53 protein-coding genes and 3 pseudogenes (1 of these 56 cut by a window edge) are annotated in these 56,692 nt (G+C 68.8%); 24 read left to right on the top strand and 32 right to left on the bottom strand.

Going from position 1 to position 56,692, the window contains the following annotated elements:
• The 7 genes from SGA01_RS14210 to SGA01_RS14180 form a co-directional block, all read right to left on the bottom strand.
• Nucleotides 1–54, bottom strand: the 5' portion of a protein-coding gene (locus SGA01_RS14210) for a DUF1295 domain-containing protein (protein ID WP_371866034.1). It extends 765 nt beyond the left edge of the window; the window shows 54 of its 819 coding nt (coding positions 1–54); the start codon lies at nt 52–54; its stop codon lies off the left edge, out of view.
• Nucleotides 48–1,397 (bottom strand): class I SAM-dependent methyltransferase, encoded by a 1,350-nt coding sequence (locus tag SGA01_RS14205; protein ID WP_371866035.1) that lies wholly within the window; start codon nt 1,395–1,397, stop codon nt 48–50. The genes SGA01_RS14210 and SGA01_RS14205 overlap by 7 nt, the downstream gene beginning before the upstream one ends.
• Nucleotides 1,355–2,107 carry a DUF1365 domain-containing protein gene (locus SGA01_RS14200; protein ID WP_218037832.1) on the bottom strand — a complete coding sequence of 251 codons (753 nt, stop codon included), beginning with the start codon at nt 2,105–2,107 and terminating at the stop codon, nt 1,355–1,357. The genes SGA01_RS14205 and SGA01_RS14200 overlap by 43 nt, the downstream gene beginning before the upstream one ends.
• Nucleotides 2,104–3,360 carry an NAD(P)/FAD-dependent oxidoreductase gene (locus tag SGA01_RS14195; RefSeq protein WP_141296859.1) on the bottom strand — a complete coding sequence of 419 codons (1,257 nt, stop codon included), beginning with the start codon at nt 3,358–3,360 and terminating at the stop codon, nt 2,104–2,106. The genes SGA01_RS14200 and SGA01_RS14195 overlap by 4 nt, the downstream gene beginning before the upstream one ends.
• Before the next feature lie 952 nt (nt 3,361–4,312).
• Complete coding sequence (locus SGA01_RS41030; protein WP_167534093.1) at nt 4,313–4,597, bottom strand: GNAT family N-acetyltransferase; 285 nt, start codon at nt 4,595–4,597, stop codon at nt 4,313–4,315.
• A gap of 313 nt (nt 4,598–4,910) precedes the next feature.
• Nucleotides 4,911–5,528 (bottom strand): hypothetical protein, encoded by a 618-nt coding sequence (locus SGA01_RS14185; RefSeq protein WP_141296857.1) that lies wholly within the window; start codon nt 5,526–5,528, stop codon nt 4,911–4,913.
• Nucleotides 5,518–6,153 (bottom strand): TetR/AcrR family transcriptional regulator, encoded by a 636-nt coding sequence (locus SGA01_RS14180; protein ID WP_141296856.1) that lies wholly within the window; start codon nt 6,151–6,153, stop codon nt 5,518–5,520. The genes SGA01_RS14185 and SGA01_RS14180 overlap by 11 nt, the downstream gene beginning before the upstream one ends.
• Before the next feature lie 331 nt (nt 6,154–6,484).
• Between SGA01_RS14180 and SGA01_RS14175 the strand changes: the two genes are divergently transcribed.
• Complete coding sequence (locus tag SGA01_RS14175; RefSeq protein ID WP_141296855.1) at nt 6,485–7,717, top strand: PP2C family protein-serine/threonine phosphatase; 1,233 nt, start codon at nt 6,485–6,487, stop codon at nt 7,715–7,717.
• Between the two features lie 668 nt (nt 7,718–8,385).
• Nucleotides 8,386–8,670: an antibiotic biosynthesis monooxygenase family protein gene (locus tag SGA01_RS14170; protein ID WP_141296854.1), complete on the top strand. Its 285-nt coding sequence runs from the start codon at nt 8,386–8,388 to the stop codon at nt 8,668–8,670.
• 83 nt (nt 8,671–8,753) lie between these two features.
• On the opposite strand, the gene SGA01_RS41985 is transcribed toward SGA01_RS14170, so the two are convergent.
• From SGA01_RS41985 to istA, 7 genes are all read right to left on the bottom strand, one after another.
• Entirely contained in the window at nt 8,754–8,876 is a 123-nt protein-coding gene (locus tag SGA01_RS41985; protein WP_255325191.1) for a hypothetical protein, read from the bottom strand.
• A 13-nt stretch (nt 8,877–8,889) separates the two neighbouring features.
• Nucleotides 8,890–9,288 carry a tyrosine-type recombinase/integrase gene (locus SGA01_RS42680; RefSeq protein WP_308699054.1) on the bottom strand — a complete coding sequence of 133 codons (399 nt, stop codon included), beginning with the start codon at nt 9,286–9,288 and terminating at the stop codon, nt 8,890–8,892.
• A 307-nt stretch (nt 9,289–9,595) separates the two neighbouring features.
• A complete protein-coding gene (locus SGA01_RS42675) occupies nt 9,596–9,889 on the bottom strand; it encodes a hypothetical protein (protein WP_308699053.1) in 294 nt (97 codons plus the stop codon).
• A 203-nt stretch (nt 9,890–10,092) separates the two neighbouring features.
• Nucleotides 10,093–10,707 carry a hypothetical protein gene (locus SGA01_RS14160; protein WP_141296853.1) on the bottom strand — a complete coding sequence of 205 codons (615 nt, stop codon included), beginning with the start codon at nt 10,705–10,707 and terminating at the stop codon, nt 10,093–10,095.
• 327 nt (nt 10,708–11,034) lie between these two features.
• Nucleotides 11,035–11,544: a DUF1877 family protein gene (locus SGA01_RS14155; RefSeq protein WP_141296852.1), complete on the bottom strand. Its 510-nt coding sequence runs from the start codon at nt 11,542–11,544 to the stop codon at nt 11,035–11,037.
• A gap of 55 nt (nt 11,545–11,599) precedes the next feature.
• Nucleotides 11,600–12,346, bottom strand: coding sequence for an IS21-like element helper ATPase IstB (gene istB / locus SGA01_RS14150; RefSeq protein ID WP_141296883.1), 747 nt, complete (start codon nt 12,344–12,346; stop codon nt 11,600–11,602).
• Between the two features lie 92 nt (nt 12,347–12,438).
• Nucleotides 12,439–14,115, bottom strand: coding sequence for an IS21 family transposase (gene istA, locus SGA01_RS14145; protein WP_371866033.1), 1,677 nt, complete (start codon nt 14,113–14,115; stop codon nt 12,439–12,441).
• A 1,396-nt stretch (nt 14,116–15,511) separates the two neighbouring features.
• Between istA and SGA01_RS14135 the strand changes: the two genes are divergently transcribed.
• The 4 genes from SGA01_RS14135 (at nt 15,512) to SGA01_RS14115 (ending at nt 18,817) form a co-directional block, all read left to right on the top strand.
• Nucleotides 15,512–16,093 carry a class I SAM-dependent methyltransferase gene (locus tag SGA01_RS14135; protein WP_141296851.1) on the top strand — a complete coding sequence of 194 codons (582 nt, stop codon included), beginning with the start codon at nt 15,512–15,514 and terminating at the stop codon, nt 16,091–16,093.
• Between the two features lie 681 nt (nt 16,094–16,774).
• Entirely contained in the window at nt 16,775–17,611 is an 837-nt protein-coding gene (locus SGA01_RS14130) for an alpha/beta fold hydrolase (RefSeq protein ID WP_141296850.1), read from the top strand.
• 22 nt (nt 17,612–17,633) lie between these two features.
• Nucleotides 17,634–18,167, top strand: a complete 534-nt coding sequence (locus SGA01_RS14125; protein WP_141296881.1) for a TetR/AcrR family transcriptional regulator — start codon at nt 17,634–17,636, stop codon at nt 18,165–18,167.
• A gap of 311 nt (nt 18,168–18,478) precedes the next feature.
• On the top strand, nt 18,479–18,817 hold the full coding sequence (locus SGA01_RS14115) for a Tn3 family transposase (protein WP_255325190.1): 339 nt from the start codon (nt 18,479–18,481) through the stop codon (nt 18,815–18,817).
• 90 nt (nt 18,818–18,907) lie between these two features.
• On the opposite strand, the gene SGA01_RS14110 is transcribed toward SGA01_RS14115, so the two are convergent.
• Nucleotides 18,908–20,158 carry an MFS transporter gene (locus SGA01_RS14110; RefSeq protein WP_141296848.1) on the bottom strand — a complete coding sequence of 417 codons (1,251 nt, stop codon included), beginning with the start codon at nt 20,156–20,158 and terminating at the stop codon, nt 18,908–18,910.
• A gap of 238 nt (nt 20,159–20,396) precedes the next feature.
• Between SGA01_RS14110 and SGA01_RS14105 the strand changes: the two genes are divergently transcribed.
• The 3 genes and pseudogenes from SGA01_RS14105 to SGA01_RS14090 form a co-directional block, all read left to right on the top strand.
• The gene (locus SGA01_RS14105) at nt 20,397–21,428 is read left to right on the top strand and encodes a recombinase family protein (RefSeq protein ID WP_229918374.1); all 1,032 of its coding nucleotides are present in this window, start codon (nt 20,397–20,399) and stop codon (nt 21,426–21,428) included.
• Between the two features lie 460 nt (nt 21,429–21,888).
• On the top strand, nt 21,889–22,104 hold the full coding sequence (locus SGA01_RS14095; protein ID WP_141296847.1) for a hypothetical protein: 216 nt from the start codon (nt 21,889–21,891) through the stop codon (nt 22,102–22,104).
• 23 nt (nt 22,105–22,127) lie between these two features.
• Nucleotides 22,128–22,556: pseudogene (locus SGA01_RS14090) on the top strand (ATP-binding protein); the annotation flags it as partial.
• Nucleotides 22,557–22,680: 124 nt separating this feature from the next.
• On the opposite strand, the gene SGA01_RS14085 reads toward SGA01_RS14090, so the two are convergent.
• Nucleotides 22,681–23,091: a RidA family protein gene (locus SGA01_RS14085; protein ID WP_141296846.1), complete on the bottom strand. Its 411-nt coding sequence runs from the start codon at nt 23,089–23,091 to the stop codon at nt 22,681–22,683.
• 616 nt (nt 23,092–23,707) lie between these two features.
• Here SGA01_RS14085 and SGA01_RS14080 point away from each other — a divergent pair.
• The 3 genes and pseudogenes from SGA01_RS14080 (at nt 23,708) to SGA01_RS14070 (ending at nt 25,971) form a co-directional block, all read left to right on the top strand.
• The gene (locus SGA01_RS14080; RefSeq protein WP_141296845.1) at nt 23,708–24,304 is read left to right on the top strand and encodes a TIGR03086 family metal-binding protein; all 597 of its coding nucleotides are present in this window, start codon (nt 23,708–23,710) and stop codon (nt 24,302–24,304) included.
• Between the two features lie 454 nt (nt 24,305–24,758).
• Nucleotides 24,759–25,103 (top strand): transposase family protein, encoded by a 345-nt coding sequence (locus tag SGA01_RS41980; protein ID WP_229918375.1) that lies wholly within the window; start codon nt 24,759–24,761, stop codon nt 25,101–25,103.
• Between the two features lie 100 nt (nt 25,104–25,203).
• Nucleotides 25,204–25,971: pseudogene (locus SGA01_RS14070) on the top strand (transposase).
• A gap of 132 nt (nt 25,972–26,103) precedes the next feature.
• Here SGA01_RS14070 and SGA01_RS14065 read toward each other — a convergent pair.
• Nucleotides 26,104–26,535 (bottom strand): VOC family protein, encoded by a 432-nt coding sequence (locus SGA01_RS14065; RefSeq protein ID WP_141296844.1) that lies wholly within the window; start codon nt 26,533–26,535, stop codon nt 26,104–26,106.
• Between the two features lie 445 nt (nt 26,536–26,980).
• On the opposite strand from SGA01_RS14065, the gene SGA01_RS14060 reads away from it, so the two are divergent.
• Both SGA01_RS14060 and SGA01_RS41975 read left to right on the top strand, forming a co-directional pair.
• Nucleotides 26,981–27,781, top strand: coding sequence for a maleylpyruvate isomerase family mycothiol-dependent enzyme (locus SGA01_RS14060; protein ID WP_141296843.1), 801 nt, complete (start codon nt 26,981–26,983; stop codon nt 27,779–27,781).
• Between the two features lie 580 nt (nt 27,782–28,361).
• Nucleotides 28,362–28,736 carry a hypothetical protein gene (locus tag SGA01_RS41975; RefSeq protein WP_359105792.1) on the top strand — a complete coding sequence of 125 codons (375 nt, stop codon included), beginning with the start codon at nt 28,362–28,364 and terminating at the stop codon, nt 28,734–28,736.
• Here the strand turns inward: SGA01_RS41975 and SGA01_RS14050 are convergent.
• The 3 genes from SGA01_RS14050 to SGA01_RS14040 form a co-directional block, all read right to left on the bottom strand.
• Nucleotides 28,693–29,238, bottom strand: a complete 546-nt coding sequence (locus SGA01_RS14050) for a hypothetical protein (protein WP_141296842.1) — start codon at nt 29,236–29,238, stop codon at nt 28,693–28,695. The genes SGA01_RS41975 and SGA01_RS14050 overlap by 44 nt on opposite strands.
• Before the next feature lie 107 nt (nt 29,239–29,345).
• Nucleotides 29,346–30,182, bottom strand: a complete 837-nt coding sequence (locus SGA01_RS14045) for an alpha/beta fold hydrolase (RefSeq protein ID WP_141296841.1) — start codon at nt 30,180–30,182, stop codon at nt 29,346–29,348.
• Nucleotides 30,179–30,772, bottom strand: coding sequence for a TetR/AcrR family transcriptional regulator (locus SGA01_RS14040; protein ID WP_141296840.1), 594 nt, complete (start codon nt 30,770–30,772; stop codon nt 30,179–30,181). Before SGA01_RS14040 ends, SGA01_RS14045 begins: the two co-directional genes overlap by 4 nt.
• Before the next feature lie 206 nt (nt 30,773–30,978).
• Here SGA01_RS14040 and SGA01_RS14035 point away from each other — a divergent pair, with 206 nt between their 5' ends.
• Together SGA01_RS14035 and SGA01_RS14030 are read left to right on the top strand one after the other, a co-directional pair.
• Nucleotides 30,979–31,587, top strand: coding sequence for a hypothetical protein (locus tag SGA01_RS14035; RefSeq protein WP_141296839.1), 609 nt, complete (start codon nt 30,979–30,981; stop codon nt 31,585–31,587).
• Between the two features lie 72 nt (nt 31,588–31,659).
• The gene (locus tag SGA01_RS14030) at nt 31,660–32,184 is read left to right on the top strand and encodes a P-loop nucleotide/nucleoside kinase family protein (protein WP_141296838.1); all 525 of its coding nucleotides are present in this window, start codon (nt 31,660–31,662) and stop codon (nt 32,182–32,184) included.
• 1,802 nt (nt 32,185–33,986) lie between these two features.
• On the opposite strand, the gene SGA01_RS14025 is transcribed toward SGA01_RS14030, so the two are convergent.
• The gene (locus SGA01_RS14025; protein ID WP_141296837.1) at nt 33,987–34,652 is read right to left on the bottom strand and encodes a response regulator; all 666 of its coding nucleotides are present in this window, start codon (nt 34,650–34,652) and stop codon (nt 33,987–33,989) included.
• Nucleotides 34,643–35,791 carry a sensor histidine kinase gene (locus SGA01_RS14020; protein ID WP_229918377.1) on the bottom strand — a complete coding sequence of 383 codons (1,149 nt, stop codon included), beginning with the start codon at nt 35,789–35,791 and terminating at the stop codon, nt 34,643–34,645. The genes SGA01_RS14025 and SGA01_RS14020 overlap by 10 nt, the downstream gene beginning before the upstream one ends.
• Before the next feature lie 164 nt (nt 35,792–35,955).
• Here SGA01_RS14020 and SGA01_RS14015 point away from each other — a divergent pair, with 164 nt between their 5' ends.
• On the top strand, nt 35,956–37,203 hold the full coding sequence (locus SGA01_RS14015) for a serine hydrolase domain-containing protein (protein ID WP_141296836.1): 1,248 nt from the start codon (nt 35,956–35,958) through the stop codon (nt 37,201–37,203).
• A gap of 327 nt (nt 37,204–37,530) precedes the next feature.
• On the opposite strand, the gene SGA01_RS14010 is transcribed toward SGA01_RS14015, so the two are convergent.
• Together SGA01_RS14010 and SGA01_RS14005 are read right to left on the bottom strand one after the other, a co-directional pair.
• The gene (locus tag SGA01_RS14010; protein ID WP_141296835.1) at nt 37,531–37,815 is read right to left on the bottom strand and encodes a hypothetical protein; all 285 of its coding nucleotides are present in this window, start codon (nt 37,813–37,815) and stop codon (nt 37,531–37,533) included.
• 181 nt (nt 37,816–37,996) lie between these two features.
• Entirely contained in the window at nt 37,997–39,184 is a 1,188-nt protein-coding gene (locus SGA01_RS14005) for a serine hydrolase domain-containing protein (RefSeq protein ID WP_141296834.1), read from the bottom strand.
• A gap of 589 nt (nt 39,185–39,773) precedes the next feature.
• On the opposite strand from SGA01_RS14005, the gene SGA01_RS14000 reads away from it, so the two are divergent.
• Both SGA01_RS14000 and SGA01_RS13995 read left to right on the top strand, forming a co-directional pair.
• A complete protein-coding gene (locus tag SGA01_RS14000; protein ID WP_055645601.1) occupies nt 39,774–40,148 on the top strand; it encodes a hypothetical protein in 375 nt (124 codons plus the stop codon).
• Between the two features lie 193 nt (nt 40,149–40,341).
• Complete coding sequence (locus SGA01_RS13995; protein ID WP_055645600.1) at nt 40,342–40,701, top strand: ArsR/SmtB family transcription factor; 360 nt, start codon at nt 40,342–40,344, stop codon at nt 40,699–40,701.
• A 63-nt stretch (nt 40,702–40,764) separates the two neighbouring features.
• Here SGA01_RS13995 and SGA01_RS13990 read toward each other — a convergent pair whose 3' ends face one another.
• From SGA01_RS13990 to SGA01_RS13965, 6 genes are all read right to left on the bottom strand, one after another.
• On the bottom strand, nt 40,765–41,439 hold the full coding sequence (locus tag SGA01_RS13990) for a LamG domain-containing protein (protein ID WP_141296833.1): 675 nt from the start codon (nt 41,437–41,439) through the stop codon (nt 40,765–40,767).
• A gap of 169 nt (nt 41,440–41,608) precedes the next feature.
• A complete protein-coding gene (locus SGA01_RS13985; protein ID WP_141296832.1) occupies nt 41,609–41,995 on the bottom strand; it encodes a hypothetical protein in 387 nt (128 codons plus the stop codon).
• A gap of 287 nt (nt 41,996–42,282) precedes the next feature.
• Entirely contained in the window at nt 42,283–42,768 is a 486-nt protein-coding gene (locus SGA01_RS13980) for a DUF1877 family protein (RefSeq protein WP_141296831.1), read from the bottom strand.
• 191 nt (nt 42,769–42,959) lie between these two features.
• Entirely contained in the window at nt 42,960–43,685 is a 726-nt protein-coding gene (locus SGA01_RS13975) for a DUF2071 domain-containing protein (protein WP_167534091.1), read from the bottom strand.
• Nucleotides 43,682–44,014 carry a metalloregulator ArsR/SmtB family transcription factor gene (locus tag SGA01_RS13970; protein ID WP_141296830.1) on the bottom strand — a complete coding sequence of 111 codons (333 nt, stop codon included), beginning with the start codon at nt 44,012–44,014 and terminating at the stop codon, nt 43,682–43,684. The genes SGA01_RS13975 and SGA01_RS13970 overlap by 4 nt, the downstream gene beginning before the upstream one ends.
• A 304-nt stretch (nt 44,015–44,318) precedes the next feature.
• Nucleotides 44,319–45,005 (bottom strand): helix-turn-helix domain-containing protein, encoded by a 687-nt coding sequence (locus SGA01_RS13965; protein ID WP_308699051.1) that lies wholly within the window; start codon nt 45,003–45,005, stop codon nt 44,319–44,321.
• Between the two features lie 365 nt (nt 45,006–45,370).
• On the opposite strand from SGA01_RS13965, the gene merB reads away from it, so the two are divergent.
• The 3 genes and pseudogenes from merB (at nt 45,371) to SGA01_RS13950 (ending at nt 47,671) form a co-directional block, all read left to right on the top strand.
• Nucleotides 45,371–45,817 (top strand): organomercurial lyase, encoded by a 447-nt coding sequence (merB, locus tag SGA01_RS13960; protein WP_141296829.1) that lies wholly within the window; start codon nt 45,371–45,373, stop codon nt 45,815–45,817.
• Between the two features lie 89 nt (nt 45,818–45,906).
• A complete protein-coding gene (locus SGA01_RS13955; RefSeq protein ID WP_141296828.1) occupies nt 45,907–46,329 on the top strand; it encodes a hypothetical protein in 423 nt (140 codons plus the stop codon).
• Nucleotides 46,330–46,434: 105 nt separating this feature from the next.
• Nucleotides 46,435–47,671 (top strand): annotated as a pseudogene (locus SGA01_RS13950) (IS701 family transposase).
• Between the two features lie 372 nt (nt 47,672–48,043).
• Here the strand turns inward: SGA01_RS13950 and SGA01_RS13945 are convergent.
• Nucleotides 48,044–48,895, bottom strand: a complete 852-nt coding sequence (locus SGA01_RS13945; protein WP_141296827.1) for a LysR family transcriptional regulator — start codon at nt 48,893–48,895, stop codon at nt 48,044–48,046.
• Between the two features lie 95 nt (nt 48,896–48,990).
• On the opposite strand from SGA01_RS13945, the gene SGA01_RS13940 reads away from it, so the two are divergent.
• Both SGA01_RS13940 and SGA01_RS13925 read left to right on the top strand, forming a co-directional pair.
• Nucleotides 48,991–49,719: an SDR family NAD(P)-dependent oxidoreductase gene (locus SGA01_RS13940; RefSeq protein WP_141296826.1), complete on the top strand. Its 729-nt coding sequence runs from the start codon at nt 48,991–48,993 to the stop codon at nt 49,717–49,719.
• A 1,388-nt stretch (nt 49,720–51,107) separates the two neighbouring features.
• The gene (locus SGA01_RS13925; RefSeq protein ID WP_141296877.1) at nt 51,108–53,453 is read left to right on the top strand and encodes an eCIS core domain-containing protein; all 2,346 of its coding nucleotides are present in this window, start codon (nt 51,108–51,110) and stop codon (nt 53,451–53,453) included.
• Between the two features lie 1,499 nt (nt 53,454–54,952).
• Here SGA01_RS13925 and SGA01_RS13910 read toward each other — a convergent pair.
• Complete coding sequence (locus SGA01_RS13910; protein ID WP_141296823.1) at nt 54,953–56,407, bottom strand: tetratricopeptide repeat protein; 1,455 nt, start codon at nt 56,405–56,407, stop codon at nt 54,953–54,955.
• Nucleotides 56,408–56,692 lie beyond the last annotated feature (285 nt).

Below are 56,692 nucleotides of genomic sequence, written 5' to 3'. Positions count from 1 at the left end.
GGCCGCGCCGGCCGAGGCGGCCAGGTTGACGGCGAAGGCGGATCCGTTCACCACGAGGCCTCCGTGTCCTGGCCGGTGGCGACCAGCCGCAGCTGCCGCACATCGAGGTAGTACGAACGGAACCCGGCCTCCGAGTAGGCGAGATACAGCTCCCACATCCGGCGGAAGGTCCGGTCGAAGCCGAGTGCGTCGACCGCGTCCGGCTGCTTGACGAAGCGTTCGCGCCACAGGCGGAGCGTTTCGGCGTAGTGGTCGGCGAATCCGGTGTCGTGGGTGATGTCCAGGCCGGCGGCGGCACTCTCGCGGGCGATGGCGTCCAGTGAGGGGATGAGGCCACCGGGGAAGACGTACTTGCTGATCCACGTATGCGTCCGGGCGGTGGCGAGCATCCGGTCGTGCGGCATCGTGATGGCCTGGACGGCCACGCTGCCGCCGGGGGCGAGGAGTCGTCGCAGGGCGGTGAAGTACGCGGGCCAGAACTCGGCGCCGACCGCCTCGATCATCTCGACGCTGACGACGGCGTCGAACCGGCCCTCGACCTCACGGTAGTCGCGCAGTTCGACCGTCACCCGCCCGGCCACCCCCGCGTCGTCGATCCGGCGCAGCGCGAGGTCGCGCTGCTCCTCGGAGAGCGTGATGGTCAGGACGTGGGCGCCGCGTGTCGCGGCCCTGACCGCGAGTTCGCCCCAGCCGGTGCCGATCTCCAGGAGCCGTGTTCCTGGGCCGACGCCCGCGAGGTCGAGCAACCGGTCGATCTTGCCGTGCTGCGCCGCAGCCAGCGCGTCCGGTGTCGCGGGGAGGGTGTCGAACACGGCCGAGGAGTACGTCAGGCTCGGATCCAGGAAGAGCGCGAACAGCTCGTTCGACAGGTCGTAGTGCCGGTGGATGTTGTCGCGCGCGCCTTCGACGGTGCTGCGGTCCCGGAGCGGCCGGCGGTGTGCCCAGAGCCCGCGGAGCCGGCGCAGCGGCGCCGGTACCAGGTCGTCGACGTGGGCGGCGAGCACGGTGAGCAGGCCGACGAGGTCGTCGCTGTCCCATTCGCCGGCCATGTAGGACTCGCCGAAACCGATGAGGCCGTCGGCGCCGATCCGCCGGTGGAAGGCCGCCGGGTCGTGCAGGGTCAGGGTCGGCTCGCCGTCCTGGGGGGTGCAGGGCCGGGGAACGCGCCCGTGCCCGTCACCGTGGCGTATCCGCAACGGCAAGCGGGCCAGTGCGCGTTCGACGAGACGTCGGGCGATGGCTGTGCGCAGGGCGGAGGCGCGTGGAAGGAGCGCGACGTCGGGCCAGCGCTTCAGATCGACGGATGGGCGGCGCCCGGTCGCGCCGACGGGTGCGTCCGGCGAGATGGAAAGAGTCACAGCATGCCTTGTCGGGTGGGCGGAGCAGGGCGCGGACAGACGGGAAGTCCCTTGAGGTACAGCCGGATTCCGTGCCAGCGGATGCTGACGCTGACGGCCGCGGTGGACCAGGGGTGGCGGAGCGCGGCGGTCAGCAGACCGCGTGCGTCGGCAGGGTGGTACCGGCCCCGGACGGTGGCGGTGAGCGGCCGGCTCCCGTCCCCGAGCCGCACTTGGACGGTGAGATCGACGTGCTCCCCGGGGAGCGGCAACCGCATCCGGTAGGAGCCCTCGACGTCGAAGAACGGTGAGACGTAGAAGTCCTTGGCGACGTCGGCGCGTCCGCCGGCGTCGGGCCGCAGCAGGTAGCAGTGCCGCCCGCCGTACGTGTTGTGCACCTCGGCCACGACGCAGACGGGGCGGCCGGCCTTGTCGTGACACCAGTACAGCGTGAGCGGGTTGAAGACGTGGTTGAGGACGCGGGCGTGGGCCAGCATCAGAACCCGGCCGTCGGCATCCCGTACGCCGCGGGACGCCAGGTAGGCATCGAGGCCGGCACGGATGGTGGGAGCCCGGCCACCGAAGTGGTCGCGGGCGTCGAAGCGGGCGAGGGGTCGGAGGAGACGTGGCAGCGACGGCAGGGCATCGAGGTCGACGAGCCAGAGGTAGGTGCGCCGGCGCAGCGAATGGCGTACCGGGTGCACGCGTGTGTGCGCGACCTCGCAGGTGTACAGCGCGGGGACCGGAGGGACAGTGCCGGCGGACGTCACCAGTTCACCCCCAGGGCCCGGGCGGCCGCGACACCGGAGCGGCAGCCGTCCTCGTGGAAGCCCCAGCCGTGGTAGGCGCCGGCGAAGGCTGTGACGGACGTGGCGAGGCCGGGGAGTTCGCGCTGGGCGGCGACCGAACGGGGGGTGTAGACGGGATGCTCGTACACCATCCGGGCGAGCACGGTGCTCTCGTCGACGCGCCCGTCGGGGTTGAGGGTCACGAGGTGCGGCTCGGGCGCCGCGAGGCGCTGGAGCCTGGTCATGTCGTAGCTCACCTGGACGGCCCCGGGGCGTGCCGTGCAGGACGGGAGCCAGTAGTTCCAGGAGGCCCGCGCGTGGGGTGAGCGCGGCAGGACGGTGGCGTCCCGGTGCAGCACGGCGGGGTTACGGGAATAGGTGAACGCTCCGAGGACGCGACGCTCTTCGGGCGTGGCGTCCACGAGCATCCGCAGGGCCTGGTCGGGATGGACGGCCACGACGACGGCCGCGTGCACCTCGGAGTGGCCGTCCTCGGTGGTCACGCGCGCGTGGGCGGGTCCGCGCTCGATCGTCCGCACGGGCATGGCGGGGCGGACGGAGGCGAGGCGCTTGGCCACCTTGTCGACGTAGGCCGACGAGCCCCCGGTCACGGTCTTCCACCGGGGCGAACCGGTGACCGAGAGCAGCCCGTGGTGGTCGAGGAAGCGGAAGAGGTAGACCGCCGGGTACCGCAGTGCGGTGTCCGGGGCGCAGGACCAGACGGCGGAGACGAGCGGGACGGCGAAGTGGCCGACGAAGTACGGGGAGAATCCGCCGTGTCGCAGGAACGCACCGAGAGTCCGGGTGTCGTCCCCGGAGGCGAGCAGCCGTCGCGCGGCCCGATGGAAGCGGGGTACGTCGGCGAGCATCCGCAGATGGCGGGGGCGGCGCAGGTTCCCGCCGCCGAGCAGCCCGCGGGAGCCGCGAGCGCCCGCGTACTCGAGGCCACAGCCGTCGCATCGCACGGACATGCTCATCTCGGAGTCCTGGGTGGCTACCCCGAGCTCACGGAAAAGCCTCAGAAGGTACGGGTAGGTGCGCTCGTTGTGGACGATGAAGCCGGTGTCCACGCGCACGGTGCCACCCGCTCCGGTCGGGAGTTCATGGGTGTGCGCGTGGCCCCCGAGCCGGGAGTCCGCCTCGTACAGGACCACGTCGTAGTCCCGCGAAAGCACGTGCCCGGCGGTCAGGCCCGCCACTCCCGACCCGACCACCGCGATGCTGCGCCGGTTCATTCCTGCCCCCCTCGTGTACGTCGGTTTCCGCATTCCGATCGCGCGAGCCGCCTGCTGTACCGATTCGGTGCCGTCGGCCCTGCGGATGGGTGCGTGGCCCACGGGCGCACCGGCGCCCCTGGGCGTGGTCGCTTCGGACCGCCCAGTGGAGGGCCGGTCGTCCGACGTGCGGCCTGCCGAACCGGGAGCGAGGTGGCCGCGCATCCGCTGGGAGCCCGCGCCGGGCATGGCCCATCGCCCTGCCGAGAGGCACCCCCCGAGCCAACTGATTGCGGCAGCCGACGACCACCTGCGTGAAGGACGCCACCGTCGCGGAGGAGCGGGCTGGGGCGGCATGCGCTGAACGCTGCGATCATGACGACTCCTCTTGCCCGTCCCGCGGGCCGCAAGGCGAGGGCTCCCGGTCCCGCGAGGGGCGGTCCACCGACCGGGCGAGTCCGCCCGGCCTGCTCAGCGTCCGGCGAACGGGCGTCGCGAATCAAGACGCATCGTTTGTGCATCGATCGAGGCTCGTCCCGCGGACCCGGTAGCGGTTGACCGTGTCGCCCTCGGCTTCCAGGATCCGATCGATCCTGCGGATGTCTCCGTACCGGGTCCGACAGAGATCCCGGTCGAGTTCCGCCAGGTCTCCGTATCTCTCGAACCGGCTGACCACAGCCTCGTGGAACGTGATGTACAGGCAGCGGGAGACGTCCTCTCACCGGGTGAGTTCACCGGTGTCCAGCGACAGTTGCCTCGGGAGTTCCGAGCGCCGGGCCGCGGGCGGTCCGCCGAGCAGAGTGTCCTACGCGCCGCCGAGCATGACTTCGAGGGCACCCGTGTCCGCCGCGTGGCCGAGAACGTCGTACGCCTCTTCCATCTGTCCCTGCTCGAGCGGCTGAGCGGCTTGGCGCGTGAGCGGCTTGGCGTGTGGCAGGGATTCGGGACGGCGGCGACGGGGAGTGTTGCCCAGTCAGGTGAGGCCCGGTCTCGCCATCGCCGTGACGGTCAGCGGGCCCAGTACCGTCCGCTGCAGCTCTGTGAAGCCGAAGCGGCGGTAGAGGGGCACGTTCGCGGGATCGGCCGTGGTCAGGAAGAAGCCCGCCGGGGCAGTTGTGGCCGCCAGTATGTGATCAAGGAGGAACCGTCCGGCGCCGCGTCCCATGTTGTCGGGGCGTACCCCGATGAACTCCAGGGTCCATGCGCCTGCCGGAGTCAGGGCTTCGGCCTGGTGCAGATAGCGCAAGGTCTTCCCCAAGGCAGAGGGCCCGCACCGCAGGCCCGTCCGCACCGCCCAGGCCGCTCGGGCCGGAACTCCCGGCGCCGCGCCTGGCGGTGTGAGAACCGCCGCGGCGATCGGCCGGGCGTCCGACCTGCTCGTGACTGCGTACCGGAGGGCACCGGGAAGTGTCGCGTGGGTCCGCAGAGTGCTGTCGAACCAGTGGGTCCTCAGAGTCCGCGACGCACCGCAGATCCAGGAGACGGCTGGTTCCTGCTGGAAGGCCGCGGCCAGGGTGCGGGCGCAGGTGGCGGGACCCGGGTTCGCATCGATCCTCCACTGCGAGGCGGTCTCAGACACGGCGTCTGCGCTCCAGCGGCGCTTCCGGGACAAGATGACAGACGAGTAGTTTCAGGAAGAACAGCGGCGCGAACCACCCCAGTCCGTAAGGCACTTCGAGCCAGAACAGATTGACCAGAACCGCGGTCATGAGAGCGATCACCGAGACGGGGCGCTTGAGGTGCAGCGGCGTGAACTCCACGACGGCCGCTCCTGTGAGCAGCAGTGCGACGTTGCCCAGCGTCCAGCGCCAGTCACCGGACAAGGTGATCAGTCCCACGGCCAGGAGATGGAGCACGTGCGCGGAGACGAACAGGAGTCGTGACCGCCTGGCGCGTGGGGCGGGGCGGTGGTACCAGCGTTTCGCGGCGTTCGTCGCGTTGGTGAGCACTCCGCCGATGAGATCCAGTCCCACCAGCGCCACCACCGCGCACTGCGGTCCCGACCACTCGTGCCAGGCCCCGGAGGCACGTATCCCGGCGAAGAGGAGCAGAGCGCATACGGCCAGGCCTGCGGCCTCCACCGCCGCCTCGGAACGCGACTTGCCCGGCCCCATGAACCGTTCCACGCGGCCCGCGAATCCCGGCGGGGTCTCGGGTATGTCCCAGACGACCTCGAGGTCAGTGCGCATCGGCGTTCCCGTCGTCGAAGAATGATCCGGTCTGGCTCCACAATCCGCGGAGAAGGCGCCAGAGTTGTGCTCCCTCGGCATCGCGCGGGCCCGTGGACGCCGGTGACTCCTTCATGCGGGCGACCGCCCAGGTGTCGGCGGCTCTGACGACCGCCGCGGTCACGGTCACCAGGAGCTCGTGGTCCACGTCCGCGCGGATCACGCCCAGCCTCTGCCCGTCCGAGACCAGATCGTCGAACCACGCCAGCCACGGTCCGCCCTCACCGCGCGCGTGCCCGATGGCCGCGTCGGCGAGGGCGAGGTCCTCCGGGTGGCCTTGCAGATGTGCCGCGAGCGCGGAGGCACCGGCGTCGAGGCGGGACCAGAACTCCGCCTCGTCGCCGGCCGCGACCCAGGGGCCCAGCGCGCCGAGCAGCCGGCCCAGTACGCCGTCGAGCACGGCGGAGAGCAGGTCCTCGCGCCCGTCGAAGTAGTGGTACGCGGCGGTCTTCGAGAACCCCGCCGCTTCGATGATCTTGTTGTACGAGGCGGCTTCGGTGCCGTGTTCGGCGAAGTGGCTGCGTGCGATGGCCAGGATCAGTTCCTGGCGTTCGGCGGGAAGTCGATCGAACCGAGGGAGAGGCATGAACTTATGGTACGCACTTGTGGTGTGTACCGGTAGTACACACCACAAGTTTTCCTGTGGCGCAGATTCGTCGAGGAGGATGCGCGAGGGAGGGCGGGTCCGCGAGACCTCATCGCGCGCGCATGACACGGAGCAGGACGACGGCGGAGCCCCGCGAGCCTGCCACCGTGACGCTCCCACCGACCGCCTGGACCGCCCCAACGCCCGGCCTCCGCAGGACCGAACGGGTGACGGCCCGAGTCCGCGGATCTCCGGACTTGGGCCGCTACGGCGCATTGCCTTCTATCGTGGAACTGCACACGGTGGGGTCGGAGTCGAGGCAGGCAACGGAATGAACGAACAGCAGCACGTCGACTACGCAGCCGTGTTCCAGGCCATGCCCGGCATGGTCGCCCTGCTCACACCCGACCTGGTGTACGTCGACGTCAACGAGGACTTCGCACGGCTCGCCGGGCGCCCCCGCGCGCAGCTGGTCGGCCGCTACATCTTCGACGCGTTCCCGGAGAACCCCAACGACCCCGCCGCCGCAGGAATGCGGGAGACCGAGGCGTCGATGCTTCGAGTGGTCGCCACCGGCGAGCGCGACACCATGGCTCTGCTCCGCTACGACATCGAGGATTCCCGGCGGCCGGGCCACTGGCAGGAGCACTTCTGGAGCCCCGTCAACGCACCCGTGCCGGGCCCCGACGGACAGGTGGAGATGATCGTGCACCGGGTGGAGGAGATCACCCCGCTCATCCACGCCCGCGGCGGCCTGGAAGGCACCACCCAGGCGGCAAGGCTGGAAGCCGAGCTGTACACGCGCTCCCGCGAGCTGCAGGAAGTCAACGAGCGCCTGCGCAAGGCACACGCCCGGGAGCGGAAGGTGGCACTGGCCCTCCAGGCGGCGATGCTGCCCTCCCCCAGCCCCGTCGGCCACCATCGGGCGGCCGTGCGCTACCGCCCCGCGGTAGGCGGCCTGAACGTGTGCGGCGACTGGTACGACCTGGTCGGACTCCCCGGCGACCGTATGGCAGTGGCCGTGGGAGACGTCGTGGGCCACGGCCTCAGCGCGGCCTGCGTCATGGGGCAACTGCGCAGCGCGCTGAGCGCGGCCGCGCTCGTCGCCGACGGCCCGGCCCAGGCGCTCGACGCCCTCGGGCTCTACGCCCGCTCCGTCGAGGGCGCCGAGTCGTCCACCGCGGCAACCACCTTCATCGACTGGAGCAACCACACCCTGACCTACAGCAGCGCCGGCCACCCTCCGCCCGCACTACTCACCCCCGGCGGCGACGTGATCTTCCTCGACCGGGCGACCGACCCGCCGCTCGGCGCCCGTCCGGACCACGTCCCCCGCCCCCAGGCAACCACTTCCTTCGAGGAAGGCGCGACGCTGGTGATGTACACCGACGGCCTGATCGAGCGCCGCACGGAGGACATCGACGCCGGACTCGCGCGCCTCGCCGACTCCCTCAGCCGGCGCGGGCGAGAGGACCCCGAGACCCTGGCCGACAGCCTCCTGTCGGACCTCCTGAACACCGACGGGAACACCGACGACACGGCGCTCGTCGTCCTCCGCCTGTGAGTCGCCCGACCGACCGAACCCACCGACCGAACCGCCCGACGGGCCACCCGGCCCGTCTCTGCTCCGGCGTCTCAAGACGGACGACGATCCCTCACACCGGGCACAGACCGTCGCGGAACTCCGGGCGGAGCTCGACAGGGTGACCCTCAGGCACGCGGCCAAGCCTTTCACCGCCGCGCACGTTCACTTCGCCCTGGACATCGTCGAATCGATCAACCCCGTGCCGGAGCATCGGCACATGGCGCCGGGGTACCCGATCCAGACAGCCCTGACCGAAGAGGAGCTGGGAGGTGGTCCTCCCTTCCCGCCGGCAACCGCCTGCAGGCCGCCAAGAGGATTCAAGGTGCCTCCCGGCTTGACGCGGCCCCGCCGCAACCTCCTCGGCCACCGCGCCAAGGCGCCGCTCGACTGCAGGATTCCCTAGAGGAGCCTGCCAGACGAGTGGTTCACCCTGCTGCTGCGCTGCGATGATGAAGCTCTTTGGAATTGGATCTGACCGGACTTCCGTGAAGTTCCGGTTCGCCCAGCCCCCGGCCACAGCAGATGCCCGGGTTGGCCCACTGGTGCGTCTATCCAGGTCACCTCCGGACGTCACCCGAGCGAGAGACGCTCGGTGGGGGTATGTCGTTTCACGCAAGGTGACCCTGTGATCCAGGAGGAGATCAGCTATGTACGCGGTGATTCGGCGCTACGAAGGAGTGACGGACTCTGCCGAGGCAGGGCGTCGAGTGGACGAGGGATTCGTGCCTCTCCTCCGTCGGGTCCCCGGCTTCGTGGCTTACTACTGGGTGGACGCCGGGAACGGAGTGATGGTCTCTACCAGCGTCTTTGAAGACCGATCCGGGGCCGAAGAGTCGATCAAGCAGGCGGCCGACTTCGTCAGGGACAATCTCGCGCCGCTGCTCCCCAACGGTCCTCAGGTCACAGCCGGCCCGGTTGTGGCTGCTGGGTAGCGATCTGCGAAGTGGGTCGCCGGATCCCCACCACCTCCACTCCGACGATCCGGCCCTTCACGGAGATCCGGTCAGAGCCGTTTTCAGATATCCGCATCAACCCGACGGCTGAGGAACCTCGGCAGCGGCCAGATCGCCTCCGCCAGCGCAGGCGTCTCGGCGTCGTGGCGGCGGACCCGGTTCGTCGTCGGGCCCTTGAGCCGCATGCTGTTTCCGACCTTACTGCCCGGCACCGAACACCGCCTCGATGTCGTCTGCGGCGTACTGGGTCGGCCACGACACCGGCTGAACCGGCCGGGCGTAGTGGGCCCCGAGCTTGTCCAGCAGGTCGTCCAGGCCGACGGCCGTGTAGAGCTCGGTGGTGCTGATATGGGTGTGGCGCAAGATCGTCTGTACTTCGCGCAGCTTCAGCTCCGGATCGCGGGCCATCCGCTTCGCGGCCGTGTGCCGCAGGTCGTGCAGGGTCCAGTTCGACCCGAGGGCCTCGCAGGCCCGCTGGAAGATGCGGCGGGCCGCCCAGTAGGTCAGCGGGCGGGGCTCGCCCCGGCGGGTCCGCCAGACCGGCATTCCCTCCAGCGGCAGTCCGTCCTCCTCCAGGTAGGCGGCCAGATAGGCCAACCCCTCCGGGGACGTCGGGAACTCATCTGCGCGAACAGCTCGTCCCACTGACCATCGGGGACGGACCGCGGGTGCCGGACGGGAACCTTCGGCCGCAGCCAGGCCCGCCGGTGCTGCTGGCGGACCTCCAGCGGCGACCGGTGGGCCAGTGCCGCGCGGCGAGCTGCGCTCGCCGGGACCGGGTTGATCAACGATCCGCGGCCGAAGGGCTGGTGGAAGGCGTAGAAGCCGTGGACCACCGTCAGGTTGTGGGCGATCGTCGACGGCGCGTATCCGGCCCGCAGGGTGCGCTTGCCCGTCTTCGGGTTCACGGACCCGGCCGGGTGACTGCCGAGGCGTCGCCGTTGACGCTGAGAGTTGTGGGCATGCCGCAGCCAGCCCACAAGTACGGCGGTCTCGGCCTCGGTGACCTGTTCCAGCCCACGTCCAGGGCCCAGAGCACACGGTGCCAGCGCAGCAGGTCGTAGCCGTAGCTCCGGCAGGTCGCCGTACTGGCGTCGCCGAGCATCCGGTCCCGCAGGTAGACGCTGACCGGCTCGATCTCACGGCCGGCGGCGTCCACCACCAGCCACGGCAGCGACGGCGTCGTACCCGCGACCACAGCCCCGACCCGGGGCAGCCGTACCCGCCCGTCAATCAGATCTCGATGAAGCGAAGGAGTCTCATGCACGATCACATGATCAGAACTCACGGCCCCCGGGCCGAACGGACACCTGAGTTAGTGCAGTTAACAGACCAGCACCCCGGTGGATTACCCACAGGGTCCCTGACTCGGCGTGCCGTCGTCCCCGGCGCCGACCGGGTTCAGTTCACGGGCATACCGATGCCAGGAAGCCACAACCGGCCGTGGTCGTTGACCGTCACTTCCCAGGCCACGAGCTCGTCCGGGCAGACCGACCCACGGCCGCGGACGTCGGCGACCAGCAGCCGAGCCGCCGACCGCGCCGCCGCAGGGTCCTCGTCCGCGAACTCCGCGCGCCACCAGCCCCCCTCGCACACCTGCCAGCCCCGCTCCCGCATGGCCTCCTCCAGACCCGGCGCATCCGCCGTGGTCCGGTGGTCCACCATCAGCGACAGCCGGCCCCGGTCCTGGCTATAGCCCACCCGCAGGTGCCGCGGCCAGTCCCGCGCGCACCCGACGACGAACGACGCCCAGTCCCCCGGCACCTGTACCGGCAGCTGCTCCATCCACGAGTCCAGAAGCAGTTCGAGCGACGACTCCAGATGCTCCCAGGACGCGGCCGTGTGATGACCGTCCCAGCGGAAAGCCGGCCAAGACCGCTCCGGCCCCCGGTGCAGCAGCCACAGGTAAGGAAGCGCATCGAAGCCGTGCGGCTGCTCCGCCCGCCAGCCGACCGAACCCGACTCCACGACGGAGTACTCGCGCCCGTGCAGGTCCGATGCCGTGTGCACCGACATGGTGGCACCCTGCGGGCCTGATTTCATCGGTTCGTATGAGTGCCACTGCTCCGGTGTCAATGGGAGCCAGGAGTAGGCCGTTCGTGGCGGCGATGCACTCGACCCGGGGCGGTGTTCTCCGGCGAGATTCGGAGCCACCGATCGGGTGACCGGCAGGGTTGGGCGGAGTGTCCAAGGGAGCTAGCGAGAGGCTGTTGGTAGCTTGTCGGTGCGGGCCCGGGTCGCCTCCCTGACAAGTCGCGGCCAGGGCCTCGCCCTCGTCGTGGTGTCGACGTACTCCGAGAATGTCTCAATGGGGTACGGGCGAACGCGTCCAGTGACCAGTCGCTACGGCCCATAAACGCGCGTGACCATGAGGTGCCCCTCTTGAGCAGCCAGCGCGTAGAAGTACTGGAGATCCTCCAGCTTCTGCCGGACCTCGCTGATCACAAAATCAGGCAGGGTTGAGAGCTGCTCACACGTCGAGACGATCGAGTCGATAGACAGGTCACGGAGGAAATGTGCGGCTTCGGCAACTTCCTGACGTGTAAGTACTGTGATCAGCTCACCCGGTTCGCCGACCTCTCCCAGCATGTCACCCCCCAGGACCACCAAGCTCCCCACTCCTTGGGCGGGAATGGGGACCCCGGAGATCGCGACGCTCACGAGATCCCACAACTCCCCGATCTCGCAAAAGTTGCTGAAATTAGTCTCTTCTCCCCAGTCCTCCTCGCCCTGAGCTTCCTCAAAGCGGCTCTCAAGGAAATCTATCCCGCGAATGAATTCGTCCTCAGTCAGACGCCATTTGGTCACCGACATACCCATCGAAACTTCCTCCCTCTCCGCTATGAAAACCATGGCCGAAGACTAACGAGTCCTCGGCACAGTCAGGGAGTAGGGGTCCGGGGTCGCGTCAGTCCTGGTGGGGGAAGAGAGATTCCTGGGTTGCCTGGAGGCGGTAGGACTCGGTGCCGGTCTGGATCAGCGTGCAGCGGAAGGTGATCCGGTCGGCGATGGCCGCGCAGAGGCGGGCGTCACCGAAGGTCTTGTCCCACTCCGTGAAGGGCGAGTTCGTGGCGACCGCGGTGGCTTTGCGTTCCTCGCGCTCGGTGAAGATCTGGAAGAGTAGTTTCGCGCCCTTGCGGTCCAGGTTGAGGTAGCCGAACTCGTCCAGACACAGGAGATCGATCTTGCTGTAGCGGGCGATGACCGAGGACAGGCGGCGGGCCGCGTCGGCCTCGGCGAGCTCGTTCACCAATGCGCTGGTGGTGGTGTAGCGGACCGACAGGCCGGCCTCGGCGATTGCCGTGCCGATCCCGATCAGCAGGTGGGACTTGCCTGTGCCGGAGTCGCCGATCAGCACCAGCGGGCGGCCCTCACGGACCCAGGTCGGGGACTTGAGGTCCGCGACGACCTCCGGGGTGACGTTCGGGTTCTTCGCGAAATCGAAGTCCTCCAGCCGCTTCGGCCTGGGGAAACGGGCCAGCCGCAGCAGTCGCTGCTGACGGCGTAGATCGCGGTCGGCGAGCTCGACCTGCAGCAGGTCAAGCAGGAACTGCTTGTAGGTGGCTTGCTCGCGCCGGGCGGTGGTCGCCAGGTCGATGAACCGCTCGCGGAACGCCGGCAGGCGAAGCTCTCTGCCCGCCTCGTCGATGAGCATGTCCTCGGGGTCGCCGGGCAGCGACAGCCTGCGCGCAGGGACCTTGTCGGTCTCCGGCTCCTCGTCCTGGTCGGTGACGGTGACGGTCGGGCTCATGCGCCGTGGCCTTTCTGGGTCTGGCTGGTGCGGCTGGGAAGCGGGCTCAGTAGCCGGTCGCACTTGCTCATGTCGGGCAGTGCCTGGCGTGGGTCGGGCGGCAGGCGGCGCGCGTGCAGGGAGATCACCTGTGCCCCGTCCTGACCGGGCGACGCCGCCGCGCTGTCCGCGGTTGTCTCACCGGGGCTAGCCAGGAGCTCGGCGTCGTCCGCGTCGGTGCCCTCCATCGCCTTGCGGGCCTCGATCGCGACCAGGTCCGTGGAGACCGACCCGATCCGCAGGCAGGTCTCCATCGCGGCGACCAGTGCCTCGCCGGGCAGCTGACGGTGCAACAGCAGCACCTCGATCAGCATCCGGGTGCCCTCGCGGTCCCCGGCCTTCTTCTTGGCCGCCGCCCAGAACGCCTCGTGGACCTTGGTGAAGCCGCCCTCCGCGCGGGCCTGCGCGAGCGCGGAGGCCCCGGCGAACGCACCGGGCTTGACCAGCAGGATCTCCAGGTAGTGGTCCAGCAGGTCGTGATAGGTGTAGCGGCGCGTCAGCCGCGGGTGGCGGGCGACGACCTTACGTCCGTCGAACACCCACAACTCGTTCGCCCGCAGCTTGACCCGGACCTTCGTGCCGATGAACTTCGCCGGCACCGAGTAGTAGCACTGCCTCACCGTGATCCGGGAGTTCCGCGCGACCGTCGGCGTCAGGTCGATCCCGCAGTCGTAACCGTCCGCCGGCAGCGGCCGCAGCTTCTCCCGCTCGGCCTCGAAGTCGAACCCGATTGATGTCGGGCGGCCGTGGATGTGCCGGGCGTCCTCCGCGACGTCGATCGCGGCCAGCCGCTCGTTCAGCTCCGCCAACGAATCCACCTGCGGTGGAGGAACCAGGTGCTTGCGGCGGAACCGGCCGCCTTCATGCTCCACCCCGCCCTTCTCGTGGGCGCCGTCCTCACCAGGCGCGCAGTAGAACGCCGAGAACTGATACCAGGACTTGAACGATGCCCACCTGGCCGATTCCAACCGCGAGCGTCCGAACAGCACCTGTTTGACCGCGGGCTTGAGGTTGTCGTACCGGATGTGGACCGACGGCACCCCGCCCAGCACCGTGAACGCCTCGACGTGCCCCTCAAGAAACGCTTCCTGGGACGCGGTCGCGTAGACCCGGTGCACCGCTTTGCCCGAATACGAAAGCCGTAGCGTGAACAGCACGCATTTGCGCCGCTGCCCGGCCAGGTCCAGCCAGAAGTCCGCGAAGTCGACCTCAGCCTCCTCGCCCGGCCGCTTCGCCTGCGGGACCATGCCCTCCAGATGACGGCGGCCCTCCAGGGCCTCCGCCCGGATCTGAGGGCGCCGCTTGGCGACGTAGTCGTAGACCGTCGTCAGCCCGGCCATCTCGAAGTCGTGCTCCGCCGCCAGACGCTCCATGATCCGCGGGATCGTGTGCTTCTGCTTCGCCGGCGCCTCCAGGTCCTCGCGCAGCATCGCGTCGATGAAGCCTTTCACTGGCTCCAGCACGCTCGGCCGCGGCGGCGGCGACTTCCGTTTCGGCGGCACCGGCGACTCCAACGCCTTCCGCACCGTGTTCCGCGACACCTTGAAGCGCACGGCAAGTTCCCGCCCCGACAGCCCCTGCTCGCGATGAACCCGGCGGATCTTTTCGAACAGCCACTCACGTGACCTGTGCACCAGCGGTCTCCCTGACCTGGACCGTGATCAACAGGCACAGCGTGACGGCCAACCAGCGCAACCCTGCTCAATTACTCCGAAAGCGGCATGTTCCACACCATCACACCAACTGGCTCCCGATCTCGCCGGAGATCCACCGGCTCCCGAACGGGCCGGAGTCGTGGCTCTACTTCACCCCGATAAAAACACTGCGGGCCCCCGGCCAGCAGCACCACATGCGAGCCGGTGTGCCAGCGCACGCTGGGACCGGCGGCCGAACCCCCGTACAGCGTGGGCTCCCCGATCTCAGCCACCACCGCTGCATACACCGGCCGCACCGCCTCCCGCCGGACCACACGGCCGGAGCCGGGCGGGTACGCGGCGACGAGCACGGCCGGCGCGTCCACGTACGTCTCAGGACGATCGCGCAGGGCGCGTGCGTGAACAGCGGCTCCTGCGGGACCGGGAAGCAAGGGAGGCATGCCGATGACCATGACGCCATCGTGCCAGGACGTCACGCCCGACCGGAAAACGGCCCCACAAAACAGCTGATCACAGCGGCGTTTGGCCCGGACGGCGAGAACGGGCCCTGCCACACCTTCTGTGAAGTGCCACGATGAGTGATCGACGGATCTCGGTGGCGCCGTGTGTCCCTGCGTCAGGCGCCGGCCCGCTTCGCGCGAGCGGTCGGTGTGTCATTCAGGGTGCCTCCATAGGCGCGCGCCTGGATGCAGCTCAGACCCGAGCTCGTCGCAGTCATCCACCAGCCTTGCCAGGGAACATACGGGCGCCATCGACGACGCCGACCTCGCCAACGTTCTGGCCGAGCTCCGTGCCTCGCCCCCCGAAGCAGATCTTCCGGCCGTACGGGAAGCCGCCTTCGGACGGGATCCAGACAGCACCTCGGTGGATTACCCACCGGGGTCTCTCACCTGGCACGTCCTTCTCTTGCTCCGATTCCGCCTCAGGGCGGAGCGGATCGGGACCTGACATCCGTAACAGGATCCGCTCGGGTGCTCGGCGTTCAACAACTCGCATGTCGCCCGTGGCCCCTTGCGGAAGGCACTTATGACGTCACCCGGGCGACGATGCCGCCCCGCGGATCGTCCGTCCCGGCCCGGCCACCGTTCAACGGCAGAGGCCTTTCCTCCGATCAGGTGCGGGCCCTGGCATGCGTTCCCGGCAGCTCTGGCGTCTCGTTGCCCTGCCCGCGCCGTCGGTCAGCCCTGCAGAGACGAAGCGGTGCAGGCCGGGGGTCCTGAGGCCCAACGACCGCACGCGGGCCTGCCAGACGTCCGAACCTGCCCTCTTTCCAGGCCGGGACGGTCAGGGTGACGCTGGAGCACCCGTACCGGCGCACGGCAAGGACTGAGGCGACCGGCGACTCGACCTCGGTCAAGACCTTGAAAGGATCACGGTGAGCGACAGGAACACGGCCGACTACTGGAATCCGGTCTACGACGACGGCCGCGACTGGAAACAGGTCTGCGACGCGGAGATCACGATGTTCACCCACTTCGCCGATCCCCAGCCCGGTCAGAAAGCCCTGGACATCGGATGCGGCACTGGCCAGCTCGGCCGCTGCCTCCACTCTCTGGGCTACGACGTGACCGGCGTAGAAGTCTCAGCCGCGGCCCTCCTCAAGGCCCGCGCCCGTTCCTACACGATGGGCCCACGCTGGGTGCGGCACGACATCCAGACTGGCCCCCCGCCCGGTATCACCGCAGCAAGCATGGACGTCGTCTCCTTCCGTCTGTCATTCCAGTTCCTCGACAGAAAGCAACAAATTCTCGAAATGGCCAGGTCGCTGCTGCGGCCAGGCGGCCTGGTCTACCTCGTACTCCCCGTCCTGGAACGCGAAAGCCTCCCCGACGGCCGCCGCTCCAGCGCACTTCCCACCGCCGAAATCTCCCGCCTCTGCCAAGGCTGGCACGTCGACAAGTGGGACCTGGGATGGCTCGACCACCTCATCCTGCGCAAACCACCATCACATCGGTGAACGACGCTGATGCAGGGGGTTGGCACTGAGCGCGGTTTCGGCTGTAGGCCGTGACGTGCGCGACCAATGAAGCGAGCCCCACTGCTGCACCGAGCTGCTCCGTGATGCGTCTGCGGATCTCCATCGATCGGTACATATGAACCGATTCACGCGCCAGAACGGCGGTCCGCGCGACCATCGCACCGCTGCCGGGGGCGTGTGCCGAGACCTTCGCAACCACAGCCGTCCTATTGCGCCTTGCCCGTGCTCTGAACAGCACAAGGCCACCCGACACCGCTGGTGTCCCGCCTTCGCCTTCGATTCCAAGGCTCAGGGGCGCAGTGACACCTTCGATTTGAGCGCACCACGTGGTGCCAGTCGTCTTCCGGGCTCGGCTGCTTCCCGGTACGCCTGGGAGGCGCGGGCGAAGTAGTCGAAGAGGACGTCAAGTTGCTCGGGCGAGTATCCGCCGAGGATCTCCCCTATCTTCCGCCGACTCTACGCGGCTGTGTCGACATCGTCGGCGAGGACGTCAGGTTGGCGCTTGAGCGTCCTTCGCACCGTCACAACGGCGCCGTCCTTCGGCAGCGCTTCCCCGCGGGCGTGGAGATTGCGACGTGGAGCCGTGGCAGTGTCCGCGTCGACTCGTTCGGCTATTGGTGTTAGCTTTAAGCTAAGAACGTTAGCCACTTGGAGGGTGTCGTGACTGAGTACCTTGCCGTCGACGGCGGCACGATCGCTTACGAGGTGGCGGGGGCCGGCCCGCTGATCGTTCTCGCGCACGGCATTGGCGACAGCCGCGCTGCCTACCGTGCCGTGATCCCGCAGCTCGTGGCGGCGGGCTATCGGGTCGCCACAGTCGATCTACGCGGCTGCGGCGAGTCCAGCGTCGACTGGCCGGACTGGAGCCGCACCGCCATCGCCGGCGACCTGCTCGCCGTGATCCGCCACCTGGGCGGCCCGGCCGTGCTCGTCGGCCACTCGGCCTCCGGCGGCGCCGCCACCATCGCCGCGGCGCAGGAGCCCTCGCTGATCACCGCGGTTGTCGAGTTGGCGCCGGTTACCCGCAAGATGTCGATCCGCCTCGGGGACCTGCGGGTGAAGCGCTTCCGGCGGGGCATGCTGCGGCTGCTCGGCACGGGCGTGTTCGGCTCGGTGTCGCTCTGGCGCTCGTACCTCGACGTGGCCTACCCCGGCGTGAAGCCGGCCGACTGGGCCGAGCGGCTCGGCCGCATCGACTCCCTCATGCGCGAGCCGAGCCGGATGAAGGCCCTCCAGAGCATGGGCCGCAGCGCCCCGACCGATGCCGGCGCCCAGCTCGGCAACGTCCGCTGCCCGGTCCTGGTCGTCATGGGCACGCTCGACCCCGACTGGGCCGACCCACACGCCGAGGGGTCGGCGATCGTCGATGCCCTGCCGTCCGGCCTCGGCCGCCTTGAGATGATCGAGGGCGCCGGGCACTACCCGCACGACCAGTTCCCCGACCAGGTGGTTTCACTCATGCTCTCCTTCCTCCGCTCGACCGCCGCTCGTGCCTAGGGCCGGCTTGGACCCGGCGACCGTGGTCGCGGCCGGCGCCGCCCTCGCCGACGAGGTGGGCCTGGGCAACCTGACGATGGGTTTGCTGGCCGAGCGACTGGGCGTGCGCACCCCGTCCCTGTACAAGCACGTGGGCGGCCAGGAAGACCTCAACCGGCGCATCGCGGCCCTGGCGTTGCGTGAGGCCGCCGACGCCATCGGCGGCGCGGTCCAGGGGTACGCGGGCCGCGACGCCCTGGAGGCCGCGGCGCGCTCCTTCCGCGCCTTCGTCCTGGAGCACCCCGGCCGGTACGCCGCGACGATCGGCGTGGAACCGTCCGACCCCGACGATCCGCTGGCCACCGCGGGTCAGCAGCTCTTCAGCGCATTCATGGCGGTCCTGCGCGGCTATGAGATCGCAGAGCCCGACGTGGACCACGCCTTGCGCATGCTCCGGAGCCTCTTCCACGGGTTCGCCACCTTGCAGTCGGCAGGAGGCTTCCAGTGGAGCGTCGACGTCGACGAGAGCTTCGAGTGGCTGATCGCCTTCGCCGACCGGGGCCTGCGCACGCTGTGAGAGTGCTGTCGCCGTCGACCCCTTCGACAACATCGGCGCCTTGGTCCGCCCCGCCTGCATGGCCGTGATCATGTACACGCTACGGGGACTCTCCCCCCCCAGCGGACGCGTGAGCATTCCGCAACTTGCGCGGTTGTCAGGATGACGCGCACCCCTGTTCCGTACGTGGTCTGCCCGTGTCGGTTGGCGTGCCGGCGACTGTGGCTGCCGCATCCGCAGTCGCCTTCGCACTCGCACTCGCACTCGCACTCGCACTCGCACTCGCACTCGCGGAACCACGATCGCCCGTCGTCCAGGGTGTCGATCTCGTCGTGATCGATGTCCACACCGATGTCATCGACGCCAGGCAGCTCACGAGACTGGGGGGACGTCGACGTTCTGCTCTGCTCACGAACGCGGTGATCTTCCACAACGCCCTGGACATCGCCGAGATCGTGCGCCAGCTCCAGGAGGAGGGCTACGCCGTCGACCCCGAGGACCTGGCCCATATCTCGCCGTACCTGACCGAGCACGTCCGCCGCTTCGGCGAGTACTCCACCCATGAGCTCGGCCTCGTCCCCGAGGCGTACGACCCGCATCTGGACGTCGACTTCAGCCCGCTGCGCGGTGACGCCCCGCCCGCGCCGGACGGCTACGGTCAGGCGGCCTGACCACCCATGTCGTGTCGCTACTCCAGCGGCCACGTGATGCACACACACTGTTCCATGCCACGCGGAAGGCTCCTGGCACCTACTCCCTGGTCATCTCGTCGCTTCCGCAGCAACGCCCGGCTGCGGCCGAGTCCGCATACCCCAGCGGGCAAGAGATGGGCCAGCAGCACCCAGCATTGCGAAGAACAACGCCAGCAGCAGCCAGCCCGCCGTGCCGAGGCCCAGCACCACCGTGGTGAGGATCGCAGGGGCAAGAGCCTGGCCCGCGCTGAAGCCGAGGCCGAAGACTCCTTGGTACTGGCCCTGGGCATGGTCGGGGGCAAGACCGAAACCCAGGGCGAAGGCCGCCGAGGACTCCCAGACCTCTCCCAGGCTGTGGGCGAAGATCGCCGCCAGGACCAGTCCTGCTGCCGCCCAGACAGGGGCGTACGCCGCCAGCGCCATCATCGGACAGCTGACGAGGAAGAGCAGCCCCGCAGTGCGAAACGCCCTGCCGCCGTCGTACGGGGTCTCGATACGGGAGCCGATCCTGGTCTGCATCAGTACGCAGAAGGCGGAATTGACTGCGAACAGTGCGGCCACCGTCCAACGCGGCGCTTCGGTGTGCTCTGAGATCCAGATCGGCAGGAGCAGGGAGACCACCGGGTACTGCAGTCCCATGGCCCCGTAGAGCGCGGTGAACGTCAGGAACGGACGGTCCGCGAAGACAAGCCAGCGCCGCTGCTGCGGCGGCGCTGCCAGCACCGGATAGCGGGGCAGCAGAAGCAGAAGCACCGCGCACAGGGCGAAGCTCGCCGCGTTGCCGAGAATCAGCGTGACATAGGCGCCGCGGGTGTCCGCGGCCAGCGCCAGCCCGGCACCCACCGTTCCCAGGATGACGCCCAGGTTGACGAAGGTGCGCAGCTTCGCCCGGAACATGGCCGGTCGCTCACCCCCGACCCGGACCACCAGAGCCCCCCACGCCGCCCCTCCTACCGCCGCGGCGATCTGGTCGACCGTCGCGATGATCGTGAGCGCGGCCCAGCTCTCGACGAGGACGAGGGCCGCCATCGATACTGCCTGGACCGCGAGGGCCAGCATCATGATCACGCGTGCGCCGCGCCGGTCAGCGAGATGACCCCCAGGTATCCCCGCGCACAAGCCGATCACTCCGGCGATGGTGAGCGCGGCGCCGACCTGCGCCGCAGGCAGGCCCACGACCAAGGTGAAATAGAGCGCCGACGCCGCGTTGAACAGACCATTGCCGACCCGGTTGACGAAACTGGCGGCGACCAGCACGCGCTCCGGCCCACTGTCCCCCGCCATCCGGCCTATTCGACCTGCCAAACCGCCCTTGATCATGGACCGCAGGCTAACAGCGCCGCAGAACCCGCCGCAGTCGTACGAAGATCGCGTGCCCCAACGGCGACGCAGGCCCCGACGCGTGTTCCATCCCCTTAAGGCCTGTGTCGGCAAACGAACGAATGACGACAGGCGCGCCGAGCGTCCAATGACCCAGACTTTGCGGGGCCCGACGGCGGCGCCGATCCAATGAGATCCGATGGCGGATGATGACAGGGTTTGCTGACAGCTAGGGCGAATGCGACCAGCGCGAGCGGGGAGTGGCATCGCCAGCCTGGTCTACAAACGGGTGTCGACCGACCAGCAGTCGACAGACCGTCAAAACCTCGTCCTTACCGAGGCAGGGATCGAAGACCCGGTCGTCTTCGAGGAACAGGCCGGCACCTCCAGCCGCATCCACCCCCTTGAGCGGCCGAAGTTCGGCGAGCTGCTCGCTTACGCCCGGCCGGGCGACACCGTGCACATCTCCGAGATGTACCGGCTCGTACGCGGCACCGGGCGCATCCTCGACGTGCTCGACGTCCTCCACCGCGACCAGGTCGCGCTGCGCATCCACGACGGCGCGTTCTCCGCCATGGACCTCACTGCCCACCACCCCCGCACCGGCGAACTGCTGTCCGCCGTGAAGTTCATGGTGCAGACCCTCGCCGCCGCCGGTGAACTCCAACGCGACCTCCAGCGCGAGCTCACCTACGACGGACTGCGGGCCGCCGAGGCCAAGGGCACCAAGGGCGGGCGCCGCCCGGCCGTCCCGGCCGACAAGACCGACGCCGTGCGCACCGCGTACCTGGAGGGCCGCTCCATCGCCGCTCTCGCCCGCGATCACGGCGTCACCCGGGGCGCCATCCGCACCGCCGTCGCCGACCTCCTGCCCGAATACACGGCCGCCGACCCAAGCGCCCCGACCCCGGAGCTGCCGGTCGTCCTCGACATGCCCGGCAAGGTCGCCGACTTCCTCCGGCCGCCGACCTGGAACCTCCCGAGCGCGTCGCGCTCGACCAAGGGGTGGCCGTACGGCGCGGCCAGGGCTACACCCTGGGCGTCAGCGCCACCCCCGCGGTCCACCGCCGGCTCCTTATCCGCTGCCAGTCGCTCGATGGCACCCCGGGCGCCCCAGCGATCCCAGCTCAGCGCAAGGCGCACCGGGAGTACGAGAACCGCGTCACCGCCCCCGCGAGCAACACCCTGTAGCGAGTCCTCCGGTCTGCAAGATCATCCCGTGGCGGGTTTCTGGCGTATCTGGGTCATGCCCCGTCTGTTGCTGACATGAGCCGGTGGGTGACGGGCCCGATGCGCCACCCCGAGTCGTAGTCGAACGGAGGCCTCACGCCTGCAGCCTTGTGGGCCACCTTGGCAACCAGCTCAGCGAGGGTGAACAGGAGGACCTGCTGCTCGTTCAGCGGCGCGATCTGATCCAGACTTCGTCGCCGCAGTCGGTTGAACACGTCCCCGTCCTGCGGCCATCGCTCCTCGGTCGCGGCCAGGACCAGAGCGTCGTCGACTTCAGGGAAGTCCCCTAGGTTCCGACTCGCGGCGCGAAGCACACGCGGCAAGAGGGTACGGCGCCGCGGCCGCCTATTGCCGTCCGATTGGACACCCTCATCGGCGCGGCCCGCGTCATGCTGAAGTCCGAGGACGACGTCGCCCCGGCGGTGCCACTACAGCGCCTCTGATGGTGGCGGGCCGGGTAAGCCCCGTGCCCTGTCGCGACCGGCGTCGTTGAGCCCGGCATGACGATCTTCAACCGCCGTGTCCTCGCCTCCGTCGCTGTCGCCGCCACTGCCGTCCTCGCCTCCGCCGGAGCAGCGTCGGCCGACAGCGTCGGCAACAACCTCCCCGGGGTCGGGCTCCTGTCCCAGACCTTCGGGAACGGCGACCAGCAGGACAAGACCGCCGCCGACACCCTGCCCAGCCACGACGCCCTCAACAACGTCACCATCCCCTGACCCACACCTCCTCCCAGCCGTCGTTCAAGTCCCACATGCTGATCGCCCTGGGAACCGAGGCCGATGGATGGCTACCGGGTCAAGTACGTGCCGGAAACAAAGCTGGTCAACGAACTCGTCTAAGCTGCCGACGAGAAGCAGCTGACCAAGATGATCGCCCGCTATGGCCGCGCCAATCTCCTTTGCATCGACGAACTCGACACATGGAACTCGCCCGCTACGGCGCCGAACTCCTCTTCCAGGTCCTGACAGAGCGGGAGGAGAAGAACAGCGTGGCCATCGCCTCCAACGAGTCGTTCGGAGGCTGGACCAAGACGTTCACCGACCCCCGGCTCGGCGCGGCCATCGCCGGCCGTCTCACCTTCAACGGCACCATCATCGAGACCGGCACCGACTCCTACCGCCTAGCCAGCGCACGGGCTCGAGCCCAGGAGCCCGCCAGGGCGGGCTGACCTCGAGACAAGGTACTTCCCCGGCCGCCGGCCGCCCTGGAAGGCGGCTGGCCCGTATTCGTGGCCTACCCAGCAGGCGCATCCGGTCCAGGCCCGCTCGGCTGCCGCGGTGTGTCAACGGGCCTCACGAATCAAGTACGGCGGCAACGGCCTCGATCTCGACAAGCTGATCCTTATAGCCCAGCACAGTGACTCCCATCAAAGTGCTGGGCACATCATGATCAGCGAACGAGTCCCGGACCACTTCCCAGGCAGCCACCAAATCCCCCCGACGGGCCGATGCCACGAGAACCCTCGTACTGATGACGTCCTGGAGGGACGCGCCGGCGGCAGTCAGAGCAGCCTGCATGTTCTCGACTGCTTTCAACGCCTGACCTGCGTAGTCCCCGATCGCTGCCGTCGAGCCGTCATCGTTCAATGGACACGCCCCGGCGAGGAAGATCAGGCGAGACTCGGCGGGCGCCGTGGCCGCATAAGCGTACTCGGCGACGTCGGACAGAGCAGCGGAGCGGATCAGAGTGACGGCACGAGCCACGGTCGTAGGGTCCTTTCCCATCGGGTGGTGAGTCCGGACATCCTGCCAACGTCACTTTGCGCCGTCCTCCCATTTTTCACCGCCACACGACACGTTCAGTGCCCATCTTGGGTGGGGCGCCGACCCGGGCGAGTCTGATTCGGGTCTAACGAACTCGTGCAGGGTAGGCGGTGGTTCGTCACCCGAGCAGCCCGAAGGCCAGCCATCCGCCGAGCCAGAGGAGGAGGCCTCCGGCGGTCAGGCGCAGGGTCACCTTCCGGATCAGCGCGGCCCGTGGCATCTCCTCGAACCCGGCGAACGGTCTGCGGGGATCGCGGATGGTGGGGTATTGGAGCGGCTGTCGAAGAGGTGCGGGACCCCGTCGGCGTCGTTGAAGTAGTACATGGGAAACCTACGCCCGATGTCCTCAGCTTGCGCCGGTCGTAAACCTCCGCCCCGGTCATCAGGCAGAGTTTGCCCCGTCGTGTCGCGCCGCCTGGAAGTGATCTGGGCGGCGCGTTGTGCGTCATGCTGCGGGCTTCACGAGTCTCCATAGTCGTGGGCACAACTGTCAGTCGTGAGGCATAGGGTGAGCTGAGGTTTCGTTCGTGCGGTGAATCAAAGGGGGAGGCAACGGATGTCCGTTGCCGGGTTCAAGTTGTTGGCAGATGCGCACGATTACCTGCTGGCCGCGGTGCGCGGAGTACCCGAAGAGAGGTGGGGGGCCACGACACCGTGCAGTGAGTGGACGGTCCGTCAGGTCTTTCATCACGCCCGGCTCGACCAGCAGGCGCTGACCATGCAGATCACCGGCGAGGCACCCGAGGGCGACCCGTTCGAGCCCGCGGACATACTGGCCGCCGATGGCGGGGATGCGGCGGTGCAGCTGGAGGCGACTTTGGGTGCCGCGCTGAAGGCATGGGAGTCGGGGCGCAAGACGGAGAGTGTGCCGACACCGATGGGCCCGATGCCCGCGCAGGCAGGCGCCATGGTCGCCGCACTCGACGCGGCCGTCCACGCCTGGGACATCGCCAAGGCGACCGGCCAGGACCTTCCGCTGACCGAGGACATGGCCGAGGGGTTGGAGATCCCGGCTGGGCAGGTCGTCGAGTTCGTCCGCCAGTCCTTCGGCAAGTACGCGCCCGTCGTCGAGGTACCCGCCGACGCGAGCCGGGTCGACAAGCTCCTCGCGTTTACCGGCCGCGACCCGTACTGGTCCGCCCCGGCGGTCTGACCGGCGGGTGGGGCCGCCGCGCGAGGACGGCGGCCCAGATCACCAGGACCTGGTTGATGTTCTAACGAGCTCGTGCACGGTAGTGAGACGTCGGGCCTCGAGTGGTTGATCGTGGTCGGGTGGTGGGGAATGCGTCTCGTGCAGTGATCATCAGCAACCGTCGGGTCACGGGCCTGTCGCCCGATGTGATCGCTGAACTCATCGCTGAGGTGGGTCCGTTGTGGCAGGTCGTCGAGCATCTCGGTGCTAGCGGAAAGACCGGCATCATCGACGGCACGGAGATCCGGGTCCGGCGGCCCGCCGCCGGACGTAAGAACCGGGACAGGTTCATCTCCGGCAAGAACAAGCAGAACGCCGTCAAGTCCATGGTGGTCACCCGGACGGCGAGGGGCGTGTGTTGTAGTGCAGCCCGACCAGGCCCGGAAGCTGTGCGGATATCACCCACGCCCGCCAGTTGGGGCTGGTCAAGCTCCTGGCCGACGCGCCCGTGGTCGAGATTCTTGCCGATGCCGGCTACCAGGGCCTCGGCGCCCTGCCCTGCGGACGCGTGGTGACACCGCCGCATCGCAAGTTCATGAAGGACGCCCCAGACTGGTACGAGGAAATGTACGAGCGGCAGCGCAAGGCGCGCTCCTCCCGCCGCATCCGCGTCGAGCACGGCATCGCCCACCTCAAGAACTGGCGGTCCCTGACCCGCCACCTCGGCCGCCGCGAGCACATGAGCGACACCGTCCAAGCCGTCGCCGGCCTGCTGTCTCACCAGCAGACCGCAGACGTGAACGCACGACGGCAGAGTTGAACATCAGGCCCGGTCGAAGTCCTCGACGTCTCACCCCCTACCGTGCACGAGCTCGTAGGGGTTGTCCCGTAAGTGATCTTGCCGTGGGATGCTCTCGGCCGTGGCCGGTGTGATCACGGCGTCTGAGCTGTCCTGGACAGCCCCGTTCGCCGGACTGAGCCCGCGCGCCTCGGCAAGTTGATGAGGCAGCTGCGCCGCGAGGCCGGCGACGCGCCGGGCCGTGGTCGGCCGTGGAACTGTCCCTGGAGGACCGGGTGCTACCGGTGGCCGCGTACTGGCACACCAACTTGACCCTGAACCAACTCGCGCCGCCCTTCGGAGTGTCCAAGTCCACCGCCGATCGCGTCATCGACCACCTCGGCCCCAGGCTCGCGCTGGCCCCGCGCAGACGCTTCGCCAAGGACGCGGTGCTGGTCGTGGACGGGACGCTGGTACCCACCCGCGACCGCCAGGTCGCCGAGCAGTCGAAGAACTACCGCTACTCGACGAACCACCAGGTGGTCATCGGCGCCGACACCCGCCTGGTCGTGGTGCTCGGCCGGCCGCGGCCGGGGAACCGCAACGACTGCCTGGCCTGGGTCGATTCCGGTGCCAAGCGGGCGGTCGGCGACACTACGACGATCTCGGACGGCGGCTACCTGGGCACCGGGCTGATCATGCCGCACCGCCGGCGCGAGGGCGAGGAACTGCCCGACTGGAAGGAGGCCCACAACAAGAACCACAAAACGGGTTCGCGCCCGCGTCGAGCACGCCTTCGCCCGTATGAAGACCTGGAAGATCCTGCGCGACTGCCGCTTGAGAGGCGAACGGTGTGCGCCACGCGATGCACGGCGTTGCCCGCCTACACAACCTCGCTCTCACGGGATGACTCCCGCCGCATGCGGGACCTGAGAGGTCCACAGGAGACCGGCCTTGGGGAACATCGGGGCAGCCGATATCGGCTGCCCCGATGTTCCCCAAGGCCGGAGACGGCTCCCCACCTCGCAGTCTCGGAGGAGAATCAGGCGAGGCAGAACTCGTTGCCCTCGATGTCCTGCATCGTGATGCACGACTCGTTGACGCCATCGGCGCGCTGCGTCAGCACGTGTTTCGCGCCGAGCGCCATCAGCCGTGCGCATTCGGCCTCGAGTGTGGCCAGGCGCTCCTCACCCACGAGCCCGGCGCCGGCCCGCACATCGAGATGCACCCGGTTCTTGACGACCTTGCCTTCGGGAACTCGCTGGAAGAGCAAGCGTGAGCCCACACCCGAGGGATCAGTGCACGCGAAGTAGATCTCATCCTCGGGCGGCAGCGAGCGGTGGTACTCCTCCCACGTGGCAAAGCCCTCCGGGACCGTCGGTACGACGTACCCCAGCACCTCGCACCAGAAGGCGGCCAGGCTCGCAGGCTCCGCGCAGTCGAAGGTCACTTGGAACTGTTTGATCGTTGACATCGGCGCACGATAACAGGGGCCCTGCTCATCTCCCCAGGTCGGGAGGTCCACACGTTGTCGGGAGGAGGCGCCTGCTACCCGCTGCTATGCCAACCCTTAGTGGCTGTTGTTGTTCCGAACGTGAGGGGTGCTGGTCGAACGGGAGTCACCTGTACTCCCGACCCGACCGGTCCTCCCCCGCCATCGTGACCTCCGCGTCCATCACATCGAGCGGCAGCATGACCGCGCGCACCGGGTGGACGTCACGTCGCCGAGGTGCCCGACCGCACGGCGAGGCCAGAGCACCCACAGGCACGACGCCTGACGTACCGCCACCACCAGCGTCCTCGCAGCAGTGCGCAGCTTGTCACCCGAGCGGTGGGAGGCGAGGACGTCCGCAATGGCCAACCGGCGGCGACGTGAAAATCGCTGTCCGATCACCGGAGCACGGTGATAGACATCCGGCGTGGAAAAGAATCTTGAGTTCCCTGACCTGTTGCGACTGATCGATGAAGGGTCGACCGCCTTCCGCGCCGTGGTCGCCGCCGCGCCCGGTCTCGACGCGCAGGTGCCGACCTGCCCCGGGTGGACGCTGTTCGATCTGGTGAAGCACCTGGGTGGGGGAGACCGTTTCTGGGCCGCCATCGTCGGCGCGGGGTCTGCCGACGCTCCCCCGGCCGAGGCCGTCGCCGCGCGCGCCGCGCTGGAAGTACCGCAGGAGCGTGAGGCCCTGCTGGCCTGGCTGGACGCGTCGACCCAGCTTCTGCTGGGCGCCCTGCGCGCGGCGGGACCGGAGAGCGGTTGCTGGACGTGGTGGCCCGCGTCGCAGTCACCGCAGACCGCCGGCGGCACCGCCCGGCACCGGGTCCAGGAGACCGCGGTGCACACTTACGACGCCCAGCTCGCCGGGGGCTCCCCGCAGCCGCTGCCGGTCGAGCTGGCACTCGACGGTGTGGAGGAGTTCCTGTTCACCGTCTGCGCAACGCCGAGTGCCTGGCCGCACAAGCCCACGGCCTTCGACTTCCACGCCGCCGAGGGCCGCTCCTGGCGCCTCACCGTCGACGGCGACGGCGCACGCATCACGCGCATCCCCGCGCCCACCGCCGCGACCGGCGAAGACTCGGACGCAGCCGGCGCCTCCGTCCACGGCACGGCCAGTGAGCTGGTCCTCTACCTGTACGACCGGATCCAGGCCGACTCCTTGCACGTTGACGGAGACGCAGGGCTGCTCGACCTGCTCCGCGCCTGGGAGCCGGAGGAGAAGTAGGACGTAGCGGGGGTGGTTGGCCGCGCCTCGAGCCGGTAGGACACGACTCTTCGCCAGGTTCGTCAGTCGCGGCACCGGGCTCAAACCCGCGAGGCGGCCTCGGGGCGTCACCAAGCCGACCGTCTACCTGGATGGCAGTGCGAATTTGTCCGTCCCAGCGATCACGAGAAGCGACGCGACTGCGGCGGCTGCCGTGCATGAGAGCAGGGCCTCTTGGTAGCTCGAAGGGTGTCGAATCCAACGTGCGCTCCAGGAGGCCCTGTTGTCTCGTTTCTACGGCAACGCGGGAGTGGGGTGCACTTCAGCCACTCTCGCGTGTGACTGTCTGGCTCACAGGTTCGGGAACGCCAGAGACCACGGGGCGCGCGATCATCGGTATCCCACCGGCATGCCGGACGCCGAGTGGGCGGTGGTCCGGCCACTGCTGCCGGTGCCGGGCCGGCTGCGGGGCCGGGCGCGGGTGTGATCGGCTCGCAGTCGGTCAAGGCGGACGCGGTCGTCGGCTCTGACAGCCGCGGCTTCGACGGCGGCAAGCTGATCAACGGGCGCAAGCGGCACGTCGTGGTCGACCACCCTTGGCCTGCTGCTCGCGGTGATGGTCACCGCAGCGGATGTGGGCGACCACGCCGCGGCCCAGGTCCTGCTCACACAGGTCACTGCCGCGCACCACCTGCTGGCCCTGGTCTGGGCCGACGGCGGATACACCGACAGCCTCGTCGAGTACTGCCTCACGGCCCTCGCCCTGGTCCTCGCCATCACAGCGACGACATGCGCGGCTTCGGCGTGCTGCCCAAGCGGTTGGATCGTCGAGCGGTTCTTCGCCCACCTGATGCGAAGTCGCCGTCTCGCGCGCGACTTCGAGCGTTCCATCGCCAGCGCGGAGGCGATGGTCTACTGGTCGATGACGATGCTCATGACCCGCCGCGTTGCCCGGCCACGTCCTTCGCGAGCGTAAATCGGCCAGTTTCCGGCTCGATCAGCCAGCCGCGCGCCGTCAGCCGCTTGGCCTTCGATCGCAGTGCCTCCACCTTTCCCGGTACGGGGTCCAGGCCGAAGCAGGCGGCCATCTCCTGGCACGTCAAAGCTCCTTGACCGAGTCGGTTACGGTCGCTGAGGGCCTGCAGGATGCGCTGGTAGTCCACCGACAGCGCCGACCAGGCCAGCCCCGCGCGCCACACCGGCACCACTGTTTTCGGCTTCGCCGCCTCCGCCGGTTCGGGCCGCGCCGGCTGCACACCGGGAGCCGGCAGACCCTCGGAGGCGGCGGGGCCGACGACGGCGTCGTTGCCCGGGGCCAGTACCTCGCCAACGTGTGAGCGGGCGATGCCCCACTCGTTCCACTTCCGCTCAGCCAAGGCCAGCTCCGCCTGGAGGCGGTCGGCCTCCTCCCGCAGATCGTCGACACGACGGCGAGCGGTGAGCTCACGCTGTTCCAGCAGTCCCACGACCGACGGCATCCTCGACCTCCACCAAAGCAACGACACGACACCACTGCCACGAGACCGCCGATCCTATGCCTGACCAGCGAGAACGCAGTCCTCAAGCCCGGAAAGACAACAACCTCTTAGGCTCGGAAGACTCTCCGAAGGCGTTCGCCGAACTCGGCGGGGTGCGTGGTCAGGCCGGTGTGCCCGCCGGGGAAGTGCCGGAGTTCCGTGCCGAGATGCTCGGCCAGGAAGGCGGCCGGCCGGTAGGGCAGCTCGCCGCGTGAATCCTGGCCGCAGGCGAGCACGAGCCGGTCCGACAGTGCCTCCAGCTGGTGAATCGCCGGGGCGTAGGACATGAAGCTCGGCACGATGCGCCCGACGAAGTAGGGCAGGTTGGCCATCGTCCGCTCAACCCGCGCCGCTGCCTGCGGCGGAAGCTTGGTCTCCGCCTTCGGCTCGGTGGTGTCGCCGGCCTTCTTCAGACCCGCGGCGAACACAGCCATCGCCGGCATGAGCCCCTCTGTGTGGAACGTCGCCTGCACGCGCGCGATGAGCCCGCGATGTTCGGAGGCGTCCGGCAGGACCTCCACAACAGGCGGCTCGTGCGCGATGAGGCGTTGGACGCGTTCGGGATGGGCGGTGAGCAGGTGCAGGGCGGCGATCGCGCCCGAGCTGGAGCCGAAAACGCGTGCGGGCTCATCGGGCGACAGCCGTTCCAGTATCCGGAAGGCGTCATCGGCGTGTTCGGCCACGCTCTGCTCGGCTTCGGGGTCGTCCAGCGTGCTTCTTGACATGCCGCGCGGGTCGTAGGTCGCGACGGTGTATTCGGCGGCCATGTCGTCGGCGATGCCGTCGAAGGAGGCCGCGCCACCCGCCCCTCCGGGGATCAGCAGCAAGAGCGGGCCCTGGCCGCGCACTTCGTAGTGCAGAGTCGCGCCGTTCACGCGCAGGGTGCCGATGGTCGGGTCGGTCATGCGGAGTCTCCTTCTCGGGCCGGGGGCCAGTGCTCCAGGAGGGTGTGGAGGGCGTCGAGGGCGCGGACCCAGGACTGCCGCGGCGAACGCTCGTGTGCGAACCCGCCTGCGGCCTCCAAGGCGACGAAGCCGTGGAACGTGCTGCGCAGCAACCGGACCGCGTCGGTCAGGTCGGGCTCGGTCAGTCCGTAGCCACGCAGCATGCCGTAGGTGAGCTCGACCGCGCGCCGTGGTCCGGGCGCCTTCGCGGCCAGTTCAGGGTCGATACGGATCGGAGTCTGCGTCGCCGTGTAGCGGCCCGGATGCGTGTGGGCGTACTCCCGCCATGCGTCGGCAAACGCGACCAGCGCGTCCTTGCCCGCCCGTCCGGAAGTCGCCTCCGCGATGCGGATGGTCTTCTCGTCCGCCGCCAGCAGCGCAATCCGTCCGCGCAGATCCTCGAGACCTCGGACATGCGTGTAGAGACTCGCGTCCTTCACGCCCAGCCGTCGCGCCACCTGCGACATGGTCACCTGGTCGAGCCCGACCTCGTCCGCCAGCTCGGCGCCCGCGATCGTCACCCGCTCCGCCGTCAGCCCTGCCCGCGCCATGCACTCTCCCCATTCCTAAGACCTCTAGTTTTAACCTAGGGATCCTAGGAATGACAAATGGGAGGTACGCTCCGGCTTCCACGTGATCACCGACCCTGCCCGGCACATGCGGTGGCTGGTCAGATGCTCGCTGTCCGGCCGTATCGCGGGTCGGTGCACACCCTGCGGCGGTGAGAGCGGCGCTCCTGGCGGATGAGGAGCTCCCTGTGGGGCCTGGCAGCGAGGGGCTGGTGCGCTTGGTCGCGGCGCTCGGGTTGGGGCCTCAGCAGGTCGGGGCCGAGGCATGGGCTGAGGGATTCGCCTCGCTCGGCATGTTCGGCCTGACGCCCGAGGACTGGGCGCAGATGCTGGGCGCGGCCGAGCGCGGCGAGGCGCCGGCGGTGCCGTGGGAGCTGCTCGATGAGATGGATGGGCTGGAGCAGGTGCAGCGGGCCGGCGACGAGGAGCTGGTGAGGGCGCGAACGGTACTGATCGGCCTGCCGTCGTTCTACGCGATCTACATGCTGCACGGCTTGTTCATGCCGGACACTCCCAGGGTGGCCGCGATGCGGGCACCACTCGACGAACGCGGCCTGGGCCCGGTCTTGGACCGAATCGTCTCGCTCAGCCCTACGCCCCGCCAGTTCACCGAAGGTCTGACGGCCTGCCTCGGCGGCATGCTGGACGAGCTGTACGAACCCCTCGTGGAGCAGCTCGCAGCTGACCCGTACCTCTTCCGCATTCCCGGCGACGAGCACGGCGCCGCCGGGTTCATGGACACCTGGACCCGCACCCTGCAGCAGCAGACCAGGGTTCCATCGGCCCACGCCCGTTGATGGGCTGGGCGCGCCCGTGGTCAGGCAGACAAAGCGGTGGTCGTCCGATTGGCTTCCTGCCACGATCTGGGCGTGACCACGTTGTTCCTGATGGTCGGCCTGCCAGGGGCCGGCAAGACCACGAGAGCTCGGCAGCTCGCCACGGAGTACGGCGCCCTGCGCCTGACACCCGACGATTGGATGATTCCCCTGTTCGGAGAAGCGGAGGCGGACGGGAAGCGCGACGTGCTGGAGGGGCGCATGCTCTGGCTCGCTTTGGAGGCGGTCAGACTGGGCACCAGCGTCGTCCTCGACTACGGCTGCTGGTCACAGGCCGAACGGTCTGCGATCCGCTGGCTGGTGGAAGCCGAGGGCTCGTGCTTCCGCATGGTCTACCTGCCGGTGGACGATGCGACCCAGCGCACCCGCATCGCACATCGCTGGGCGACCACCCCCGAGGAGACGTTGCCCATGACCGAGCGCGACATCCTTCACGGGCGGGCGCACTTTGAGGAGCCCGACGCGGCGGAGCTGGAGGGGCACGGGGCCGCCGCCCTGCCGCCCGGCTGGGCGGGCTGGCGGGAGTGGGCCGCCGATCGGTGGCCATCGTTCGCGTGACTCCTGCGGCCCATGACAGCGCTCACCCGAGCAGCCCGAAGGCCAGCCATCCGCCGAGCCAGAGGAGGAGGCCTCCGGCGGTCAGGCGCAGGGTCACCTTCCGGATCCCGTGGCATCTCCTCGAACCCGGAGTGCGGCCTGCGGGGATCGCAGATGATGCGGATGGTGGGCGTATTGGAGCGGCTGTCGAAGAGGTGCGGGACCCCGTCGGCGTCGTTGAGGTAGTACATGGGAATCCTCCGCCCGATGTCCTCAGCCTCCACCACGACACCGCGCCGGGCCAGCTTGCGCCGGTCGTAAACCTCCGACCCGGTCACGAAACAGAGCACCCCGCCCAGCAGGAGGGGAAGAGCGCCGGCGATCGGACCGAGGACCCGCCATTCGTACGCGAAGCCGACCCAGACCGTGTAGCCGACGTAGGCGAGGAGGCAGAGTACGACGGCCGTGAAGTCCGGGTCCCACCGGCTGCCCTTGGCGCCGGGCCCGATGATTCGGGCGCTGCCGCCCGGGTCCCGCTGCTCGGGCAGGGCGCGGGGCAGCGTGGCGGCGAACTCGGCCATCGCGTCCGAGTCGATGCAGTCGATGTGTTGGCCTTCCCCGTCGGTCAGCAGGAGGTCGAGGGAGCGGGGTTCGGGGCGGTGGACCTCGGCGATGACCGCGAGGGGGATGACGAGCCGATCCTCCGAGACGCGGTGCACGACAAGTGCGCCGGTACCGAGAACGAGGGAGACCCGGCGGTCGTAGAACTTATGTATGGAGGCCATGGTGGCGATCATGCTGGAGGGTCGGATTCATTGACAACTGCACTGTTAACGCTCGCCCTTGGGCAAGGGGGAGGAAACGGCACATGGCTTTCTGCCCACGCTCGCGGCGGTGCAGGACGTTCTACATCTATAGCGTGCTCCGGTCGGATCCAGCCGAGGCGGCTGGCATCATGCAGCGGTGCGCGTCAGAACTCGCCCGTAGGGGTAGGGAGGGTCAAGCGAAGTCCCTACTGGACAGCCCCTAACGAGCCATTGCCTATTGCGGCGCGCAGCTTGTTCGAATATGCGGTCCTTAACACGGTCATCCGCGTTTTGCGGGACCGATCCCAATAGCCCACGGTCCTCTCAGTCGCAGCGAACAGCGGTTCGCTTCCCGTACTGGGCGGCCAGCGCCACCAGGCCGCCGGTGCACACCGTCGGTGCTGGGGTCTGCCTCTGTCGATCGTGCTCACACCCGGCACCACCCATGACGCCATCGCATTCGGCCAGGTCCTCGACGGGATCCGCGTCCCGCCTGGCGCCACCGGCCGACCCCGCACCACGCGCGAACCCGCAGATGATTACTCATCAGACAGTCCCTAGTCCAACGGACTTCGCACGGTGACTCACTGTCAGGTCTTGGAAGCCGCTCCCCAACGTCGGCTCTTCCAGAAAACGATGCTGAAGCCGCGCAGTACGCGGGCCTGAGCCCGCACACCACCGCCGAGATCCGGCGCACCAGGTAGACGTGGCGGCGTTGATGAAGCGGGACAGGCCGGTCGTGTTGAGGCCGGCGAGGAACGCAGCGCCGTCGCCCTCTCCCTGCCCGTTCACGAACACCTACGCCTCTTCGACACCGCCAACTCCTCAGCGAACGCACCACCAAACACCTCCTCGCACACCTGCTCACCGACGACATGCGGCAACCCGAAGGGACCACCTGGTCCCAAACAGCCCCGCCCCCGTCGCGCTCTGCCGTAGGAGCGGGTGATCGTTCCTGGGCCCGGCCGTGACCTCCTCGCCAGGCCCAAGCCGCGTTCCTGGACTCCGGTCGACTACTCAACAGGGGCTGGGTTCGATGCCGCCGTGGCGGCGGAGGTAGGCCAGGACGGCGCGGACTCGGCGATGGCCGCTGTCGCCGACCGACAGGCCGAGTTTGAGGAAGACGCTGCCGATGTGTTTGTGGACGGCGTTGTCGGTGATGAAGAGCTGCTGGGCGATGGTGGCGTTGTCGTGCCCTTCGGCCATCAGAGCCAGGACCTCGCGTTCGCGGGGGGTGAGGGCGTCGACGGGATCGCTGCGGACGGCGAGGAGCTGGGCTATGACCTCGGGGTCCATTGCGGTGCCGCCGGCGGCCACGCGACGCAGTGCGTCGGTGAACTCTGCGATACGGCTCACCCGGTCTTTGAGGAGATAGCCGATGCCGCCGCGGGTGTCGGAGAGGAGGCGGCCGGCGTATTCCTGCTCGACGTACTGAGACAGGACCAGGACGGGAAGTCCAGGGCGGTCGCGGCGGGCCCGGAGGGCGGCGCGGATACCCTCGTCGCGGAAGGTCGGGGGCAGCCGCACGTCCACGATGGTGACGTCCGGGCGGTGGGTGTCGACGGCGGCCATGAAGCCGGGGGCGTCATCCGTGATCGCGGCAACCTCGATGCCCTGGGATTCCAGCAGGAGTTCGAGTCCGGAGGACAGCAGGACGTTGTCCTCGGCGATGACTACACGCAAGGCAGCTCCACGGTGATGGTGGTCGGCCCGCCCGGCGGGCTGCTGATCTTCATAGTGCCGTCCAGGGCGGCGGCGCGGCGGCGAATTCCGTCCAGGCCGCTGCCTCGAGATGTGTCCGCCCCGCCGGTCCCGTCGTCGGTGATCTCTGCGGACAGCATCGCGCCGTTGCGGGTGACGTGGACGGCGGCCTTGGTGGCTCGGCTGTGCCGGGCGATGTTCGCCAGCGCCTCGGTGACGGCGAAGTAGGCGACCGCTTCGACCGCGGCAGGGACTTCACCGAGCTCGCCGATGCCGATGCGGGTCGGCACGCCGGCCCTGGTGGCCAGAGCGCTGAGCGCGCCGCCGAGGCCCATGTCGGCCAGGACCGGTGGGTAGATGGTGCGGATGACGGAGCGCAGCTCGGTCATGGCCTCCTCGGTCTCGGCCTGGGCTTGCCGTACGAGCGCAGCGGCCGCGTCGGGGTCCTGGGAAAAGCTCTCCCCGGCTACGGCAAGCCGCATGGCGATGGCCACCAGCCGGGCCTGGGTGCCGTCGTGCAGGTCGCGTTCGATCCGGCGAAGTTCCGCGCCGTGTGCCTGTAGGACGCCTGTGCGCGTCCGGGTGAGTTCGGTGACGCGCGTGGCCAGCTGTTCCGCGGAAGATGGTGCCAGGACTGCTAGGCAGCATCGCGCGTGCACCCGGGCGAGCGGTGGCAGGGCGATGGTCGCCAGCACCCCAAGGAGCAGGAACTGCGCCAGACTGATCGTCAGCGCGAGGGCCCAGCTGTCGATACGGACACCGAGCAGCGGCAGCCGTGGCGGATCCGATACAGGAAACGCCCACCACGCCACGGTGATGCCAAGGATGAGAAGCAGATTGCCCAGGCACAGCAGGGCGAAGAGGCCCGCGGGCAGGCCGGTGGCCACCTGTGTCACGAGCCACGCGAGGTCGCGGCGCAGGGCGCGCGGGCGCGGCTCGACCGGCCGGCCCAGCAGTGAACCGGCGCGCCGGCGGTGGCGCTCCGCCCAGGCAGCCGCAAGCGACGGTATGCACAGGAGCGGCGCCGTCACAAGCGTCACCGTCGCGGTCATCAGGGTGCCGAGCAGGTAGCGTCCACTGCGCCCGGCCCGGACCAGCCGTGCGAGGACCTTGCCGATCACACCGTGCACTGGCTCGCCTTCGTCTGCCGTACGGGACCGGGAGCGGCCCTCCGACGCGCCACGGTACGTGCCGGTCGCCCCTGTGGCGCTACAGCCAGCTGTAGGTTTCAACCGGCCGCCTACGGTAGCGACCCGCAACCCGACGCTTGCCTAGCGTGGGATTCATGAGATCCACACCTACGGCCTCCGCGCCGAAGCACCGCCCGTCCCAGCAGCGTCACCGCCGGATCGGCCGAGGGTGGCTGGCCGTCGCGGCGGCCGCACTCGCCACAGCGGGTGTGGCCACAGCTTGCCAGCCCCCGGAAGGCGCGGCCGTCACGTCCCCGCCCAGCTACCAGCAAGCCGACCTGCGTCGGGACACCTCTGCCCTCCAGGCGCTGGGGATCACCGGCGTCCAGGCACGCGTGACCACCGCCTCCGGCCGGGATTTGGTTGCCGCCACCGGCGTCGCCGTGGCGGGCACGAACCGCCCGGTGCCCCACGACGGCTACTTCCGGATAGCCAGCACCGGCAAGGCACTCATGGCCACGGTGATCCTGCAGCTGGCCGACGAGGGCCAGCTGTCCCTGGACGACATGGTGGACCGCTGGATGCCCGGAGTGATCGACGGCAACGGCAACGACGGACGGAAGATCACCGTGCGCCAGCTCCTGCAGAACACCAGCGGCCTCCACGACGACCTTCCCGGCTTCGACACCCCACAGCAGTACTACCAGCACCGCTACGACACCTACACCCCCGAACAGATCGTCGCCCGGGCGATGAAGCACCACCCGGACTTCCAGCCCGGCACCGGCTGGAGCTACTCCAACACCGGCTACGTCGTCCTCGGCATGATCGTCGAAAAGGCCACCAGCCGCCCGTGGCAGGAGGAGGTCGAGAGCCGGATCCTGAAACCGCTCGGCATGAACCACACCTACCTGCCGGGCACCACGTCCACCCTGCGTCGCCCACATGCCGACGGCTACCAGGTCTTCACCTCCGGCGAACGGACCAACGTCACCGAACAGATCGTCCCCGACCTCGGCGGCTATGTCTCCACCACGGCGGACGTCAACCGCTTCTTCCGGGGACTGCTGGGCGGCAAGCTGCTGTCCGAGGCGCGCATGGCCGAGATGCGGGACACCGTCCCGGTCGCCAAACAGCTCGAGGCGATCTGGCCCGGCGGAAGCTACGGCCTCGGCTTGGTCAACCGCCCCCTGACCTGCGGCGGCAGCTACTGGAGCCACGAAGGAGGCGAAGCCGGCTACATCACTCTGAACGGCGCCACCGACGACGGCAGCCGCACCGTCACCGTCTCCATGACCACAAGCTTCAACGACTTCGATAAAACGCTCCGGCAGCACAAGGCCGCCAGCGACCTCGTCGACCACGCACTGTGCGATACCTCCAGCAACAGACAGGGAAAGTGACCGCCCGGGGCGTTCGTGCCGGCTCCGGGCCAGCACAAGCTGCTCTCTGCAGCGGCGCCGGCTGGCACGGGCTGCGACGTTTGTTGGGGCCGGGTCGATCGTGTGCGGGACCTCCAGCAGCTCCAGATCCGGCCGATGTCGGCGGCAGTGGCCTTCCAGTCCCCCGCAGCCGGCCTCGCGCCACAGGGCGAGCCCGTCGCTGTTCAGCACGCCGGACACGGTGATGGTGCTGACGATCCGCCGCTGCGCGGCCCTGACCTCCAGGGCGGCCGCTCCGGTCATCTCCGTCTCGTTCCTACATTCCGCCTGTCAGCGGCCTGTGGGTGGTCAGTGGTTGTGCCGGGTGCCGAGGAGGGCGGCGCAGTTGAAGCCGGGACCGTAGGCGATGTCGTCGCTGGTGGCGCCGTGCTCGGACGGCTCTGCGTGGGCGTGTTCGAGGACGCGGAGGACGCTGACGCCGCCGAGGTTGCCCTCTTCGGAGATGGTGGCGGTGGAGTGTCTGGTGTCGAAGTCGTCGAGTCCGAGGGCGCGACCGGTGTCGGTGTCGGTGATGATGCGGGGCTGCCGGGGTGGATCGCGGCCCAGTCGACGGCGCGGTGGGGACCGATCCATCCGAGGACGGTGGGCAGCAGGGCGGACTCCCCCACCCCCAGGCACCTGAACCGGCGGACCATCAGCCGTCTCACCACGGAGCAGTTCCTGCGGCAGTGTCCGCCAGGTCCGCCAGGTTCCGTTCGTACCGACCCTCCACCCGCCACGACAGTGAACCGCACCGCGGGCCTCACCGTGCTGGTCAGCTGCCGAAGGCCGTGAGGGCCAGTCGTTGGGCGACCGCAGGGACGCCGTCGACGGGTCCGGCGGTACCCACCGCATAGACCGCGCGCAAGCTGAGATCCCGGGAAGCGAAGACACCACTGCGGTACCCCGGATCCGATCCGGTCTTGCCCCACAGCAGCGTCCCGTCAGGCAGCGGCGTGGACATCAACCCCACGCTGAAGCAGGCTGTGCCCTTGCCAGGACCCGTGTTGCAGTGGGAGGCGTCCACGTACGGCAGAGGCTTGCCATCGACGCCCTTCGGCACCGTGAACAGTTCGGCGGCCTGCGCCGGGCGCAGCAGTCGGCCGTCGAACAAGCCGGTTATGAACCGGTCCAGATCCGCCGTTGTCGCCGTCATGCTCGCGGGCAGCCCGCCTTGCACGTTGACGTCGACCAGGTCGCCGCCGTTGCTTTCCAGGTAGCCGGGCAGGTACGGCCGGGGCACGGGGGTGGCTCGGTTCGGGAAGGTGGGTCGCGTGTCCCGCATGTTCAGCGGTCTGAGGATGCGGGTGGCTGCCTCGTACTGGTACGAGTGCCCGGTGATCTCCTCGATGAGTTTCCCTGCAATGCGGTATCCGAAGGAGTTGTACTCCTGACGAGTGCCGGGGCTGAAGTGCGGTCCCGGCCCCGGCCGGCCTTCGGGGCGGAGGGTCTTCCGGATCACCTCGTCGAAGGTGACGTAGTCCAGCCGCTGCTCGATCTCCTCGTCCGGCGTGGTGGCCGGCGCGCCCTCCAGGTCCTGCGGGAGTCCGCTGGTGTGGTCGAGCAGCTGTCGCACGCTGATCGGCTCCTTGAACCGGTCCTCCGGCAGCAGGCCGGGCAGATAGTGCTGGACGCTCTCGTCCAAGTCGACACGGCCCTCGGCGGACAACTGGAGCAGGATCACCGCCTCCATGGTCTTGGTGACGCTGCCGATCCTGAAATGCGCGCGCGGTGAGATGTGCCGGCCGGTGACCACGTCCCCGGACGCGCCCCGCCACATCTCTCCGTTCCTGTGTACCTCCGCTACTACGCCGGCCGCACTGTCACCCGGACGCGGCTCGATCGCCGCGCGCAGCGCGGCCCGGTCCAGCCCCGGGGCCGTACCGTCGGGGGCGGCCTGCGCGGGTGCGATGACGCTTAACGCCAGAGCCGCCGACAGAACAAGGATCGCAGTACGACGCATGGGAGGACTCCACCTCTCGAAGTGGTGATCATGTGTGGTTCCACTCTGTCCGCCTGGGCGTGTCCGCGGCGACAGGGATCACCCCGGCTCCAACCCTGAATCGACCCTGACTACTCATCAGGGATGCCCTGCCCACGCTGCTGGACCGGCACGTTCCGCGCGGCTGAACGGGATGATCCCGTGCCGACCCTGCAACAGTCCGGCTGCGACTCACCGCATCAGCCGCGTCGCCCGAGCCACTTACGCACGGCTGGCCTGCTGCGACCGTGCGGGGCAAAAGAGGTTCGTTGGACCGCTCGTAGCGGCGGCCCACCACACCCACGAGCACAAATGCGAGGAGAGCCGGCTCTTCGCGACGGGACGTTCCGGGCGGGGAGGATCGGCTGCCTGTCCTCGTTGGTCAGGACGTTGAGGGCGCCCGGATTCGTGGCTCTCGTGGGAAGTTCGGATGTCGGATCACGGAGACGGATTCCGGCCGGATTTCCGATGTCCCTGACGGCCCCTGTGGTCAGTGGGTAGCGTCTGCGCTCAAGATCCGGCTGTGGCGTGAGGTCAGCCGGGCGGTCGCGAACACAGAGAGCGAGTACTGATGTTGACTGTGGAGACGTCCCTGAAGGAGGCGATGACCTCGATCGAGGGGAGTCTGGGGGTGGCGCTCGTCGACTACACGAGCGGCATGGCGCTGGGGACGCTGGGCGGGGGCAAGGACCTCGACCTGTCGGTGGCCGCGGCGGGGAACACCGACGTGATCCGCGCGAAGGTCCGCACGATGGAGATGCTGGACCTCAGGGACGACATCGAGGACGTGCTGATCACCCTCGGGAGCCAGTACCACCTCATCCGGCTGCTGGGCGGTCGTGGGAGCAACGGTCTGTTCCTGTACCTCGTGCTGGACAAGGCGCGGGCGAATCTGGCCATGGCCAGGCACCAGCTGAAGCGCATCGAAGCGGAACTGGAGCTCTAGTCCTTCCTGCTTGTTCCCGGCTTCGTGCGCCCATGAGTTGAAAGATTCTTCAACTCGACACATCTGAAAGTGATCAGCCGGGGGGCGTGCCGGAGCCGGGAGGCAGGAGAATGACAGGAGCTGGGCATGGAGAGACCCGCAGGTCTGGCCGGTAGCCCTTGGATTCGTCGTACCCGGGCGGGAGTGTTGTCACATGCAGGTGCCGCTGTACCAGGCGAAGGCGGAGTTCTTCCGCATGCTCGGACACCCCGCCCGGATCCGCGTACTCGAACTGCTCCAGAACGGCCCGGTACCCGTACGCGAGCTTCTGAACGAGATCGACATCGAGCCGTCCAACCTGTCCCAGCAGCTCGCCGTTCTCCGCCGGTCCGGCATCGTCGTGTCCGTCCGTGACGGCTCGACCGTCAGTTACGCACTCGCCGGCGGCGACGTGGCGGACCTTCTGCGCGCCGCGCGGCGCATCCTCACCGAAATGCTCGCCGGGCAGAACGAGTTGCTTGCCGAACTCCGGGACACCGACACAGCGGTGCAGGCGAGTCCGCCCCGGCGATGACGGAGCCAGTTGGTGCCGGGCGACGCCGACCCCTTCGGGTCGCTCAGGTCGGCCCCTCCCGGCTCACCCGGCCGGTCGGAACACCCGAAGGTCGCGGACCTCGTACGACATCTCGTCGGCGTCCGCTTCCGGCCCCGGGTGGTAACGGCCCGCGCATACCGAGAGATTGACGATCAGATAGGCGTGCCAGCCGTGGCCCACGCCGCGCCCGTCGGCGAACACTCTCACGTCGTCCAGCCACCACACGACCGACCGCGCGCCGAACTCCGTCCGCAGCTTCACCCAGCCGCCGGGACGCACCGAGGGAGAGCGGTGGTAGCGGTGTGTGCCGCGTACCCGGTTCGACAGTTCGAGCAGATCGGGGTTGTCGGGGTGGTACTCGAAGATGTCGATCTCCTGCCCTCCGTCGCGCCAGGTCCAGATCGCGGGCCAGGCCCCGATCTCCTCGGGAAGGCGCACCCGAGCCTCCAGCGAGTCCCCGGCGCGCACCTGGAACCCCTCGGGGCTCCCCTCGGTCGTCAGCAGACCGGCGTCCCACAGGCCGTCGCGCCGACGGGTCGCCCGGAAGAGCCCCGATCTGCTGTAGGCGGGGTCCTCCACCAGGTGGTCCAGCTTGTTGTCCCCCGGATTGACCGGGCCGCCGTCGGGATACGCCCACGAGCGGCCGGCGATCCACTGCCCCGGCGAGCTGAAATCCGCAGTGAAGACCGGCTCGGAGGAAGGAGATGAGGATGGCATGGAAAGCTCCCCAGATAGGACGGCGTGCCACCGATGTTCTGCCCTCAGTGCCCGCCACCATGCGGAGTACCTCACTCCATGTCGAGAACTCGTCACGAAATGGAGTCGACGGCATCTCCGGCTCCTCTCACCACCGGACCAACCATCCGGTGATCAGCACCCCCTAGCCCTAGTCGGGTACCCCCGGCATGCCCCGCCAGGCGTCTATCTCACGGATGCGGGCTCTCGGGCACGTCCTCCGCCACGTCGTGACCTCCAGGGGGCGGCCTGGGCGCCCGAAGAGGACCCGCTCCCCGTACGGGCGCAGGCGCAGCTTCGCCGAGTCGACGACGATCCGGACCTCGACCAGGCGCCGCCGGTCCCACACCCGGTACGCGATCTCCGCAAGCACGTAGGCCGCACCCGCACAGGCCGCCCACGTTGCGTCGGAATTCGCCCACAGCGCCAGGACGAACAGGGCGGCACAGCCGGCCGTCACCGCCGTACGCAGCAGCCGCGGAACGGTCAGCGTCCCCTTGTCCGCCGCGTCCCAGAGCAGATCCTCGCTGATGACCATTCCGTCATCATGGGTTCCGCCCGGCGTCCTGAGAAGCCTCGCGAACCAAGCCGGGTTCCGGCACGAGCCGGCGCCAATGGAGAGTCCGAAGTTGACGGATCGAGAAGGGTGTTCGGCCGTTCACGCCGTGTCCAACGAGCTCAGGCACGCCCGAGCCGTACGACCCGCTCTGACAAGCGCGGCACCGCGCTGCCGCCACCCTGTACGACAAACTCGCCGTCCGCTACGAAGCGCCCGTGCTGGTCGCGGCCATCAACTAATGGCTGCAACCAGCACGTGGCCACTTCTCAAGCCCACACCGCTTTGACCACGGCGTGGCCTGCCGAAGCCGCCCGCCCGTACAACCCTTGGAGGTCTCTGTGATGGTCAAGGAGTTCCTGCCTGGTCCAGCCGGAGGCACTGAACCTGGCGCCGACAACGTTCCACAGTTCGTCGAAAGAGACAGTCGCAAGGAAATGCGCGGCCCGTGAAACCCCAGGCGGCTCCAGAAGCATCAGCGGGGGATCGGAAGGGTCGGCGTCAGCGCTGTGTGGCACGGGGCGGCCGCCATAGATCGGCAGATTCCAGGGCTCATCGGCGCCTGCATCAGGGGCATCGGCTGCGGCGTAGAAGTCGTTGACAAAGTCCCAGCCCTTGTTGATCGAGCAGGCGATACCCGCTGCGTATTCGTCGACGTGGTCTTCCCAGGCATCAGACATGAACGCAGCGAGCCACGTGTGATCGTCCCGGATGTCGGACCTGCCCACGGCGCGGAAGTGCAAGTAGATGCTCATTACGACAAGTCCCTCAGCTCCGCGACGCGACCCACCTGTCGGGCCGAACGGACAGAACCTACTTGAGGGCACCGACAGCCGCGTGTCGTCGATATCGACTCGCACCATCCGGCGGAACTTTCGCAACACGCTTGAGAACGCTCAGTCATGGATACGGGTACTGAGCGCTCCAGTTGGCGAGTCGAGCGCCCTTACTCGGAAGCCATGGCCGGGAGAGGCCGCCAACTGACGGGTACGTCGCGCATGACCAAAGCGCAGTCCAGGGTCGCGCTCCCCGACGGGAAGCAGTCCGGGTCATCGAAGAAGGACGATGCCGCGGAGCGAACCCGGCCGGCTTCCACGTGCCAGGCGTTGGTCCGCAGTTCCATGCCGTCCAAGTGGCGGCCCGAGCTGGTGGCCGAGAAGCCCTTTGCCCCGCCTTGGAAGAAACGGGAAGCCTCGGCAAGATCGGCGAAGAGCTCGCTGCCTCGCAGCTCGTCGGACAGCTCGACGGTGACATCCACTCGGGTGTCGCCGTCCCATGTCGCCAGTGCGACGCGCACCTGACCGGGCGTCTCCTGCACCTCGAAGTCGGCCCGGCCGTGTTCGCCGGGGAAGAGGCGGCCTCCGGCCCAGGCGTTGAGACGCGAGGCGGTGTCGCGTCGTGGAATGTAGACGCCGGTCTCGACGCCGTTCGGTCCGTCCCACTCGACGGCGATGCGATGTGCCGCGTTCTCGCTCCGCAGACCGAACGCCTTGGGTGCCCAGGTCGGCCGGACACTTCCCAGGCGCAGCAGGCAGATGCCTGCGACCGCGTAGCCGTGCACCAGTTGCGGGCGCAGCGGCCCGGGGAGCAGGCGTGCTGCGGCATCCGGGGCGACTCGGTAGTTCACCAGGAGCCGTCGTTCGATGACGCTGGACAGTCGCGGCTGCATCATGATTCCTCGCTCTGCGCCCCGGAGCGCCATTTGGTGTGGCGAAGCACGATCTGCTCGGGGCAGACGGCGCTGAGGAACCGACCGATGCTGGTGGCCAGGCGGTCCTCGGCCAGCGCGTAATAGATCCGGTTGCCCTCCCGTCGCTCGGTGACCAATCCGGCTCCCTTGAGCACGCCGAGATGTCGTGAGATGGAGGGCGCACTGATAGCGAACCTGGCTGCGATCTCGCCGGCCGCGAGCTCGCCGCCTCTGAGGTCCTCGAGGATCTGGCGTCTCGTCGGATCGGCGAGGGCACGGAAGGCTCCCGCCTCATCCTGAGCTTCTGTCATATGCAATATTTAGCACCTTGGCTAAGTATCTAACAAGCGGGTTCCGTGGCTTCCGCCAGCAGTTGTGACCAGCCGCTTCGGCTCAGCCCGCCGGCCAGAGGACTCACTCGCCTAGCGGAAGCGCTCAGTCACAGTGAGCCGAAGCTCAATAGTTGTCATTGGCAGAGCCGGATGACATGTACCGACGAGACCGAATGAAGCAGCGTGGTTGTCACCAAGGAGGCACGCGGCTTGTCACACTGCCCATTCAGCAGCCCTTCTGTCGCCAGTGTTGAGCACGCAGGTCAGAGCCCCTGCACCCGGCTCAGGATTCCCGTTGGAGCGCCATCCGGTAGGCGGCCGGGGTCACGCCGTAGGTACGGGTGAACCATCGCGTGAGGTGGGCCTGGTCCGAGAAGCCGGCCTCGACAGCCGCGGTCGATGGTGCTGTGCCCTCCGCAAGGAGGGCGCGGGCGCGGCGCAACCGCAGGTCGCGCTGGTAGTCGCTGGGGGCGAAGCCGTACGCCGCGCGGAAGCCCCGGTACAGCGTGAAGCGGCTGCATCCGGCCACCCGGGCCAGCTCGTCGGCGCCGATGTTCTCCACGAATCGCTGCCGCAGCATCCCGCGAGCCCGTGCCATGGCGGCCAGGTCCGTCCGGCCCTGCGGCTCTCGGAGAAGTGCCGACCGCGTCGAAGCACGGCGGGTCAAGGCCAGCACAGCGGCGGTGAGCCGTTCCTCGACGACCAATCGGGGTGCGTTCTTCGCGACCGCAGCGTGGAGGCGGGCCACGTATCGGACCAAGGCCCGGTCGTCCACCACCGGGGTGGCGAAGAGGGGCAGCCCCGCGCGCCCGGGAGCCGCGTCGTCGAGGGTCTCCCGGGCAAGGTCTTCGCCGAGGTGCAGCATCCGGTAGCGGTAGCCGTCGTGGACGGCCGACTGCCCATCGTGGGGCTCGTCCGGATTGAACGCCATGACCAGGCCGGCCGCGCTGACGCGTCGCTCCCCCAGCACGCGAACGACTGCGCACCGTCGTCGGTGATTCCGAACGAGTACGTGTCGTGGGCATGCATCGGATACGCGTACTGCTCGAATCAGGCGTCCATCGCCTCCAGCGCAAGCCCAAGAACCCGCCAGTAGGCGGCGCGCTCTCCAGAAGACGGCATGTCCTTATTGTCCCGCACGAGCGTTCAAGCCCCGGGGCCTCCGTAAAGCGCACGCTGGGACTCTCACCTCAACCAACGACGGATTCACAGGAATGAACACCTCAGGAGCACCGACGAACATTCACGGGACGGAGAGGATCCGCCTGGCCGTCTACCGCGGATTCGCAATGACCGGCCCACCCCTTCGCGTCCGTGCCGCTCGGCTTCTCCGTCATGGGCACACGCACCCTGTGGTGGGGCGGCTGCGCCTGGGACTCGTTCGCCATGCTCCACCTGCTCAAGGGCGAGCCCGACGTCCTGGTCGCCACCCGCTGTCCGGCCTGCGACATTCCCCACGCCTGGGTGGTCGGCCGAGACGCACCGCCGCAGGGCGACCAGGTGGCCCACTGCCTCACCCCCATGCACCGGGCCTGGGACGACGTCGTGCACACCTGCGGCAACCAACGCCTGTTCTGCTCCACCGACTGCGTCGACGCGTGGGTGCACAAGACGGGCCAGGAGCGCGGGTACGTCATGTATCTCGGCACGCTGTGGCGCTTCGCCAGCGACTGGTACACCGGACGCCTGGACCCGGGCTACACCCGCCGCGCCCCCGCTGCCGCTGCTTCCTACTTCGCCGAGGCCGGCCTGCACGGCTCCTTCTGGGGTCTGCCCGACTGAGGCCTCTAGTACTCCAGCCGTAGATCGTGATCATGGATACCGAAGCCGCTCGTCGGTAGCCTGCGCGTGTCGCTGAGACCTGGGACGAAGTGCAGCTGATCGCGGACGGCTTCGAGCGCGTGTACGTCGAGTTGGAGTGGTGCAGCGGGCCGCGCACCGGCCTCGGCGATGTCGACGGCAAGCCGCACTACTTCCAGGGCGACGACTGGGATGACGCCGACGAGTACCGCCTCTGGCCCGCGAGCGACGCGGTGGTGGAGCTGGAGCGCGAGCAGTGGGCGATCTTCGCCAGGTGGAACGAATGCCATGAGGCCGGGACGGTGGAGCTGGAGACCCACCCTGGCCAGGGCGGGATCAATGCCCGTTACGACGAGCTGGCCCTGCTGCTGGCGCCGTACCGGCAGGCGCCGGACGACGCGAGGCGCCTGGTGGGCGAGGTGCGCTTTGACGCTGGGGCCCGCTACCGGGTCGAGGGTCTGGACTACTGGTTCCGGTGGCGTCCAACCAGGTGAGGCCGCCGTTGATCATTAGGTGTTGTGTGGACAACCAATGATCACGTGGCGAGCTCGGACGCCAGCGTAGTTCCTGCTCACTGGCAGGAAGCATTCGAGGGCCTGATGAGTCGGATCGCGGGCCGGTTCGCCCGAGTTGAACCCCGCCGCCGGGTGCGGCGGTTGGTCTCCGGGCTGCTGTCGGACCTGCCGCGCAAGAACTGCTGGACCCTGGCCGAGCACGTCGGCGACGCCACTCCGGACGGCATGCAGCACCTGCTCCACCGTGCGAAATGGGACGCCGACGCGATCCGAGATGACATACGCGCCTACGTGGTCGAGCACCTGCACGATACGGAGGCCGTGCGCGTGGTCGACGAGACGGGCGATAAAGAAGGGCACGGCGACCGTCGGCGTCCAGCGCCAGTACACCGGCACGGCCGGCCGCATCGAGAACGCCCAGGTCGCCGTCTATCTCGTGTACTCCGCCGGCCTTGGACACGCTGCCATCGACCGGGCCCTGTACGTGCCGCGCTCATGGACAGAGAACCCGGACCGCTGCCGGAGCGCGGGCATCCCCGACGGCCTGGCCTTTGCCACCAAGCCCCAGCTCGCGGCCCGCATGGTCGAGCGGGCCCTGGACGCGGGAACACCGGCCCGGTGGGTCGCGGGAGACGAGGTGTACGGCGAAACCCGCACCTGCGGACCGCCCTGGAACACCGCCGGACCGGCTACGTCCTGGCCATCTCCAGCACCCACCCCGTCATCACGCACGCCGGGAAGTTCCAGGCCAAGACCCTGGGCGCGCGGATCCCGAAGCGGGCCTGGCAGCGGCTGTCGGCTGGAGCGGGCGCGAAGGGCGAGCGGTACTACGACTGGGCACAGATCGAGGTTCACGGTTCGGCCGGTCGGTTCGGCCAGTGGTGCCTGCTGGTCCGCCGCAATCGCCGCACCGGCGAACTCGCCTTCTACCGCTGCTTCTCACCCCGTCCGGTGCCGATGTCCGAGCTGGTGCGGGTCGCCGGACGGCGTTGGACGGTCGAGGAGACGTTCCAAGCCGGCAAGGGCCTGACCGGCCTGGACGAGCACCAGGTCCGTCGGTGGACCTCCTGGCACCGCTGGGTCACCCTCGCGATGCTCGCCCACGCCTTCCTCGCCGTCACCGCGGCCGTCGAACGCCGCGACCGACCCATCCCTGACGGTCTGATCCCCATGACCGGCAACGAGATCCAGCACCTGTTCGCAGCACTGATCCGCCCAATCCACGGCCTCGCCCACCTTCTGCGCTGGTCGCTGGCGACGCCGGGATCAAGCCCGTGCACGCCAGTGTCATTATCGCAGGCAGGCCGCCGCCCGGCCGTGAAGATCAAGATCTACGGCTGGAGCACTAAAGGGTGTTGCAGAGGTCAGGCTTCGGCAACACCCTTTAGCCGGCCGGCTGGCCAGCTAAAGGGCGGAGTGCACATGTGCGGGGCGTCCAGCGTGGGCCCGGCGACTGCCGGGACCGCGCGGCCACGGCTCAATGCCGACCTGACCCGCCGTTGATCGGGCTTTCACTGATCAAACTTCGGTGACACACACTCACGGTTCGATGGCACAGGACAACTCCACCGCCCACGGCGACCGGGGCTTTGCGTTGGCGCGCGAGCACAGTCGCTGGCGGACCCTGACTTCGTAACGCCGTGTTGTGGTGAGCTGGGGCGCGAGCGGTGGAACATTTCCACGCATGTGGGAACTACTGGAGACGTGTCGCGGTGCGGACGAGGTCGGCGACGGCTCTGGACCGGCTGTGCGGTGGCCAGGCGATTACGGTCGTGACGCTCGGCGCATCCAGTACGGGCACTGCAGCGAGGTCACCATGCAGCTGGGCTCGGCACGACTCCGGTGAGACAGCGCAGGCACGGCCGAGCGCGACGAGCTGCAACAGCTGCGCGTGGTCGCGGACCTGCGGGCCGGGGCCGGGCGGATAGGTGCCGTCGGGGTCGGGCCATCGTGGCAGGGGCAGGCCCGGCAGCCCGGTGATGTCGGCCATGTGCACATGGGCCCGGACGGTGAGCGGATGTCCAGCCGGCAGGACCACAACCTGGCCCTCCGTGCCGAGTTCTTCGGTGTCGAACCCGGTCGTCGAGTCGTACGGACGGTGCAGCAGCGCCACGTCGGCCCGGCCCTCGCGCAGGAGTCGTTCCTGCTCGGCCGGCCCGCACAGGGTGACCTCGACCGGTACCGCCCCGGGTTCGGCGGCGTACGCGTCGAGCAGTTTCGCCAGCAGCTCTCTGGACGCGCTGGCCTTCGCGACCAGGACGAGGCCAGGACGGCCGGCCGCGGAAAGGGCTGCGCGGCGGGTCCGGTGTTCAGCGGCGTCGACCGCGTCGAGGGCCGCGCGGCCCTCGGCCAGCAGCACCGAACCGGCCTCGGTCAGTGCGACAGTCCGGCTGGTCCGATCCAGCAGTACTGCCCCGAGCCTGCGTTCGAGCTGCTGGATCGCCCGTGACAAAGGCGGCTGCGCGATGCCGAGCCGTCTCGCGGCGCGCCCGAAGTGCAACTCCTCAGCGACCGCGACGAAGTAGCGCAGTTCCCGGGTCTCCATCCGGCCACGCTACCCCGGATCGATACCCGGACGGTATCGTCGCCCACCCGATCGGTCTTGGACCCCAGCCGGAGTCCGAGGACAGCATGGTCCCCATGAGCGAACGAACGATTGCGCTGGTCACCGGCGCGAACAAGGGAATCGGCTACGAGATCGCTGCGGGCCTTGGCGCCCTCGGCTGGAGCGTCGGAGTCGGCGCACGCGACGATCAGCGCCGTAAGGCCGCGGTGGAAAGACTGCGCGCGGCCGGCGTCGACGCGTTCGGCGTACCACTGGACGTGACCGACGACGCGAGCGCGACCGCCGCCGCACGGTTGATCGAACAGCAGGCCGGGCGCCTCGACGTGCTCGTCAACAACGCCGCCATCACCGGCGATTGGCCGCAGGAACCCACCCAGGTCGATCCCGCCACTATCCGGACGGTCGTGGAGACCAACGTGATCGGCGTCATCCGCGTCACCAACGCGATGATGCCACTGCTGCGCCGATCCGCCGCACCACGGATCGTGAACATGTCCAGCAGTGTCGGCTCCCTCACCCGGCAGTCAGGAACCGCTGCCGAGCAGGCGGGTCCTGTGGCCGTCGCGTACTCGCCGTCCAAGACGTTCCTGAACGCAGTCACGCTCCAGTACGCCCGGGAGCTGAGCGGCACGAACATCCTGATCAACGCCGGCTGCCCCGGCTACGTCGCGACCGGCCTCAACGACTTCCGCGGCATACGCACCCCCGAACAAGGCGCCGCGATCGCCATCAAACTCGCAACTCTGCCCGGCAACGGCCCGACCGGCCAGTTCTTCGAAGACACCGGCACAGTCCCCTGGTAATACAGACAACGGCCATCACCCACCAGACGAGACGACTTCGCCCGAGTCAGCGACAAACCGTGCCGTCGAAGACTCTGCAGATCTGTTCACCCGCTTCGCCGACCAGGCCACCAGGCCGGCCGGGTCGGCACGTGTGACCCAGGTAATCGCCTGTCAACAGGCGAACACCGAAGACTCGCGCCCCAGGCCCGCGTGGACAAGACCGCTGACATCCTCGTAGCCGTCGGCCGCCGCGTGTTCGTCATCCGGATCGACTCCGGCCTCTTGGACTCGCGAAAGGACTACTCCGCCCTCACCTACACCGTGGCAGACCTACCGAACCACCAGACAAGAACCCTGCGCGCCTATCTCGACCAACTCGTCCTCCCCACCGGGTTCTTCGACCTCGCAGTAGACCAGGCAGGCGACTACTGGTGGCTGGAGCTGAACCCCAACGGCCAGTGGGGGTGGCTGGAGGAGAGCACCAAGCTGCCGATGGCCGCCGCACTCGCCGACCTGCTCACCCAAGGACAACCGCCCGATGACCGATTCCGCCTCCCAACGGCGTGCATTCGCCGACCGGTTGGAGAGCGCCGGCATCCTCACGTCCCCCAGTGGCAAGCAGCCGTGGAGGCCGTGCCGCGCGAACTGTTCCTCAACCCCGGAGTCTTTCTGCCCGTGGACGGCGGCTGCTGGCTGCCGGTCACCGCCGTCGGAGCCGACCCGGCCGAGTGGGCAGGAATTGCCTACCGGGTCCAGTACCTCACCACCCAGCTTGACGGACACTTCGCCGGCGACGAGACCAGCGAACCGAACCCGTCACCGGCGCACAGGTCACCCGCGCGGCGGCGAGCGACGGCACCCCGCTGCTGTACCTGTTCGACATGGACCGCGAGTCCTTCGCCCAGTTCATCCAGGACGGCGACAGCTGGACCGTCCGCCAGGGCGGCCCCGTGGCTTTGTGGGGCGACATCGAGCAGACCCTCGCCGCCTGGCAGGACGCCGGCAGCCCCGACATCACCGCCGTCCGGCTCCACGTCACCGACCGGGCCCACACATACTGGATCGGCGGAGCGGGGGTGGCGTTGCGGATGCGGCTCGCGCTGCTCTGCGGCTGGCCGGAAGGGGGGACTGCCGGGACGCGACGCCGGCCGTCGACAGGTGCGGTGGCCGCCCGCGTGCCCGCAGGGGCCGACCGGTCTGTGGCCGGCGTCGCGTCAGGGCGAGGAGATCAGTCGTCGGCGAGGGCGCAGAGCCCGCCCCTTCTACGCTCACATCATGAAGATCCACCCGGGCCCGGGTTGCCCGTTCGCCCATCGGACGCTGCCCTGGCGGACGTTGTGCCCCGTCGGCCCCGCCGACTAGACAGGGAGGAACGTACCCGTACCGCGCCCTTCAGGGGGATTTCCATGCACGCCAAGGACGCACCGAAGCCGTCGACCCCGACGAGGGCGGAGGCGGGCGCTCGTCGTGACGGGCCGCTCGGCGGCACGGTCACCCCCACTACCGGTGTCGGCGGTGTCCTGTCCCCGCAGACGGTCCTCGCCCTCCAGCGCACGATCGGCAACGCCGCCGTCTCCCGGCTGGTCGAGGAGTCCCGGCACCAGCACGGCGCCGGCTGCGGCCACGCGCAGAGCCCCGAGGCCGCGCCCGCCCCCGTACAGCGTTCCGCCGTGCACGGCGTCCTGCGCAGCTCCGGGAGCCCCCTCGACGACGGCACCCGCGCCGACATGGAGTCCCGGCTCGGCGCCGACTTCTCCGACGTGCGCGTGCACAACGACAGCGCCGCCCGCGCGTCCGCAGCCGAGGTCGGCGCCCGCGCGTACACCTCCGGCAACCACATCGTCATCGGCGACGGCGGCGGCGACCGCCACACCCTCGCGCATGAGCTGACGCACGTCATCCAGCAGCGTCAGGGCCCGGTCTCCGGCACGGACAACGGCTCCGGTCTGCGTGTCTCCGACCCCTCGGACCGCTTCGAGCGGGAGGCCGAGGCAAACGCCCGGCGCGCGCTGTCGGGCTCGGCTCCGGCTCCGGCTCCGGGGGCGGGTGCCGTCGCCGAGCCCGTGCAGCGTACGGCCGGGGGGACGCGGTCCTCCGCCCCTTCCGTCCAGCGCGTGCAGACGGATCCGGAGCAGACGACGAGCTCTTCGTCCTCCTCCTCCTCCGCACCGCCCGCGCAGGAGACGGCGGTCGCGACCGCTCCGGCGTACGGCACCGAGATCAGCACCGCGGAGGAGGCGACCGCCCACGGGTTGAATGCCGTCAACACTCTCGTCGTGAACGCGGGCCACTCCGGCGACATGTACCACGTCCGGGCCGCCATGCTCCTCGACCCGGGCCTCAAGCTCCTCATGTACGGCCTGCTGGACGACTTCGACGAGGTGGCCGACGTCAATCGGATCTCCGGCTCCGTGCGCAGCAGGTTGATGGCGGACGAGATAGAGCCGAGAGCAACGCGAACGGCGGAGTTCAAGGCCACCAAGACGCGGCTCCAGCGAGGATCCGGCGACCGGACGCCTCCAGAGGGCATGACCGACGCAAAGGCCATCAAGCAATGGCGCAAGGCCCAAGTGGACGCTGACATCGCCGTGGAGCAGGCTCGGCTGGGCGCCCACGAGACCGACCTTGAGGAGAGGATCGGCGCCACTACTGCCGGAAACATCACCAGGGAGAGGGACAACCGCCCCCGCGCCAAGCGCGCCATCGCCCGCAAAGCCCTCCACATGTACCAGCTCCACGAGGACCTGGGGCCCAACCGGGTCTTCTTCACCAAGAAGTCCGGGGAGAATCTCGGGCTCGCGCACGGCGGCGGGGAGAACCTCTCCACCAACAAGTTCAGGAGCGGCATGCCGGGGCTGAACATCGCGGGCCGCGAGGAGCGGATGCAGGAGTTCTACCGCGACTACGCGGCTCCTGATCAGGCCACCGAGCAGGCTTTCAACGACGCTCGCACGACGGCCGGTCACCCGCTGGGCAGGTTCCGGACAGGCGTCCGGTACGTCATCGTGAACTACCGGGACAGCGGCCACACCGGGGAGGGGAACGCCCCCGCGCTCGACACCGGGCGGAGCGGTCAGGCCCAGCTCCAGGAGATGATCAGCAATCACCCCGATCTCGGGGGCGCGCGGCCCGTGCTCATCGGCGGGTATCCGGATCCGGCCACCGTCGACGGGCCGCACCTGCTCAAGTACTGGGAGTGGCCCGGGATGACGGGCCGCCGCTCCGAGCTGGCGCTGCTGCACTACCTCAAGGAGAACTTCACCATCATCGGCGCGGTCGGCATGCGTAGCGGCGTCACCGACCAGTTCGCCTTCGCCGGGATCAAGACCCTGTCGATCGACATCTCCCCGAACCAGGCCAGGCCCAAGAGCGGCCAGACGGAGGACAACGAGACGGACGTGGAGAAGTACCCGTCCAAGGGCTGGGAGCGCGGTGGGAAGCTGGAAGCGATCCTCGGTCCGCAGTACGGACGGGCTTTCCTCCGCGAGGCCAGGGAGGACGACCAGAAGGTCCTCGACAGGCCGTGGGAGGGCCCCTTCGGAGAGCGGGACCGGGCGATGCTCCGCGACGCGATCGCGTATTTCTTCGCCGAGGCACGCAGCGACGGCGGCGCCCTCGCGACGGCCGAAGACTTCCGGCACTCCTCGCATCCGCTGCACCAGGCCAGCCTTGACGAGCTCGAACGGAGCACCACGCTGGGCGAGGCGAAGAAGGCGGTGATCCGCGCGAGGATCGCGGCACAGCAGGCGTAGGACGCCAACACCGTTGCCCAAACCCATACTTGGGCTCCGTACTGAGTTGAAACACGCTCAGCTACTGTGTGGCCAACGCAAGGGAACTGGAAGACAGCTCGGGCCCGTTCACGCTCGACGGCAGTGGGGCCATGCCGCTGGAGGCGGGGGATCCCCGGCAGATCGGAGCTTTCCGGCTGCTGGGGGTGCTCGGTTCCGGTGGCATGGGGCGGGCCTATCTCGGCTGGGCACTTTGGGCGGCCGGATTCTCCGGTGAGCGCCGTCCGGTCGCTCGGCGAGCGACCGGACGTGAGCTTCCACGGCTCACCGCCCGCATCCGCCGCGGCCGCCCCCGTCAGGAACAGGGTCACCAGGCGGGCGAGCCGGGGGTGAACTCGAGGGCCACATGGGCGAAGAGCGGGTCCTCGGCACTCTTCTTGTGCTCTCACGTCACAGCGACCCCGACATCAGGGGCCTTCCCGCTGCGACTCCAGTCCCCTTGAGGCTCGCTGCTGCAGGCCGAACTGGCTACAGGGCAAAGTGGTTGCTAGAGGTGGCTGGACTCGTCATAGATCCTCCAATGCCACCACTCTTCTCCTGGGCTCCGTGGCCGACGGTAGGCGAGGGGGTCTGGCAGGGTTCTGCAGTACAACTCCTCGTCCAGCTTCGCTACCTGGGCTGCCAGTTCACGGCGGGCGCGGGGAGGAAGCCGGGCCAGGACAAGCTCGAGGAGGTCCCGCGCCGTGGCCACGTCTTCCTTCAGGTCGCACTCGTAGCAGCCGCATACGGTCGCGGTCAGGTACAGGTAGCGGCCCGGGCGGGCCAGAAAGGACCGGTAACACTGCAGTGCCATCTGGGTGTCACCAGGTAGCAGGCCTTTGTCCAGGCGACGGAACTCTTCCCTGCGGATCGCGGCAACCGTCCGGCTGGAAAGCCCGCCGATACGATTCGGCCGAGGGATGGAGGAGAGAGTGTGCCCCCAGAGGCCAACTGCTCGGTGCGCCTGCCTGGGTGTTGTGTTCTGCGCGCGGAGCGCGCCGGGCCGCCTACGCGGCATGGGCCTTTCGGGTAAGGGTCATGCGGGGATCATCGCACGGATGCCAGAGACTGTCCCGGCACGTTCGGCGCCTGGAGCGTAGAAAGTGCTTCACGACGGCAGGCTGCTCCCATGCCCGAGGTTGCGCTGGAGCAACCAACTTCGGGACGACACGGAGCTGTTCGACCACCGGTCGATCATGCCGTGGCTGCCTATGTCCGTCACTCTTCGGGCTCGCCGCTGAGTTCGCTCCACGCGGCTAGGGCGAGCTCAGCGGCTTTGAACGACTGGGTGTAGGCGCGTAGCGTCCATTCTCCGTCGTCAGCGCCCTCTGGTCTCAGTGCTCCTGTCAGTCGGCAGAACGTTGCCAGAATCTCGTCCACCAGGGCTTGAGCGGGATCTTTGGGCACTGGACTGTCGTGGTCGAAGCAGATGCGGATTCTGTCACTGTCCGCCGCCCCGGGGACATCGACATCGCCCCGGGTCAGGCCTCAGCGGGCCGGAGGAAGTCGGTGCCGATGGACCGGGCCGTCTCCTCGGCCGCATCGCGGTTCTTGTCCGCAGCAGTGAACAGGACCATGCCGATGCTGCCCTTGTCGCCCCACACGCACATCGCCCGGAGTGTGCCGGTGGCCGCCTCGGTGTACCTGAGGCACCGCATCCAGGCGCCATACGGGCCGGCCTCGGCCCGCCAGGTGTCGTGGACGATGCCGACCCCCGCCGTGTCCTCGGGCACAAGTCCGTTGCCGTCGTACACGTACGACTCCCGCATCTCGTGGAAGTCTCCGGTCGTCACGGCCACCAGGTACTCGGCGGCGGCGTCAGGAGCGGCGTCCTCTGCGACGTACACCCGGGCCGTCGACGCTTCCTTCTCGCTGTCGGGTACGGCACCGAACGGGTCGAACTCCTCGCGGAGGTCGATGCCTTGCAGACCCCGGAAGGTGTCGTGCGCAACGATGTCGTAGCGGGGATAGGCGAGGGAAGAGGCGTACGCAGTAACGCCAACGGCCAGCAGGAGCGCGAGTCCGGCTCCGGCGAAAGCGTACTCGCGCGGAGTGACGCGAGGCACGGGCGGAAGCTCCGGCGGCTCGAACCCGTCGCCGCCGACGCCCGCTTCGTCACCGGGTACGGCCGCGGTAACGGCTGCGGCCAGCCGCTCGGCAGCCCGCTCACGGGCACCCCGCAGCTGCTGGCGGAGACCGAGGAACGGCAGCCCCAGCAACAGCCCCACTCCCGTCGCCACGCCGAACGGCACCGCCGGCAGGACGGTGATGCGCAGGACTATCAGCACAGCGACGACCACAACGACGGCGAAGCGGTATTCGAAGCCCCGGCGCAGCAGCAGGCGGGACCACGTCCGGCCGGCTGCGGCGAGCGCGCCGGTCGTCTCGGCGAGCACGGCGAGCCGCAGATCGCGCGGGGCCTCGGCGGCCCACTGCGCGGCCTGAGCGGCGGCCGCCTGAGGCGTGGGCGCTTCGGCGAAGACACGGGCCGCGTCGAACGACTGCACCCGGCGCGCCGAGACACTGTCCTTGGCGCTCGTGGAAACGGAGCTTCCCGCAGCCTCGGCCCGCAGCAACTCTGGCGAATGCGGCGCGAGTTCTCGCAGACGGGCGAGGAGCACGGGGCCCCGGGCATGTCGCCCCGGTCGGTCCATCGCGTCGGTGCGGGCGCAGAGTTCCGCGTAGCCGGCAAGCAGACTTATGTCGTCCGGGCAAGCGTCCAGGCCCTCGCGGAAGACCCGCTCGGCGTCGTCGTCATGGTCATCGTCGTCCTCGGCCAGATGAGCACGGGCGAGTGAGAGGAAGAGCCCGGCGTCGGGCCCGTCAGTGTCAAGCGCTGTCCGCGCGATGGCCCGCGCCTCGGCCGGCCGGCCCGCGGCGACAAGCACGTCGACCCGCCCTCGCGCATTGTCGTTGTTGCCGTTGTTGTCGTTCAAGAGTCCCCACCCCTGGTGCAGCAGGCCGAACGAACGCGGCCGCGAGCGCCACTATCACCCGTACCGGAACCCTGGTCAATCAGAAATCTGTCCCTCTGACCTCACCATTTGGCGCACAAGGCGGTTCAAGTGGATGCACTCCGGACATCCACGCCACCTGGGCCGCCGCGCCGCAACTGGATCGCATCGGGGTCCGTACAGGCGAGCGCCGGGTCCACCCTCTCGCCCGAGCCCAGCACCCACGCCGAACAATTCGAGCAGCCCCTCCAGGTCCACACCGCCTAA

The organism is Streptomyces gardneri (genome assembly GCF_006539185.1).
GTDB classification, from domain to species: domain Bacteria; phylum Actinomycetota; class Actinomycetes; order Streptomycetales; family Streptomycetaceae; genus Streptomyces; species Streptomyces gardneri.
Note: the sequence above shows the minus strand (reverse complement) of the source record. Positions and strands in the feature narration are given on the sequence as shown.

What these genes read in the sequence shown, in the direction of transcription:
- SGA01_RS14095 (WP_141296847.1), top strand. Translation starts at nt 21,889, where the DNA reads ATGACGATCTTCAACCGCCGTGTCCTCGCCTCCGTCGCTGTCGCCGCC.
- SGA01_RS14185 (WP_141296857.1), bottom strand. Translation starts at nt 5,528, where the DNA reads ATGCGCACTGACCTCGAGGTCGTCTGGGACATACCCGAGACCCCGCCG.
- SGA01_RS14040 (WP_141296840.1), bottom strand. Translation starts at nt 30,772, where the DNA reads ATGGCGCGGGCAGGGCTGACGGCGGAGCGGGTGACGATCGCGGGCGCC.
- SGA01_RS14015 (WP_141296836.1), top strand. Translation starts at nt 35,956, where the DNA reads ATGAGATCCACACCTACGGCCTCCGCGCCGAAGCACCGCCCGTCCCAG.
- SGA01_RS13970 (WP_141296830.1), bottom strand. Translation starts at nt 44,014, where the DNA reads ATGACAGAAGCTCAGGATGAGGCGGGAGCCTTCCGTGCCCTCGCCGAT.
- SGA01_RS14105 (WP_229918374.1), top strand. Translation starts at nt 20,397, where the DNA reads ATGCGACCAGCGCGAGCGGGGAGTGGCATCGCCAGCCTGGTCTACAAA.
- SGA01_RS14175 (WP_141296855.1), top strand. Translation starts at nt 6,485, where the DNA reads ATGAACGAACAGCAGCACGTCGACTACGCAGCCGTGTTCCAGGCCATG.
- SGA01_RS14110 (WP_141296848.1), bottom strand. Translation starts at nt 20,158, where the DNA reads ATGATCAAGGGCGGTTTGGCAGGTCGAATAGGCCGGATGGCGGGGGAC.
- SGA01_RS14155 (WP_141296852.1), bottom strand. Translation starts at nt 11,544, where the DNA reads ATGGTTTTCATAGCGGAGAGGGAGGAAGTTTCGATGGGTATGTCGGTG.
- merB (WP_141296829.1), top strand. Translation starts at nt 45,371, where the DNA reads ATGGGCACACGCACCCTGTGGTGGGGCGGCTGCGCCTGGGACTCGTTC.
- SGA01_RS13985 (WP_141296832.1), bottom strand. Translation starts at nt 41,995, where the DNA reads ATGGTCATCAGCGAGGATCTGCTCTGGGACGCGGCGGACAAGGGGACG.
- SGA01_RS14180 (WP_141296856.1), bottom strand. Translation starts at nt 6,153, where the DNA reads ATGCCTCTCCCTCGGTTCGATCGACTTCCCGCCGAACGCCAGGAACTG.
- istB (WP_141296883.1), bottom strand. Translation starts at nt 12,346, where the DNA reads ATGCTCATCGACGAGGCGGGCAGAGAGCTTCGCCTGCCGGCGTTCCGC.
- SGA01_RS41985 (WP_255325191.1), bottom strand. Translation starts at nt 8,876, where the DNA reads ATGCGGCTCAAGGGCCCGACGACGAACCGGGTCCGCCGCCACGACGCC.
- SGA01_RS14160 (WP_141296853.1), bottom strand. Translation starts at nt 10,707, where the DNA reads ATGTCGGTGCACACGGCATCGGACCTGCACGGGCGCGAGTACTCCGTC.
- SGA01_RS14005 (WP_141296834.1), bottom strand. Translation starts at nt 39,184, where the DNA reads ATGCGTCGTACTGCGATCCTTGTTCTGTCGGCGGCTCTGGCGTTAAGC.
- SGA01_RS13990 (WP_141296833.1), bottom strand. Translation starts at nt 41,439, where the DNA reads ATGCCATCCTCATCTCCTTCCTCCGAGCCGGTCTTCACTGCGGATTTC.
- SGA01_RS13980 (WP_141296831.1), bottom strand. Translation starts at nt 42,768, where the DNA reads ATGAGCATCTACTTGCACTTCCGCGCCGTGGGCAGGTCCGACATCCGG.
- SGA01_RS13975 (WP_167534091.1), bottom strand. Translation starts at nt 43,685, where the DNA reads ATGATGCAGCCGCGACTGTCCAGCGTCATCGAACGACGGCTCCTGGTG.
- SGA01_RS13925 (WP_141296877.1), top strand. Translation starts at nt 51,108, where the DNA reads ATGCACGCCAAGGACGCACCGAAGCCGTCGACCCCGACGAGGGCGGAG.
- SGA01_RS14050 (WP_141296842.1), bottom strand. Translation starts at nt 29,238, where the DNA reads ATGCCGTCGGTCGTGGGACTGCTGGAACAGCGTGAGCTCACCGCTCGC.
- SGA01_RS14195 (WP_141296859.1), bottom strand. Translation starts at nt 3,360, where the DNA reads ATGAACCGGCGCAGCATCGCGGTGGTCGGGTCGGGAGTGGCGGGCCTG.
- SGA01_RS13940 (WP_141296826.1), top strand. Translation starts at nt 48,991, where the DNA reads ATGAGCGAACGAACGATTGCGCTGGTCACCGGCGCGAACAAGGGAATC.
- SGA01_RS14000 (WP_055645601.1), top strand. Translation starts at nt 39,774, where the DNA reads ATGTTGACTGTGGAGACGTCCCTGAAGGAGGCGATGACCTCGATCGAG.
- SGA01_RS13945 (WP_141296827.1), bottom strand. Translation starts at nt 48,895, where the DNA reads ATGGAGACCCGGGAACTGCGCTACTTCGTCGCGGTCGCTGAGGAGTTG.
- SGA01_RS14080 (WP_141296845.1), top strand. Translation starts at nt 23,708, where the DNA reads ATGTCCGTTGCCGGGTTCAAGTTGTTGGCAGATGCGCACGATTACCTG.
- SGA01_RS14045 (WP_141296841.1), bottom strand. Translation starts at nt 30,182, where the DNA reads ATGACCGACCCGACCATCGGCACCCTGCGCGTGAACGGCGCGACTCTG.
- SGA01_RS14065 (WP_141296844.1), bottom strand. Translation starts at nt 26,535, where the DNA reads ATGTCAACGATCAAACAGTTCCAAGTGACCTTCGACTGCGCGGAGCCT.
- SGA01_RS13995 (WP_055645600.1), top strand. Translation starts at nt 40,342, where the DNA reads ATGCAGGTGCCGCTGTACCAGGCGAAGGCGGAGTTCTTCCGCATGCTC.
- SGA01_RS14170 (WP_141296854.1), top strand. Translation starts at nt 8,386, where the DNA reads ATGTACGCGGTGATTCGGCGCTACGAAGGAGTGACGGACTCTGCCGAG.
- SGA01_RS14010 (WP_141296835.1), bottom strand. Translation starts at nt 37,815, where the DNA reads ATGGATCGGTCCCCACCGCGCCGTCGACTGGGCCGCGATCCACCCCGG.